This window comes from Streptomyces sp. NPDC052773 (assembly GCF_044547145.1).
Taxonomy (GTDB): domain Bacteria; phylum Actinomycetota; class Actinomycetes; order Streptomycetales; family Streptomycetaceae; genus Streptomyces.
Map to the genome: position 1 here is coordinate 217,872 of NZ_JBITZX010000012.1, position 45,594 is coordinate 263,465.

Below are 45,594 nucleotides of genomic sequence, written 5' to 3' on the forward strand. Positions count from 1 at the left end.
CGGTGTCCAGCAGCAGGACCAGGACCCGGTGGGCCGCCTCGCGGCGGTGCCGGTGGTGCGACCACACAGCGGGCAGCACCACTCCGGCGAAGAGCAGCAGCAGGGCGAGGAGGAACAGGGTACCGAGCGGCGTGAGGAACTCGGCGGCGTGGACGAAGACTTCGGGCATGCGGACTCCCGTGTTCGAGGGACGAGGGGGGACTCTGCCCGCGCCGGGTGGCGCGGTGGTCCCAACCTCTCCGTCCCGCACGGCGTTTCGCGACCGTCCTGGACGACCTGGCCGTCCGGCGGCCGAAGTGCCAGGTGGGCGGCCTAGACTTCCTGGGCGTCCAGTGGCGCGCACTGGACGATGTGGACGCGCGGGGGACCAAGTGACCGACGAGGTGCGCCAGGAGAGCGTGCAGAACGCACACGATGCCTTTCTCGCTCGGCTGCGCCGGCTTGGAGAGCTGCACGGGCGCGTGCGGCGGGGCGGGCAGCCGAGCCTCAACGTGCTGGCCAAGGCGGCGGGAGTCGGGTCGAAGACCACCGTCGGGGAGTGGCTGAAGGGAAACCGCCTCCCGCAGCATCTCCCGGACCTGCTCGGCGTGGTCAGGGCCCTGCACGTCGCGGCGCAGGAGCAGTGGGGGGAAGTGCCCGGCCCGGACCGCGATCTGCTCGATCCCGACGCCTGGCACAGCCTGCACGCGGCGGTGGTCCGCGACCAGGCCCGCGCCACGGGGGAGGCGGTCCGGGCCGAACGCCTCGGCCGGACCTGGGACCAGCACGAGGCGCAGCGGCGGCTCGCCGGCCTGCCCGACCGACCACGGCCGGTTGCCGCCTGGCATCCGCGCAACCTGGGCGTGCACCCCGCGATCTCCGGCGCGCCCGGTCCCGTGGACGGCGACTGCGGGTTCGTGCTGCCCACCTACGTACCCCGGGACCACGACCGGCGGCTGCGTGCCTTCCTCGAACGCGCGGCGCGGGACGGGGACGCGGTGTTCGTCCTCGTCCAGGGCGAATCCTGCACGGGCAAGACCCGCACCGCGTACGAGGCGGTCCGTACCTGCTTGCCGGAGTGGGAACTCGCCTTCCCCAAAGGCTCCGAGAGCCTCCTCGCGCTCCTCGCCGCGGAGGCCGTGGGCCCGCGCACCGTGCTGTGGCTGGACGAGGCGCAGGACTTCCTGATGGGGGAGCGCGGTGAGGAGGTGGCCCGGCAGCTGCGCCGGCTGCTGGAGAGGCCCGGACCCGTGGTGGTGCTCGCGACCATGTGGCAGGACCACCGCCGCACGCTGGTCACCCGGCCCACCGCCACCGCCACCGCCGCCGCCCCCGCCCGCGACCCGCATCCGCACGCCCGCGCGCTGCTCACCCTGGCGGACTCCGTACACGTCTCCGCGGCCTTCCCGCCTGACGCGGTCGCGCGGCTGCGCACCACGCGCGACGCCGCCCTGGCCACGGCCGCCCACACGAGTCGGGACGGCACGCTCGCCCAGACTCTCGCCGCGGCCCCGGAACTCGTCGCCTTCCACGAGACGTCCGACACCGTCCCGGCCTGCTATGGCAAGGCCGTCGTCACTGCCGCGATGGACGCCCGGCGCCTCGGCCACGGCCCGGAACTGTCCGACGCCCTTCTGCGGGCGGCCGCCCCCGCCTACCTGAGCGAGGCCCAGCGCACCGCCGCCGGACCCGACTGGTTCGCCCAGGCCCTGGCCCACGCCGGGACCAGGGTCAAGGGCGTCGTCGCACTCCTGGGCGAGGTGCCCGACGCGGGCGGCATGGGCGCGCGGCCGGACGTGCGCAGGCTGGCCGACTACCTCGACCATCACGGCCGTACGGCCCGCGCCTACGTCTGCCCCGGCGCAGCCTTCTGGGAAGCGGTCGCGCGGGGCGCGGGCAGCGCCCTCGACCTGCAAGAGCTGGCCGACTCGGCGTACCGCAGGGGCCGTTACGCCGTCGCCGACGACCTCCGGCGGCGGGCCGCCGAGCGGGGGTACGCACCCGCCTGGACCGAGATGGCGTACTTCCGGGAGGACCGCGGCTGCCGTGCGGAAGCCGTCGAACTCCTCTGGAAGGGCCATGCCGCGGGTGACACCGGCGCCCTGACGACGCTCGCGCACTGGTATCTGGAGGACGGGAACCGGGACGCGGCGCTCCGGCTGGTCCCGGAGATCGAGCGCACCGGCGACCCGCAGGCCCTGCTCAGCCTCGCGCAGACCCCCGAACTGGTCGGCGGCGACGCCGAAGCGGAACGCCTCGCCCGCGCCGCGGCGGCTCTCGGCGACGCGGAGGCACTGACCTTCCTGGGCCGGCGCCGCATGCTCGGCGGAGACGGGGCGGCGGCCGAGGAGCTGTTCCGCCGGGCCGTATCCGCGGGGGACCCCGCCGCCGCCTTCGAGCTGGCGCGTATGAAGCTCGCGGACGAAGGGGACGTGGCGGCGAGCGTGGCTGCGGCCCGACAGGCCGCCGAACTGGGGGACTTCTTCACCATGGGGATGATGGCCCAGCTCGTCATCTCCATCGACCCCGCCGAGGGCCGGCGCATGGCGCGGCTGGCCGCCGATCTCGGCGGAGTGAGCCCCGCGCAGACGGTGCGCCTGTCGGCCTGGGAGAACATGGTCCGCCAGCAGGGCCTCGCCGTTCTGGCGGACCATGCCGAGCGGACGCAGGGGGACGGTGCGGGCGAGGCGGTGCTGCGGGCCGCCGCCGACGCCGGCGACCTCCACGTCATGACGTGGCTCGCCCACCGCGAGCGGCAGTTCGGCGACCCGGCCGAGGCGGAGGCCCTGTACCGGGCCGCGGCCGAGGGCGGTTACGCGCCGGCGCTGCTGTCCCTCGCCTGGCAGCGCCACGAGGCCGGCGACGACGAGGAGGCCGAACGGCTGTGCCGCACGGCGGTCGACGCGGGCGAGCCGCGAGCCGTGGGCGCCCTGGCCCAGCTGTGGGAGAAGACCGGGGACCGGGACGGGGCGGGCCGCTTGGTCCTGTACGGCCTGAACCCGGACGGCACCCCCACGACCCCATGGCTCCCTCTCCGCGAGGGCCACGAACCGGCCATGGGCCACTACGCCGTCAAGGGCTGGATCGAGGTGCGCCGCGCTGACTGAGGAGACCGGCGCGCGGCGTGCCGCCGTTGTCGGAGCTGTGGTGGGGGTGCGGGTCCGCTGTTGACGGGGCTGCCCTGCGGTGGGGGCCCGCTGCTGACCGCGGCTGCCACGCTCGTGCGCCCGCCGCTGACCGGGCTGCCGTGCCAGTACGCCCCGCCGCTGACCCGCTCATCCGGCTGCCGCGTCCCTACGTCCCGCCCGTGGCCTCGGTCCGCACGGAACGTCGGGGCTACGTTGTCAACGTCGCCGCGATCGATGTGATCGCCTCCGGGCCCACCCGGCAGCAGCCGCCGATCAGCCGTGCTCCGGCGTCGCGCCAGCCGAGGACCTGGCCGGCGGTGAAGGTGGTCCGGCCGTTCCAGGCGCGGGCCTCGGCGTCCCAGGCCTCGCCGCTGTTCGGGTAGGCGACGACCGGCTTGCCGGTCACCCGGGCCGCCGTCGCCACGGCCGCGTCCACGTCCTGCGGGGCGCAGCAGTTGACGCCCACCGCGATGATCTCGTCCACGTCCGCGGCGAGCGCGAACGCCTCCTCCAGAGGCTGACCGGCCCGCGTGTGTCCGCCGTCGACGGTGTACGACAGCCAGGCCGGCACCCCCAGCCCGCGCACCGCCCGCAGCAGCGCCGCCGCCTCGTCGGCGTCCGGCACCGTCTCCAGCGCCAGCACGTCGGGTGCCGCGGCGGCCAGCACCTCCATACGCGGCCGGTGGAACCGCTCCAGCTCGTCGACGGAGAGCCCGTAACGGCCCCGGTACTCCGACCCGTCCGCCGGCATCGCCCCGTACGGTCCGACCGACGCCGCGACCCACAGCGGCCGGGTGACACCTCCGGCGCGCGCCCGACGGGCCGCCTCGCGGGCCGACTCGACGCTGAGCGCGAGGAGTTCGGCCGTCCGCCGCCGGTCGATGCCGCGCCGGGCGAAGCCCTCGAAGGTGGCCTGGTAGCTGGCTGTGATCGCCACGTCCGCGCCCGCCCGGAAGTAGGCGAGGTGCGCCTCGGTGACCGCCTCGGGCCGCTCGGCGAGCAGCCGCGCGGACCACAGGTCGTCGCCGAGGTCGTGCCCGGCGGACTCCAGCTGGTTGGACATGCCGCCGTCGAGTACGACGGTCCCGGCGGCGAGCGCGTCCGCGAGCGCGGGGGAGGGCGGCGGGGGTGGGGCGGGGGTGTCGCTGGTCATGTCACGACGCTAGTCGATGGCGGCGGTGACGGTCGTGGTCGCGGTCCCGGCGGCACGCGGGGCAGCGGTGTGCCGAGCGGCGACGGGGTGCGCGAACCGGCTTTTCAGTTCGGACCCGTTGACCTCCCTCTGGCACGCCCTTACCTTGTGCGCGTTCGGAATGGCAGATGGCGTCCGAGATTTCGAACCACTTGATGGATTGATCGAGCGACCGAGAGGCAGTCCGCATGAGCCGCGCCGACGACCTTCCCTCCACCTCCCGCCCAGATCCCCACCGCCGACTCGTCCTGAAGGGCGCCGCCCTCGCCGCGGGCGCCCTGGCCGCCGCACCGGCCGTCGCGTCGGCGGCCTCCGCCGCCCCCGCCCCGCAGGCCGCCCCGGCCGGCGCTCCCCGGAAAGCAGCCCCGTACGTGAACCCCCTGGTCCTCAACCGCGCCGACCCGCACATCAACCGGCACACCGACGGCTTCTACTACTTCACCGCCACCGCCCCCGAGTACGACCGGATCGTCCTGCGCCGCTCGCGCACCCTGAACGGGCTGTCGACGGCGGCCGAGTCCGTCATCTGGCGGGCCCACCCCACCGGCGACATGGGCGCGCACATCTGGGCGCCGGAACTGCACCACGTGGACGGCAAGTGGTACGTCTACTTCGCCGCCGCCCCGGCCGAGGACGTCTGGCGGATCCGCATCTGGGTGCTGGAGAATTCCCACCCCAATCCCTTCCGCGGCACCTGGGTGGAGAAGGGGCAGATCAAGACCGCCTGGGAGACCTTCTCCCTCGACGCCACCACCTTCACCCACCGCGGCACCCGCTACCTCGCCTGGGCCCAGCACGAGCCCGGCATGGACAACAACACCGCGGTGTGGCTGTCGAGGATGGCGAACCCGTGGACCCTGACCGGCCCCCAGATACGCCTCACGACGCCCGAGTACGACTGGGAGTGCGTCGGCTTCAAGGTCAACGAAGGCCCGTACGTCCTCCAGCGCAACGGCCGCGTCTTCATGACCTACTCCGCGAGCGCCACCGACCATCACTACTGCGTCGGCCTGCTGACCGCCGACGCCGACAGCGATCTGATGGACCCGGCGAGCTGGTCGAAGTCCCCGACCCCGGTCTTCACCAGCAACGACACCACCAAGCAGTACGGCCCCGGCCACAACTGCTTCACCGTCGCCGAGGACGGCCGTACCGACGTCCTCGTCTACCACGCACGCCAGTACAAGGAGATCACGGGCGACCCGCTGAACGACCCCAACCGCCACACCCGCATCCAGAAGCTCGGCTGGAAGCCCGACGGCACCCCGGACTTCGGCGTCCCGGTCGCCGACACAACGGCACGGGCGGAGGCTTGAGATGAGACGTGCGTACGCGCTCCTCCTCACCCTCTGTCTCATCCTGCTCGGCGCCCTCGCCACCGCCGGCCCCGCCCAGGCCGCGCCGCAGACGATCGCCAACGGGACCCGGTTCACCGACACCGCGGGCAACCCGGTGCACGCCCACGGCGGCGGGATCATCAAGGTCGGCTCGTACTACTACTGGTTCGGCGAGCACCGCAACGCCGACAACACCTTCCGCTACGTCGACGCCTACCGCTCCACCGACCTGAAGACCTGGGAGTTCAGGAACCATGTCCTGACCCAGGCCACCCACCCCGAACTGGCCGTCGCCAACATCGAGCGGCCCAAGGTGATGTACAACGCGTCCACCGGGAAGTTCGTGATGTGGATGCACAAGGAGAACGGCACCGACTACAGCGAGGCCCGCGCCGCCGTGGCCGTCTCCGACACCGTGGACGGGAACTACACCTGGCGGGGCAGCTTCCGGCCGCTCGGACAGCACATGTCCCGGGACATCACGGTCTTCACCGACACCGACGGCACCGGCTACATGGTCTCCGCCGCCCGCGAGAACTACGACCTGCACATCTACCGGCTCACCGCCGACTACACGGGCGTCGCGAGCCTGGTCGCCAACCCGTGGCCGGGCGGCCACCGCGAGGCCCCCGCCCTGTTCAAGCGCAACGGCGTCTACTTCATGCTGACCTCCGGCGCGACCGGCTGGAACCCCAACCAGCAGCGGTACGCCACGGCGACGAGCCTCGCCGGCCCCTGGTCGGCCATGGCCGACGTGGGCGACGCGACCGCCTACGGATCGCAGACCGCGTACGTGCTGGCGGTGCAGGGAACCTCGGCCACCTCCTACCTCTACCTGGGCGACCGCTGGGGCAACTCCTTCGGCGGCACGGTCAACGACTCCCGCTACGTCTGGCTGCCGCTGGCCTTCCCGACCCCGACCACGATGTCCATGTCCTGGACACCGGAGGTCACCGTCGACACGGCCGCCGGGACGGTCACCGGCACCGGCGCCACGTACCACACGCTCGTCGCCCGGCACTCCGGGCGGTGCGCGGACGTCACCAGCCAGTCCCAGTGGGCGGGCGCCCAGCTCAAGCAGTACGACTGCAACGGCGGCGGCAACCAGAAGTTCTGGTTCAGACCCCTCGGCGGCGGCTACCACCAGCTGGTGGCCCGCCACAGCTCCCTGTGCCTGCGCGAGAACGCGAGCACGGTGACGCAGGAGACCTGCGACGCCTCGTCGACCGCCCAGCAGTGGTCGCTCACCACCACCGGCTCCTACGTCAACGTCAAGTCCCGTGCCACCGGCGAGTGCCTGGACGTGAACGGCGCGTCCACCGCCGACTCCGCCGCGATCATCACGTACACCTGCAACGGCGGAACGAACCAGCAGTGGACGCGCGCCATCTGACGGATCGTCGGAGGACGTCTCCGGGCCTCCTCAGGCGAGCAGGTCGATGGCGTCGATCGCCGTGCCGGCGCTGAGATAGGAGGTGGTCCCCGAACCGCTCACCACGTTGATCCTCAGCGTGTTGTACCGGCTGGTGTCCGTGAGCCAGGCGCTCGCCGGGATGCTATAGGTGAAGGTGTGGTTGTTCCCCCGGTACGAGCCGTTGGTCAGCGACCGCGTGCTCGGCTGGGCGGGCGGGGAGGGGATCGGCGACGTCCAGATGTCGTTGACGACGATCTGCGGGCGGCCGTTCGCGTAGGCCGTCGTCGTGCCGATCCGCAGGGTGTGCGCGGCGGCGGCCTGGGCCGCGGTCAGCCGGAAGTGGACGACGATCCCGCTGTTGACGTCCTTCCACAGATAGCAGGGGAAGTCCGAGGTCTCCGTGCCGCTGCCGATGACGACGTTGCCGGTCCACGGGGCGGCCCGCACGTCCGACGGATGCGCGTACGTCATCAGCTCCGCGTTCTTCAGCCCCTTCGGCGTGCCGGTCCACTCCCCGATGCGCCAGATCACGCGGGCGTTGGCGGGGTCGTTGGACGACGGGACGGCAAGGGTGTCGAGGGTCGTCGTCGACCCGGCGGACACCGTCACCTGGGTGCTGTGGACGGCGAGTTCGTCCTTGTAGACGGTCAGCGTGTACGTCCCCGGCAGCACACCCCCGATGGAGAAGTAGCCGTCCGCCGCCCGCGCCGGACCCCAGTACTGCGCCGCCGCGTTGGCCAGCCCCACCGTGTACGGGTACGCCGTGTCCCGCCCGGTGATCCCCACCCCGGCCACCCGGCCGCGCCCGCTCGCGCCGACGTAGCCCGGAATGCCGAGGGAGTCCGCCCACGGGGTGGTCAGCGTCCCCGGGGACAGCGACGGCGAGGGCGCGCCGCCGTCCGTGAAGGCGATGACGTACGGCCCCTGCAGGCCGAAGCGCTGGGCCTCCGTCTGGTTCTGGCCGTAGTACAGGATCTCGTACAGGCCGCCGCCGTCGGCGCTCTGGTGGCGCAGCAGGGAGCGGTAGAACGGGCCACCGGAGGCCTTCTCGTGGTTGCTGCGCACGATCCACAGGCCCACGGTGCCGGTGGTCCAGCCGATGTGGTCGTAGTCCATGACCCGCAGCTTCGAGTAGTGCTTGGAGCGGGTCTGGCCGTCGGGTTTGGCGAAGACGTCCGAGGCCTCGATGGCGGCGGGCGCGTAGGTGTAGGAGTCGGGTTCGTCGTTGAGGAACAGCCCCGCGCGCACGCGCAGGATGAACCGGGTCGCGGAGACCGAGTCGTCGGCCTTGTCGGTCCACAGGTAGATGTTGTTCTCGCCGCTGCGGGCCGCGTAGTGGTGCCGCAGCGTGCCGTACGCGACGGAGATCAGGATCGTCGGGCCGGACTGCCGGATCGTCACCGTGGAACTGCCGAGGCCGGACTCGATGTGCGAGTTCCGGCCGCCGTAGCCCTGGTACTCCGTGCCCCGGTAGACGAGGGAGGTGAGATCGCCGTTCGTCTTGCCGACCTTGAAGACCAGGTCGGCGCCGGTGTCGACGACGTAGGCGCCGCCGTCGTCCCGCCAGCCGAAGGCGGCGGCGGAGCCGAAGGGGGCGGACTGGGCGGCGTGGGCGGAGGGGGCCGGCGGGCCGCCGAGCGCCGCCGTGCCGACGGTGGCCGCGGCGGCGAGGACGAAGGCGCGGCGTCCGACGGGCGGGTGCGCGGATCCGGACATGGGGGTGCCTCCTTCGGGAGGTGTGCGGGTGCGGGTGACTGGCAGGGTGACAGTTGAATCGATTTCCGGAAAGGGCTTTCACAGGGTGAGAGTCGGTGGGCGCAGGAAACGATGCACAGGGCTAGAAAGCGCTTGCCAAACGCGGTACGGTCCACGGCCAGACCACGTCGTCGTGATCGAGGAGCCGGGAATGAGACGTTTCAGTATGGCCGCGCTGGTGGCGGTCACCCTGGGCACGGCGCTGTCAGCCGCCCCCGCCCACGCGGCCGGTGGGGCAGCCGACGGTGGGCCGCGTCCGCTCGGCATCGAGAACTGCGCCGCCGGCACCTGCCACTTCGACGTCCCGCCCGGCACGTACGACGTGAAGGTCCTCCTCGGCGGGGAGAGCGCGTCCAGCACCCGCATCACCGGCGAGACCCGGCGCGCCCTGCTCCCCGAGACCACCGCCCCCGCCGGTGAACGCGTCGCCCGCAGCTTCACGGTGGACGTCCGCACCCCCGAGGGCGAGCCGACCGGCCCGGCCGGCTCCGCGGGCCTGGACCTCGTCATCGGCGGCTCGGCGCCCGCACTCGCCGACATCCGCGTCACGCCCGCGCGGCACGCCCGGCAGATCTTCCTGATCGGCGACTCCACGGTCTGCGACCAGCCCGGCGACCCGTACGCCGGCTGGGGCCAGCAGCTTCCGCAGTACCTCCGCAGGGGCCTGTCCGTCGCCAACCACGCCGACTCCGGCGAGAGCACGGTCACCTACCGGCGGAACCCGCAGCTGTGGGCCACCGTCCAGCCGCGCGTCCGCCCCGGCGACCTCGTCCTCGTCCAGCTCGCCCACAACGACAAGACCACCGACGGGCCCACCTACCGGGCCAACCTCGAAGCCCTGGTGGACGGCGTCCGCGCGGTGGGCGGCGAGCCCGTCCTCGTCACCCCGATCGTCCGCCGCTGGTTCAGTCCCGACGGCACCCTGAACAACCCCACAGCCCTCCTGGTCAACGGCCTCGGCGTCGACCACCCGGCCGTCATCCGCGCGGTCGCCGCCGACCGGGACGTACCCCTGATCGACCTCACGGCGAAGACGAAGGCGGTGGTGGAGTCCCTGGGTGCCGAGGGGTCCAAGTCCCTGTATCTCTACAACGAGAAACGCGACAACACCCACACCTCGGTGCACGGCGCCACGGTCTACGCGGGCCTGGTCCGCGACGAGCTCCTCGCGCAGCACTTGGTGCCGAAGGGGCTGGTCCGGGCGGTCCCGACCGGGGAAGCAGTCGCGCTCCGGTCGTGACCCGAATGGATCAAGGTCGTTAGCAGACCATGAACAACACCAAGCGCGTCATCGCCGCCGTCTCTCTCGGGGCCGCACTCCTCGGAGCCCTCGCGTCTCCCTCCGGGGCCGTTCCCGACCCCGTGGCCACCGTGGACTGCGCCGTCCAGGAAGTCACCGGGCTCGTCGACCTCGCCCACCCCGGAGTGCCCGCCGAGGTCCCCGGAGCCGCCTGCCTGGCCCCCTGAACCCACCCGTCCCGACGACAGTGCGGCGGGGCCGCGCGGCAGCACCGTGCCGGGCGGCCCCTCGTCGTCTCCGCACGGCCGTCTCCGCACGGTCACGGTGCCGTCGTCGCCGAGCGCGTGTGTCGGCGACACCTTCGTGCCATAGCCTCGACCACGGAGATGCCGGACGCACGGTCCACTTCGGGGAGGCGATGGTGCTCAGTCGGGGCGCGGGTTGGCTCGTGGGGGCCTTGGTCCTGGCCTGCGTGGTGGTCGTCGGACCCAGCGCGCCGGGCGGCTTCTTCGCCGGGTCGCCGCCCGAGGAGGACGTCCGGGACGTGGTGCCGAACCGGGTCATGACGTGGAACATCTGCAACCCGTGCGAGGAGAGCGACCAGGACCAGGCGGCGGAGATCGCGAGGTACGCGCCGCAGGTCGTCGGCTTGCAGGAGGCGTGTGTACGGGATGTCGAGCGGATCCGGGACCATCTGGAGAGGTCCTACGGGCTGGTCTACCACGTCGAGTACGGGGCGGTGCTGCGGAACTGGGGCCGCTGCGGAGGAGTGCCGTGGCGGCCGGGGGAGTACGGCCAGGCCATGCTCTCGGCGGCACCGATGACCGACGTCGTCGACGAGGAGTATCCCGACGGGGGATCCGAGGACCGCGGGTACATGGCGGTCACCACCACGGTGGGCGGCCAGTCCGTGCGGGTCTTCAACACCCACCTCGCCGAACGCCGTCAGGAGGCGGTCCGGGCGGAGCAGGCCCGCGTTCTCGCCGCGGAAGTCGCCCGGCACGACCGCGCGATCGTCCTCGGCGACTTCAACGCCGTACCGTACGCCCCGGAACTCGACGACATGTGGGCCCTGGCCGAGGACGCGGACCCCCAGTGCCATCCCACGGCCGGCGGCGACTGCGAGGTCACCACCGACTGGCACAGCAAGTTCGACTACGTCTTCCTGCGTGGCATCGTCCCGCGCGAGCACCACGTCCGTCCGAGCCGGTACTCGGACCACCATCTGCTGTACACCGACCTGCGCGGCGCCCAGGAGCAGCGGGCCTCGTGACCGCGCCGGTCGTCACCACGCGGGCCGTCACCGTCGGAGGAACGAGGACCCATGCAGTTGCCGCCCGAGGACCGCACCCTCAGCCCGTACACCGGCTGCACCCGCGCCCACTGGGAGGCGGCGGCCGACCACCTGCTCGCGGCCGTGGAGCCGTACGCCACCGAGGACTTCGCGCTCTACCACCTCCCCGGTGACCGGGTCAGCTGGTCGGGCCGGCTCTCCGACGGCCTGGAGGGATACGCCCGTACGCTCCTGCTGGCGGCGTTCCGCCGGGACGAGACCGCGTTGCAGCGCTACGCCGACGGACTCGCCGCCGGGACCGCGGGCGCCTGGCCGCGCGTCGAGAGCCGTACGCAGCCGCTGGTCGAGGCGGCGTCGATCGCGCTCGCGCTGCGGCTGACCCGGCCCCTGCTGTGGGACCGGCTGGACGATACGGTGCGGCAGCGCGCGGCGGACTGGCTCATGGACGCGGTCGACGCGGAGGCGTGGCCGTGCAACTGGGAGCTGTTCCCGGTGACCGTCGGCGGGTTCCTGGAGGAGATCGGCCACGAGACGGCGGCGTCCCGGGTCGCGATCGACCGCGGTCTGGAGCGGATCGAGAAGTGGTACCTCGGCGACGGCTGGTACACGGACGGCGACGGCCGGAAGTTCGACTACTACAACGGCTGGGCGATGCACCTGTATCCGGTGCTGCACGCCTGGCTGGCCGGTGACCGCGAACTGCTGGCGGTGTACGGCGGGCGGTTGTCCGAGCACCTCGCCGACTACGCCCGCCTCTTCGGCGCCGACGGCGCGCCGCTCCACCAGGGGCGCTCCCTCACCTACCGCTTCGCCACCACGGCCCCCCTCTGGCTCGGCGCCCTCACCGGCCACACCCCGCTCCCGCCCGGCGAGACCCGCCGGCTCGCCTCAGGCGCGCTGCGGTACTTCCTCGACCGGGGCGCGGTCGACGAACGCGGCCTGCTCACCCTCGGCTGGCACGGCCCCGACCCGTCCGTCCTCCAGGGCTACTCCGGTCCGGCCTCGCCCTACTGGGCGAGCAAGGGCTTCCTCGGCCTGCTGCTGCCCCCGGAGCACCCCGTCTGGACGGCCGCCGAGGAGCAGGGCCCGGTCGAACGGGAGGACGCCGTCACCCCGCTCGGGCCGCCCAACTGGCTGCTCCAGTCGACGCGTTCGGACGGCGTGGTCCGCCTCCACAACCACGGCAGCGAGGACGTCCGCTACGACCCGCACTACACCCGCCTCGCCTACTCGACCGTGACCCGGCCCGACCCGACCCACGACAACAGCGTGATCGTGGGCGGTGACGCGAGCCGCACGGACATCGTCCCCCTGGGCGTGGGCGACGGCTGGGCCGCCTCCCGGCACACGGCGGGCGGCGGAGCCCGGGTCACCAGCGTCGTGCTCGCGCACGGCGCCACCGAGGTGCGGGCCCACCTTGTGACGGGCGCCGCGCCCGGCACGCCGGTCCGGGTCACCGGCTGGGCGGCCGGGGACGGCGTACGGGCCGAACTGCTCCCCGCGCTCGGTCTCTCCGACACCCTCACGGGCGCCACCGGCGACGCTGCCACCCTCTTCGTCGCCCTCGCCCGCCTCACCGGCGAGGCGGACCCCGCACCGCTCGCCGACACGGTGACCGTGCGCGCGGCCGGCGGTCCCGGGGAGCTGGAGGTCCGCTGGAGCGAGGGGACCGGGAGGCGGGTGCGGCTGACCGCCGACGGGGTCGACGTCATCCCGCTCTGAGCCCGTCGCCGGACCTGGCCCGGGCCCGATGTCAGTGCCCTTCTCTAAGGTGGATCTCCGAGGTGGCACCGATCTCGCGGGATGTCACAGGAGGAGGGAGCGGGGCCATGGGCGCCAGTGGGTGGGAGTACGTCACTCCGTACGAGGGCACGGTCGAGAAGTCCCTGGAGGCTCTGCACGCACAGGTCTTCCAGGAGCTCTACGGCGACGACGACACCTACCAGGACCTCGAAGAGCTCTGGGACGATGAGGAGTTCATGGGCGAGGAGGGGACTCACTCGATCCTGGACATCGATCGCGTCGTCCACACCACCGCCGCCCCGTCGCCGAACGACATCCGGGACTACGGGACGCTGCGTCCACTGGCGCACGAGCGAGTCCTGCACCACTTCGGCACCGATCGCCCCACGCCCGGCCGGTTCGAGGAACTGGTCGCCCAGGGACGCGCGACCATCGGAAGATCGCCCGACCGCACGGAGAGGCTGCTCGATGAGTGCCGCATGCGGTGGACCGGCGTGTACGTTCTCCTGTACACCGACGACCAGCCCACCCACCTGGGGATATTCGGGTTCTCGGGCGACTGAGCCGCATGCCGGCCCGGGAGGAGTGCCGGCCCGCGACCCGGTCGGGGTGAGCGGGCTGCGCGTGGACGTTTCGGTGGGTGCCGAACGGAGTGGCGCCTACGGTTCCCGTATGACCACCTTCACCGAGCTCCACCGCGCCGGGGACCCCCTGATCCTGCCCACCGCCTGGGACCACGCATCGGCCCGGCTGCTCGCCGCGCGGAGGTTCCCCGCGATCGGTACGACCAGTCTCGGTGTCGCGGCGGCGGCCGGGCTGCCGGACGGGGCGGCGGCGACGCGGGAGGAGACCCTGCGGCTGGCGCTCGCGCTCGGGACGGAGCCGTTTCTGCTGTCGGTGGACGCGGAGGGCGGGTTCGGTGACGACCCGGAGGAAGTCGGGGAGTTCGCGCGGGAGCTGGCGGCCGTGGGGGCGGTGGGGATCAATCTGGAGGACGGGCTCGGGTCGGCCGCCCGGCACGCCGAGAAGATCGCGGCCGTGAAGGCGGCGGCACCCGGCCTCTTCGTCAACGCCCGCACGGACACGTACTGGCTGGGTGACGGGGAGGGCACCCGGTCTCGCCTGGAGGCCTACCGGCAGGCCGGCGCCGACGGGCTGTTCGTGCCCGGTCTCACCGACCCCGCCGAGATCGCCGCCCTGGTCCGCGACTTCGACGGCATTCCCCTCAACGTGCTGTACACACCCGACGGGCCGGCCGTCGCCCACCTCGCCGATCTCGGCGTACGCCGGATCAGCCTCGGCTCGCTGCTGTACCGGCGGGCGCTCGGCGCGGCCGTGGACGCGCTCGCGGACATCCGCGCGGGACGTCGGCCCGGTGGCTCGGCGCCGTCGTACGGGGAGGTGCGGGCGCTGAGCGGTCAGAGCGGTGCCGGGGCCTCGAAGATTTCCGTGAGCCGGTCGGCGAACGCGACCGGGTGCTCCAGCGCCCCGAGGTGACCGCCGGGCAGCTCGGCGAACCCGCTTCCGGCGCGGCGGGCGAGGAACTCGGCCGTGCGGTGGAGGAGTCGGCCGCGTGAGGTCTCGCCCGCCGCCAGGGTGAGCCGGGGGGTGGGGGACGGGGGCGTCGGCAGGTCGGGGACGTAGGAGGTGAACGGGACCAGGACGTGTGCCAGGAACAGGGCCAGGGGGCTGGTCGGTTCCTCGGTGGGGGAGAGGGGGCGGCCTTCCGGCAGCGCGTCCGGTGCGCGCTCCTCCAGTACGGCCGTGAGCCGGGCCGCGGCCGCCGCCGGGCCCGCGGCGCGGTAGGTGTCGTACACCTCCCGGAACGCCGCGCGCTGCCGCGCCCCGTCGGGCAGCACGGTCACGCACGGCGGCTCGTGGGCGACGACGTGCCGCAGCCGCCGGGGGTGGCGGGCGAGCAGGTCGAGTGCGGCGACGGCGCCGGAGCTGGTGCCGAGGACGTACGCGGACTCGCCGTCGGGCAGCACCGCGTCCAGGACCTCCCGGGCGCCGTCGCTCCACGCCTCGACCCGCTGGTCGGGGACGGGCCGGCCGAGCCGTCCGTGGGCGAGGCCGAGCGGGTCGTAGGTCACCACCGTGAAGCATTCGGCGAGCCGTTGGGTCAGCGGGCCGAGGCCCATCGGGTGCCCGGCGCCGCCGGGGAGGACGAGCAGGACGGGCCCCTCGCCGCATATGTCGTGGTCGTGGTCACTCATGGGCGTCGGTCCGCTCCTCGCGGGGCCAGTGGGTCAGGGCGGTGTGCAGGGCGTCGACGGCGCGGTTCCAGGACCGCTGTACGTCACGGGGCGCGCCGAAGGCGCCGGACGCCTCCAGGGCGCAGTAGCCGTGGAAGGTGCTGCGCAGCAGGCGGACGGCGTCCGTGAGGTCGGGTTCCTCCAGGCCGTAGGGGCGCAGCAGGCCGTAGATGACCTCGGCGGTGCGGCGCGGGGCGGGGGAGGCGGCGACGAGGGCCGGGTCGACCTGGTCGAGGCGGATGCGGGTGGCCGCGTACCGGCCGGGGTGTTCCAGGGCGTACGCCCGGTAGGCGTCGGCGAAGGCGGTCAGCGCCTCCCGGCCGGTCCGGCCGGCGACCGCCGCGGCGATCCGGTCGATCATCTCCCCGCCGGCCAGCAGCGCGACCCGGGTGCGCAGGTCCTGGAGGTTCCTGACGTGGGAGTAGAGGCTCGCGTCCTTCACGCCGAAGTGCCGGGCCAGTGCCGACAGGGTGACGTTGTCGAAGCCGACCTCGTCGGCGAGGTCGGCGGCGGCCGCCGTGAGCCGGTCGGCGGTGAGCCCTGCCCGCGCCATGACGACCACCTCCAGGAACCCAGGGGCTGGAGCATAACCTAATACCCCTAGGTTCGGTCGGCGGGGCAGTTCCTCCCCTGCGCGGCGGTGAGGGTCACGTCCTCGGCCCTGACCCGCAGGGCGTGCCGGGCGGAGTCGGTGCCCCGGGCCGCGTCCGGGTCCCAGAGCCAGACGACGTCGCCGCTCGCCTGGAAGGCGAGGAGCGGATGCCCGGTGGGGACGGGGCCGTTGAGGACCGGGATCTCGTCGGCCATGGGCGTGACGCAGACGAGTTCGCCCTGGATCCCGAAGTAGGCGGCGGGGCGCCTCCCCGCGGCGGCGTCCTCCATCGTCCGGGTGGCGGCCTTGTCGACGTCGCCGAGCGCCAGGCCCGCCACCGTGAGGACGACGATCAGCACCTCCAGCGGCAGCAGCCAGCGCAGCAGACCGCCCGCGCCCGTCAGCCAGTTGATGTGCCGGGCCCAGCCGGCCAGCGCGATCAGGACCAGCACGCAGGCCACGGCCACGCCGAGCGGTCTGAGGGCGACCGCGTACTGCCAGTAGAAGGCGACATGGACCGTGTCGGCCGGTATGCCGAAGAAGTCCTCCAGGTACACGGCGTGCAGGAACGACCCCGCCCACGGCAGCACGAACGGCACCGGAGCCGCCAGGACCGGCAGGAACCACTGCACGTTCCGGCTGAACCACGAGTCGCTGAGGGCGTACCACAGGCCGAACAGGGTGAACCCGATCAGCAGCGTGACGCCGAGCCAGCGCAACTGGGTGGACAGGCTGCCGGGCTGGGCCCCCGCCCAGAAGTAGGCGATGACGCACGTGGACCCGACGAAGAACACCCCGCACCCGAGGCGGACGAGCCACGGACGGGGCTCGTTCCCCGTCATCCAGCGGCCCACCGGCCAGCAGATCGAGGCCGGGGCCGCCAGGGCCAGGAACCGCCAGGGCGTGGTGAGCACGGCGAGGGTGATCCCGCACGCGAAGCCGACCAGCAGGGCCGCGCCGACCGGTACGAACACCAGCAGCCGGCCCTGCCGGTCGTCGGACCGGTCGCGCGGCCGCGGCCCGATCGACCTGCGGATGTCGTGCCGTTCCGGGTCGAACGGAACACCGCCGAGGCGGCGCCCCCGCAACTCCTCGAGTGCCTGCGCCCGTTGCTCCTCCGAGTACGTGCCGCGCAGATGCAGGGTGTGGTGCAGGTCCCAGCCGCCGACGGCGATCCAGTGCTCGGCGAGCCACCGCAGAATCGGGCCCGTGCCCTCCGGCACCTTGCGGTGGACGTGGTAGGTGGTGCTGGGCCCCTCCGGTCTCGGCGGGACCAGCTGGGCCTCGCGCACCCACGCGTCGATCTTCCGCCGCGCGGCGAGCGACCGGACCTGCTCGGAGGCGGTCGACCGGGCCGTCCACCGGGAGCTGCGCAGCGGAACCTCGACGATCAGCCCCGCGTAACCGTCGTGCGGGGTGACCCCGTCGCGTTCCTCCACCGGTCTGACGCCCCAGCCCTGGGCGCCGAACACGCCGCGCGCCAGCTCCAGTTCGTCCGGATCGTCGAGCACCTCGACGACCAGGCGCACCCGCCGGTTGAACGGCCCCAGCGCGGCCGGCGGGGACGCGGAGCCCTCGCCCGGGTCCGAGGGTTCGGACGGTTCCGGGCGCGGACGCACGACTGCGGTGAAGAGGTTCGCCATCCTGACCTCTGTGCGACGACTGGTGGTGATCGGGAACGCTTCCGATGATGGCAGCCGGGTCTGACATCGGCCCCGGCTCGGGAGGAGCCGTCAGCCCCCGGTTCGGAAGGAGCTGTCGGCCCCGGCTCGGGAGGAGCCACCGGCTCCCGGCTCCCGACCCCGGCTCCCGGAAGGAAGAACCCCCGCCGACGTGCCTAAGGGTTGTCCCGTAACCGGTGTGGCGGTTGGTGCGTTGAGTGGGCATGGGTGGGTGATTCCAGCGGATGATCCGAAGTGGATCGAGCCGTTCTCCGGGCTGTCCGAGATGCAGTCCGCCAGGCTGGTGGCACTGGTGCGGCGCCGTGGCGGGGTCACTGCATCTGTGTCCCTGATCGGACTGATGCTGAACCGCCAGACCGAGCGCCGGCTAGCTCAGGAACAGGCTGATCAGCAGCGCCAGCTCAGGCTGGATGCAGCGATGCGGGCCGGACAGCTCGTCTCTCCCGCCGACTCGGGAGCCGCGCACCCGGCAGGCATGGCCTCAGGACTGCTGGCGCTCACCAAACTCGACAATGCCGACCTCGCCGTGGCGCTCCTCGTCGACCTGTGGGCCGAGGAAGGTGAGGAGGCCAGGAGCCGTCCACCGCGCTCGGCCAGTGCAGGGACTGGCTGACATTGAGCTCAAGGAATGGGCCCCATCTTGCAGAGCTCGCCGCCGCGCGTCGGCCTCGTCCTGGACCAGATCGCCATCGACGGGTCGATCACCAAAGCACCCGGAGGCGGAGAAGCCGCCGGACGCTCACCGGTCGACCGAGGCAAAACAGGGCCTGAAGCGCTCAGGTATGACGGACGGTTATGGAATCCCACTGGGCCGCATCCTGGCCGGAGCCAACAGCCATGACTCGCCGCTGCTCGCACCGACCCTGGATCTGTTGGACGACCTCGGCCCACTGCCAGACGACATCGCCGTGCACCTGGACGCCGGCTATGACTCGGGCAAAACCCGCACCACCCTCGACCAACGCGGACTACGAGGCCGGATCGCGCACAAGGGCGAGAAGGCCCCTGTCCAAGCCACCCAGCGCTGGCACGTAGAACGCATCCACGCCTGGCAGAACGCCTTCCACCGGCTCGCACGCTGCTACGAACGCCGCACCGGTGTCATCAACGCCTTTTTCGACTTCGCCGCTGCCATCATCACCCTACGCAGCCTCATCCGTCGCGCCCGGACCACCCACCGCTGGGACGACCGGCCCACCAGGCGACCATGACCCCCGCCCGTCCGCGCGAGTTTTCAGCCCGCTTGCTTGATGCTCTCGATGATTCGGGCGAAGCCTTCCTCTCCATGGCCTGCATCAATCTGGCGTTGGATGAGCCGCTGGACCATGGCGACTACCTCGGTGCTGATGCCCTGGTCGGAACTGGCGGCCAGGAGGTCACTGAGGTTGGAGAACTGGAGGCTCTGTTGACCTTCGACGGTGTAGTCCCCGCCGTCGATGACTGCGGCGAACCCTTGGAAGGCGCCGGTCATGGCGGTCAGCCAAGGCGTGGCCATGGCAGCGAACTCGCCCGCCGTCACTCCGGCCGGGGCGACCATGGCGGCGCCGTGCATGAATCCGGCGAACATGACGTACATGCCCGCGAGTAGCGCGAGATCATACAGGGACGCCAGCCCGGCATCCTCACCGAAGTAGGTACTGGTTCCCCACAGGTCGAGCAGCGGCTTGCACTGGTCGAAGACATCGGCCGATCCGCTGTAGAGGATCGATGCCCCGGGCCGGCCGATCATGTGCGGTACGGCCATGATGCCGCCGTCCAGATACGCGACCCCGGCCTCGGCAGCCCAGGCGGCCAACTCCCGCGACTGAGCCGGTGACGTCGTGGTTACGTTGATCAAGGTTCGTCCGGCCAGCTCATCGGAGAGCGGATCGAGCACCTCATGGACCGACGCGTGGTCCAGCAGGCATGCGATCACTAACCGGCTGGCTCGGACCGCGTCGTCGGCCGTCGCAGTGGCTTCCGCGCCCTGCGCAACGAGGTCGTCCGCCTTTCCCGGTGAGCGGTTCCAGACTGTTGTCGCGTATCCGGCCTTCACCAGGGCACCCGCGAGCGCGCTACCCATCGCCCCCAGCCCGAGAACACTCACCTGGACGCTGTTGTTGGTTGTCATTTTTTGGGGCTCCCCTCGTGTTCGTCGTTCGGCTGAATCCTCTCCGCCGCCGGTAGGGTTGACCAGTACTGACTAATTAGTCAGGTACTCACTCGTGGGTAAGTACGTCTTGGAGGGGCGGATGGCAACATCAGCACGACGTGGTCCCTATTTCTGCGGCATAGACGCGGCCATGGACGTAGTCGCCGGCAAGTGGAAGTCGCTGATCCTCTGGGAGCTGCACCACTACGGGACCCGCCGGTTCGCCGAGCTCCGACGCGGTCTGCCGGGCGTCAGCGAGAAGATGCTGATCCAGCATCTGCGGGAGATGGAAGAAGACGGGCTCGTGCATCGTGAGGTGTACCGCGAGGTGCCACCGAAGGTCGAGTACTCCTTGACGGAGCACGGCGTCTCGCTCAACGCGGCCCTGGCCTCATTGGGAAAATGGGGCACCGAACGCATGCGGCGGATCGGGGCCGAAAAGGTCTCCGTCAACGAGGCCGCGACAGTTCGGCGATAGAAGCAGATGGGCCGGAGCGTAGACCGGCCGCTGGGGCAGCAGTGCCACGAATTGGTCCCACAGGGGGTCGGTCAGCCATGATGGCAGTGCAGGAACAGGTCTCCCAGTGATCACAGAGCGTCGCAAATCCATGATCACCAGGCCCTGTGCCTGTCCTGCTCCCGGGGCGCTCCATCACGCCTATCCGCGCGAACTCTAAGTCACAGCCCATACGGGACAACCTCTAGCCGATCGGCGCGTACAGCACCCCCAACTTGTCGATCTCGTCGCCCGCGCGGCCGGTGAAGCCGACGATCCGCCACCCGGCGGGCGCCGTGAAGGTGGTCGTGTCCGAGGTCGGGGTGCCGGCGGCGAGGGTGCGGCCCCGGTCGGTGGTGAACGCGGCGGAGAAGACTCGTGTACGTCCGTCCTTCTGGCCGCGCGTCAGCTTCACCGAGGTCAGATGCTCGCCGGGGGCCAGCGTCAGCGAGGTGGCCGTGCCGCCCGTGCCGCCGTGGGACAGGGTCGTGCCGTCGGCGTGGGTGAGGGCGACCGCGTCCAGGCGGGCCGCGCCGCGCAGGGTGAGGGTGCGCGGGGACAAGGTGCCCGGCAGGTCGTCGGCGTCGTTGAAGGCGGTGCCGTGGGGGCCGCCGAAGAAGTCGCTCGCGCGCAGCGCCGGGGCGAGGGTGTAGGAGAAGGCGGTGGTGTGCGGGAAGTGGTCGGACAGGTGCGCGCCGTCGGAACGCAGGAAGTCCGCCCAGTCGTTGTGGTAGCGGGTGGCGGCCAGGTCCAGCAGGCCGTTGCCGCGGTAGAGGATCTTGTCGACCACCTCGCAGTCGTCGGCCGGCGCGGCCGGGTCGCAGAGCAGCGGTTCACCGCCCTGCGCCGGGGGCGTGCCGCCCTTCACCAGCTCCACCCAGGCGTCGGTGAGGCCGTTCTCCGCGGCCAGGGTGCGGATGTTGTCACCGGTCCGGGTGTAGCGGGTGTTGGTGTCGCCCATGACGATCACCGCGTTGCCCGCGGAGTGCGTCCGGATGAAGTCCGACAGCTGCTCGATGTTGGCGCGGCGCGCGGCCAGCGCCGCGTCGGTCACGTCGGCGTTGGTGTGCACGTTGTAGAGGTCCACGAAGACGCCCTCGGCGAGCCGGACCCGGGCGAGGGTGAAGCCCTTCGGGGTGAGGCAGTCGGTGCCGGAGCAGTCCTTCCAGTCGACGCGCTGGAAGTCCTCGAAGGGGTGATCGGAGAGCGTGTTGAGGCCGTCGCCGATCCCGGCTCCGCCGCTGGTCGCCGTCCGGTACGGGTGGGTGTCGTGGGCGTACAGCGCGGCGTGGTGATTGAAGTCCTCCTGGACGTTGACGATGTCGTACGCGCCGAGCCGCTGCCCGATCAGCGGGGTGTTGGTCTCCGGGTCGCTGTCGCCGAGGCCGAGGGGGAGGCCCGCGATGTTGTACGTCAGCACGGTGAACGAGCCGGTGGAGGAGCCGGTCGCCGCCGCGGCGGGCGCGGAGCCTGTGGTGACGAGTCCCGTCGCGGTCAGGGCGGTGGCGGTGAGGGCGCCGAGCAGTCTTCCTCGCATGGCGTCTCCTGGGGAGGGGAGGCGGAGAGATGAGTGACGCTCAGCTTCTTCGGCAACAGGGCTGACCCGCAAGGGCAGTTGAGGTCTCCGTGCGAGGCGGGGTGAGCGGCCGTGTCCGGGACTCCTCACGCTCACCCCAAAGTCGTTCAACATTCATCTTCCGCCTTGATCCTCCTCACGCGGCGCAGCAGCGCGCCGCAGAAGGCGGCCGCGAGAAGGCAGCGGCATCGAGGAGGCACATCCATGGGCCACGCCCACCACCACGGTCACAGCCACGGCCACGGGCATCACCACCATCACCACGACCACCCGCACGACACCGCGGCCCTGCCCGCCGCCTTCGACACCTCCGTGCCCGACGAGGCGCTGACCCCCGAGCAGCAGTCCCGCCGCTCGCTGCTGCGCCGCGCCGGACTGCTCGGCGCGGGTCTGGCCGCCGCGAGCGTCCTCACCCCGCAGGCGACGCCCGCGGCCGCCGCCTCCGGCGGACGCAAGCGGGACGGCTTCCTCTGGCTCGCGGGCGACCACCACATCCACACCCAGTACAGCAGCGACGGCAAGTACCGCGTCGTCGACCAGGTCCGCCAGGGCGCCCGGCACGGCATGGACTGGCTGGTCATCACCGACCACGGCAGCGCCACCCACGCCAGGATCGGCGTCGAGAAGGTCAACCCGGACATCCGCGAGGCCCGCGCCGCGTACGAGGACACCCTCGTCTTCCAGGGCCTGGAGTGGAACATCCCGGCCGCCGAGCACGGCACCGTCTTCGTGCACCCGGGCCGCAACGAGGTCGCCGTCCTCAAGCAGTTCGAGACCGACTACGACGGCTCCGTCAAGGGCGCGAGCGACGCCACGCCCGCCAACGAGGCCCTGGCCATCGCCGGGTTGAACTTCCTCTCCGAGCAGGTCCGCCGCCGCAAGGTCAAGGACGCGCTCATGCTCGCCAACCACCCCGCGCGGCGCGGCGTCGACTCCCCGCACGAGATCCGCGCCTGGCGCGACGCGACCCCCGCCGGGCACCGGATAGCCGTCGGCTTCGAGGGCGCCCCCGGCCACCAGGCCGCCGGACTGCCCGCGCCGCTCGGCATGGCCCGCGCCCGCGGCATCTACGACAACAACCCGGGCGCCAACTCCTTCCCCGGCTACCCGTCGGAGTCGTACCGCACCTGGGGCGGCTTCGACTGGATGACCGCCACTGTCGGCGGCCTGTGGGACAGCCTCCTCGCCGAGGGCAAGCCCTGGTGGATCACCGCCAACTCCGACTCCCACCAGGTCTACGGCGACACCGCCGTCCGCGGCCCGGGCGGCGACTTCAACGCCAACGGGCGTTACGAGGACCCCGTCTACGGCGGAAAGATCGACATCACCCAGGGCGACTACTGGCCCGGCCAGTACAGCCGCACCCACGTCGGCGCCGAAGGCTTCTCGTACGCGGCCGTCATGGACGGTATCCGGGCGGGCAGGATCTGGGTCGACCACGGGCAGCTGATCAGCGCCCTCGACGTACGTCTCTCCGGCGGCGGCCGGTGGGCCACGCTCGGCGGCGCCCTGCACGTGAAGAAGGGCACGCGGGTCTCCCTGACGGTGGACGTGGCCCTGGCCGGCGGCCCCAACTGGGCCGGATTCGTGCCCACACTGGCCCGCGTCGACGTCATCCAGGGCGACGTCACCGGCGAGGCGCGGGACAAGGACACGTTCACCGCGCCCACCGCGAGGGTCGTCACGTCGTACGAGGTGAACAAGTCCACCGGCACGGTCCGCCTCACCTACGACCTCGGCCAGGTCGACCGCCCCGTCTACGTCCGGCTGCGCGGCACGGACGGCAACCGCACGGCCGTCGGCCCCATGGGCGCCGCCGTCGACCCGGCCGGCCCGGCGATCGACGTCGTCGGCGACGCCGACCCGTGGCGCGACCTGTGGTTCTACTCCAACCCGGTGTGGGTCCTGCCGTCATGACCCCGCCGTACGTCCTCACGGTGGACGCGGGCCTGAAGGACCTGCGCGCGGCGGACCACCTGCTGCGGGAGCTGGCCGCCGAACTCGCCCTCGCGGAGGGCGTGTTCGGCTGCACGCACCTGGTGCGGGACGGCCGGCCGCGCGTCGTCCTCTCGCTCGCCACACCGGCCCCGCTGCCCCGCGAACGGCTGTCCGCCCGGGGGTACGAGGTGACGGACGGCGCGCCCGACGCGGTGGGCCGCGCGGTGCTCTACCCGGGCGTCGCGCGGCTCACCGGCACCCTGACGGTCGCCGAACTGCTGGCCCGCTCCGCGATCGACCGGGTGACCGTGCTGGGCGGGCCCGGGCAGCCCGACCCACACACCCCCTTGGTGACCCGGGACCACGTACGCCCCCAGTGGCAGCGGGGCGAGCTGGTGCTGACCGCCATGCCCGCCGCGGGCGGCCGGCTCACCCCGTTCGAGGTGCCGGATCCGACCCCTTGCTGCGCCGATCACTGAACTCCCGTAAGCCTGGCCCGCAGGGGACACCCGGAGCAGCCGCCCCTGACCCAGGGCGCCCGCCCCCACGAGCGGCCGGCCGGTCACCCACCTGGGGACCCGCCGGCCGCGGCGCGTCAGCCGCCGACCTCCGAGAAGACGAAGGCGAAGGCGGCCGGCTCGGCCCGCAGGTGGTACCGCGGCAGCACGCCGGGACCGCAGGACTGGGAGCCGATGCCCATCTGCCCGTGGTCGAGGTTCACCCACACTGTGTCACCCGCGGTGAGGTCGGTGAGGTGCTCCGCCGCGTCCAGCTGCTCGTTCGTCCAGCGCCGGGCGCTGAACCAGAACACCGGGTCGCCCTCGATCCGCAGCCCGCCCAGCTCCGCCCAGCGGACGTCGGCGCGGGCACCGTTCTCCTGGGGGCGGACGTACGGCGTCTGCAAGTCGTCGACCGTCGACCGCCAGCGCCCGACCATCGACGCCGCCCGGGTGTCCGGATACGCCTCACCCGGCCCGCCCCCGAACCAGGTCACCGCGTCCGCCCGCGCCAGCCCGAACCGGATGCCGAGCCGGGGCAGCGGCAGCGTCCAGTCGCCCTCGGGTGTCACGGAGACGGCGAGTTTCAGCCGCTCGCCGTCCGACGTCCAGTGGTAGACCGTGCGCAGCCCGAGGTCGGAGGCGGCCGGGGCCACCCGGGTCCGCACGGTCAGCGCCTCGCCGGTCGAGTCCACCCCGTCCAGCCGGTGCCGCATCCGGTGCAGGCCCAGCTTCCGCCACAGCAGGCCGTAGCGGGCGTCGGGCTGCCAGGGCGCCCCGTTGTCGTTGTCGGTGGTCGCCCGCCACACGTCCAGCCGCAGGTCCGCCACCTCCATGCCGCCGACGGCCAGCAGCGCCCCGGTGCGCGGGTCGAAGGAGGCGGGTCCCAGGTGGATCACCCCTCCGCTCGCCGAGGGCCGGGCGCTCGGTGCCACGGACGGCACCGGCCGCTCGGTGACGGGCACCTGCCCCCACGCCACCACATGGTCCTCGGACGCCCACGCGGTCGCCTTCGCCGGCCGCGCCCGCACCGTCCACCGGGTCTCCGCGCCGGCGGGGGCGTCGGCCGGCGGCCTCGGCAGTTTCACCTCCGCCGACTCGCCCGGCGCCGACGCGGGCACGGACAGCGGACCGGACTCCACCATCTCGCCGTCGACCTCGTACGACCACGTGAAGGCCAGCCCGGAGAGATCCGCGAAGTCGTACCGGTTGGTCACCCGGACCGTGCCGCCCCCGTCGCCCTCGATCCGGACCGGCTCGATCACCTTCTTGAACTCGGCCAGCCCCGGCGACGGCCTGCGGTCCGGGAACACCAGCCCGTCGCAGACGAAGTTGCCGTCGTGCAACTCCTCACCGAAGTCGCCGCCGTAGGCGAAACCCAGCTCCGGGTGCCTGATGCCGTGGTCGATCCACTCCCAGACGAAGCCGCCCTGGAGCCGGTCGTACGACTCGAACAGCCGCTGGTAGTCGGCGAGTCCGCCGGGCCCGTTGCCCATCGCGTGCGCGTACTCGCAGAGGATGAAGGGCAGTTCGCGGCGCTTGCGGGTGCCGCCGTCCAGGCCGCGGCCGATCCGCTCGACCTCGTCGTGGAAGGCGTACATCCGCGAGTACACGTCCGTGTCCCGGCAGTCGGGGTCGCCCTCGTAGTGCACCAGCCGGGAGCCGTCCCGGCCGTGGATCCACTCCGCCATCGCGGTGAGGCCACGCCCGGTGCCGGCCTCGTTGCCGAGGGACCAGATCACCACCGACGGATGGTTCTTGTCCCGCTCGACCATGCGCGCGGCCCGGTCCAGCAGGGCCGGGGTCCAGCGGTCGTCGGCGACGGGGTTGTCCCGCCAGCCCTGTTCGACGAAACCGTGGGTCTCCAGATCGCACTCGTCGATCACCCACAGCCCGTACTCGTCGCACAGGTCGAGGAAGGCCGGGTGCGGCGGATAGTGCGAGGTGCGCACCGCGTTGACGTTGTGCCGCTTCATCAGCAGCACGTCCTCACGCATCGTCTCCGGGTCGAGGGCGCGCCCGCGCTCGGGGTGCCACTCGTGCCGGTTGACGCCCTTGAAGAGGACCGGCCTGCCGTTGACCTTGATCAGCCCGTCCTCGAGGACGACGGTGCGGAACCCGATCCGCAGCGGCACCCGCTCGCCCGGTGTGGCCAGCACCCCGTCGTAGAGCCGGGGTGTCTCCGCCGTCCACGGCTCCACCGGGACGGTGACCGCCTCGCCGGTCGCGATGTCGACGCCCAGTTCCGGGACGGTGACCCGCCCGGCGACCTCGGAGTCGACGCGCAGGGTGCCCGCGCCGCCGACATGGTCGTACGAGGCGTGCACGAAGAAGTCGCCGGCGGCGCCCTCGGGGCGGTGCAGCAGGGTGACGTCGCGGAAGATGCCCGGCAGCCACCACTGGTCCTGGTCCTCCAGGTAGGAACCGGCCGACCACTGGTGGACCCGGACCGCCAGCACGTTGCCGGCCGGTTCCAGCAGATGGCCGACCGCGAACTCGTGCGGCAGCCGCGAGCCCTTGAACTCGCCCAGTTCCGTGCCGTTCAGCCAGACCCGGGCGCAGGACTCCACGCCGTCGAAGCGCAGCACGGCGCCGCCGTCCGCCGGCCAGCCGTCCGGCAGGTCGAAGACGCGCAGATGGTCACCGGTCGGGTTCTCGGTCGGCACGTGCGGCGGGTCGACCGGGAAGGGGTACAGGTGGTTGGTGTAGATCGGCGCGCCGTGGCCCTGGAGGACCCAGTGGCCGGGGACCGCGATCTCCGCCCAGTCCCCGGCGTCGTAGCCGGGGTCGGCGAACGAGTCGTCCTCGGCGTCCGCCGTCGCGGACAGCCGGAAGCGCCAGCGGCCGTTCAGGGACAGCGCGGGCGCGTCGGAGGACGCGTACCAGGCGCGCGGCGGCAGGGTGCCGCGGCCCGGCGAGACGTCCTCCACGTAGGCGGGGGAGGTGGTGCGCAAGGACATCGGTCTCCTAGGTCAGCCCTGGTCAGCCCTTGATTCCGGTCTGCGCGATCCCCTGGACCAGCCAGCGCTGGAGGAAGAGGAACACGAACACCAGGGGCAGGATGGAAATGGCCGTGGCCATGAAGATCAGATGGAAGTTGACGGTCTGGTTCGTCATGTACGAGGAGAGCGCAACCTGCACGGTCCACGCGCTCGGGTCCTGGCCGATGACCAGGGGCCACAGGAAGGCGTTCCAGCCGCTGATGAACGTGATCGTCGCCATCGCCGCGAAGAAGTTCAGCGAGTTCGGCACGACGATCCGCCAGTACGCGCCCCAGTAGCCCAGGCCGTCCACGCGCGCCGCCTCCTCCAGCTCCTTGGGGAACCCCAGGAAGTACTGCCGGAAGAGGAAGCAGGTGAAACCGCTGAACAGGCCCGGGATGATCAGTCCGCGGTAGGTGTCCACCCAGCCGAGCGACGACACCAGCACGAAGCTGGGCACGAAGGTGACGGCGGTCGGGACCATCAGCGTCGCCAGCACGGCGTAGAACACCTTGTTCGCGTGCCGGTACGGGATGCGGGCCAGGCCGTATCCGGCGAGCGAGCACACCAGCAGCGTGCCGGCCGTGTGCAGGACGCCGACGACCGCGGAGTTCCACAGGGAGCGGGCGAAGTCGACCGTCGGATCGTCGAACGGCTCGGTGATGTTGCCCCACTGGATGTCGGTGGGGAAGAACTTCCACTCCTCGCCCGTGATCTCCCGGTCCGTCATCAGGGCGTTGCGGACGATCAGATAGAAGGGGACGAGGAAGAGCAGGGCGGCGACGCCGGTCGCGAGATACAGCCCGGCGGAGCCCATGACACCGCCGCGCCGTGCGCGCAGTGGCCCGGCCGGTGCGGGGGCCGGCCTGTCGAGTCCGGGAGTCGTGGCGGTCACTTGGACTCCTCACCCCTTCCGAAGCCCATGAACCTGCCCTGCAGCAGGGTGACGAGGCAGAGCAACAGCGTCAGGATCACCGCGCCCGCGCTGCCGGCGCCGTAGTCCTGGTTCTCGCCGAGGGCGACGTAATACAGCTCGACCAGTGGTGGGCGGCCCCAGGTGGCGTTCGAAAGGAGGTTGAAGAACTCGTCGAAGGCCTGGTACGCCTGCACGAGCAGCAGCAGGATCACGGCCGTCGAGGTGGCCCGCAGCTGGGGCAGGGTGATGTGCCGGAAGGTCTGCCAGCCCGGCTTCGCCCCGTCGATGGCGGCGGCCTCGTACAGCTCCTGCGGGATGTTCTGGAGCGCCGCCAGGAACAGGATCATGAAGAACCCGGCCTGGAGCCACAGCCGGACGGTGACGATGACCAGCCAGTACCACGGCGGTTCGGGGCTGGCCAGCCAGGCGATGTCCTCGGCGCCGAACCAGCCGAGGACGGTGTTCATCAGACCGAAGCGGACCCCGCTGAAGATCGACATCTTCCAGATGAGCGAGGCGGCGACGTAGCTCACGGCCGTCGGCAGGAAGAACACCGACCGGAAGAACGCCCGCATGAACCGCAGCCGGTTCACCATCAGCGCGAGCGCCAGCGAGAACGCCCAGGTGGTGGGCACGATGAACGCGGCGAAGACGGTGAAGGTGACGAGCGACCCCATGAAGTCGTCGTGCGTCAGCATGTACCGGTAGTTGTCGAAGCCGATGAACTCGCTCGGCGTGACCGTGAACCGGGCGTCGAAGAAGGAGAGCCAGAGGCTCCAGCCGATGGGGATGTAGACGAAGACCGCGAGACCGATGAGGAAGGGGCCGGTGAAGAGCCAGAAGTTGGCGGTGGCGCTGCCTCTGAGCCCCCGACGCGGCCGGGCCGGGGCGGCCGCGGAGGCCGGGGCGGGGCCCTCGAGGTCGCGCGTGGTGGTGGTCGACATGACGTGGTTCCCCGTCCGCCGGCCTATCCGAAGAGCTTCTTCAGCTCGCGGTTGATCTTGCCGTCGGCCTTGTCCAGCGCGGCCTCCGGGTCACCGCCCGCGCGGACGCAGTCGCCGACCACGTCCTCGATCGCGTCGATCATGGCCTGGGTGAAGCCGATGTTGTCGAAGTGGCCGTACTCGTTGAAGAGGCGGACACCCTCGGCGGGCAGCCCCGACTTCAGCTTCTCGGCGGACTCGGCGATCGACAGGCGCGGCGGGACGTGGAAGCCGTAGGAGAGCGACCAGTCCTCCTGGTACTCCTTCTGGTCGATCCACAGCCACTTCACGTACTCCTTGGCCGCGTCGACGTTCTTGCCCTTGGCGTTGACGAACATCGACCAACCGCCGTTGTACACCGAGGGCCTGCCCGCGTCCGTCACCTTCGGGAAGGGGAAGACGCCGAGGTCGTCGCCGAGCGCCTGCTGCATCTGCGGCATCGCCCACATGCCGCACCACTGGATCGCGGTCAGGCCCTGGTTGAGCGCGGACGGGTCCCAGAAGTCGGTCGGGGCACCGAGCAGCAGATCACCACTGGTGAACAGCTTGCGCAGCTTGACCAGACCCTCCTTGACCCCCTCGGTGTGGTACGCGATCCGGTTCTTCTCGTCGAGGGTGTCGGCGCCGGCCGCCCAGATCAACGGCCTTACCACCGCGTCGAGTTCGTTGCCGAGGAAGACGCCCTTGACCTTGTCCGTCGTCAGCTTCGCGGCGGCCTCGATCAGCTCGTCCAGCGTCGTCGGGACGTCGACACCGGCCTTCTCGAACATCGACTTCCGGTAGAAGAAGAACTGCGGGTCGTCGATCATCCGGACGCCGTATATCTTCCCGTCGACCGTGTGCGAGGCGATGTCGGCCTGGTTGAAGTCGTCCTTCACCGGCTCGACGATGTCCGTCAGATCCGCCACCTGACCGCTGCGCACGAGCTGGATCTGCGGGTGGAACTCGAACAGGTCCGGCGCGCTGTCCGTGAGCAGCGCCGAGAACAGCTTGCTCTCGAAGTTCTCGCCGGTGATCCACTGCGTGCTGACGTTCGCTTCCCGGTAGGCCTTCGCGTACCGCTTGACGGCCTGCTCGGTGCCGGGCTCGCCGTACGCGTGGAAGTACTGGACGAGGTTCTTGCCCGAACCCGAGCCGCCGCCACGGCCGTTGTTGCCGCCGCACGCGGCCAGCCCGCCGGCGGCGGCCAGTCCCATAGCGGCCCGCAGGACGGAACGGCGGTCCCATGAGGTGTTGCTGAATGCCGACATGCTGACGTCCTTGTCTGTCGAGTGCGGCTGAGGTCGGTGCCGGACGCTAACCTTCGGCTAAGGCTTCGGCAAGGGGTTGGACGAAGTCTGTTCGAAACGTTGCGTCACGTTCGGGATGCCGAACGTGACGGGGCGGCGGGGCCCGTCACCAACCGATCAGGTCCGCGCCCGGACCTTCGGGGCGACGTGCTTCAGGTCGTTGACCCACCAGGCGCCGGACGCGCCGATGGTGGCGTCACGAAGACGGTGCGGTACGGCTCCTCGCCGGGGCGGTGGTGCGGCGTACGGCCCTCTGCCCGACCGACTGCAGCGCGCCCTCCAGCGCGAACGTCGCCGCGCCCAGGCACACCGGGTCGGTGGGGATCGGGGAGAGGACGATCTCGGTGGCGGCCAGCGGACGTCTGAGCGCGTGCCGGGCGACGGCCTCGCGCACCTCCGCGAGCAGCGGCTCGCCGAGCGTGGCCGCGACCCAACTGCTGAGCACGACCACCTCGGGGTTGAGCACGTTGACCAGATCGGCGATGGCGGCGCCGAGATAGCGGGCCGTGTCCCGGACCACCTCGACCGCCACCGGATCGCCCTCCGCCACCCCGCGTGCCAGCGCGTTCACGGTGGCGGTCTGGTCCTCCGGGTGCAGCAGCGTGCTGCCGGGGCTCAGCTCACGCAGGTTCAGCATGATCCCGGGCGCGCCGACATACGTCTCCACGCAGCCGTGGTTGCCGCAGTGGCACAGCCGGCCGTCCAGGACGAGCGTGGTGTGCCCCCACTCGCCGGCGCTGTTGCTGACCCCGCGGTGCAGCCCGCCGCCCAGCACCAGACCCGCGCCGACCCCGGTCCCGAGGTTCACCACCACGGCGTCCCCGCGTCCGCGCGCGGCCCCGAACCACAGCTCGGCGACCGCGCAGGCGCGCAGCGGGTTGTCCAGGTGGAGGGGGTAGGCGATGTGCTCGGTGAGCAGGTCGAGCAGCGGCACGTCGTGCCAGTCCCAGTTGGGGGCGTATTCCGCGACCCCGGTGTCCCGGTCCACCTGCCCCGGCACGCTCACCCCGACGCCCAGCACCCGGGCGCCCTCCACGCCGGCCTGCGCGACCACCGAGCCGACGGCCGCCGCGACATGGCCGACGACCTGCTCGGGGCGGCTTTCGCCGGGCCGCATGTCCTCGTCGGCGCGGGCCAGCACGTTCAGCGCCAGATCGAATAGTTCGACATGGACGTACGTCTCCGCGATGTCCACGCCGATCAACGCGCCCCCCGACGCGTTGACGGCGACGAGACCCCGGGGGCGCCCGCCCGCCGAGTCCTCGAAGCCCACCTCGGTGATCATCCCCAGGTCGAGCAGTTCGCCGACGAGGGTGGCGACCGTGGCGAGGCTCAGTCCGGTGGCGGCGGCCAGCTCCTGCCGGGAGGTGGGGGACTCGGCGATGATCTGGCGCAGCACCTCATAGCGGTTCGCGGTGCGGATGTCGCGGGATGTGCGCTTCACCGGGTCTGCCCCCCGTCCTTCGGTCCGTGCGCGGCCGGGCACGGCGGCACCGGCGCGCCGCAAGGCTATGGGGGAAGGGCGCCTTTCGACAAGGGCTTTGGAAAGGGGCTTTATAAAGTCCGCCGCCCAGGTCGGGCGGCATTCCCTCACCCACGGGCGTCCAGGACGCCTTGTACGAACGTGTTGGCGAACTTACCCGACGGGTCCAGCTCCCCGGCCAGCGCGGCGAAGCCCCCGAGCCGCGGATACCGCTCCCGCAGCACCGCCGGCGGCACGGTGAACACCTTGCCCCAGTGCGGTCGCGCCCCGAACGGGTCCAGCGCCGCCTCGACCCGCCGGACCGCCGGCAGCACGGCCGCCGTGTCCGCGACCCAGGTGAAGTGCAGGGCCACCGAGTCCCGTCCGTGGGCGGGGCTCAGCCACTGCTCGTCGGCGGCCACGGTGCGTATCTCGCAGGTCTGGAGCACGGGGGCGACCGCGTCCCGGATCCCGGCCATGGCGTCCAGCGCCTCGACCGCCGACGCCCGCGGCAGCAGATACTCCGATTGCAGCTCGTCCCCGCTGCTCGGCGTGAACTCGGCCCGGAAGTGCGGCAGCCGCTCGTGCCACGGCCCCGCCACCCCGAACTGCGCGGTGCAGTTCACGGCCGGCATCCCCGGCACCGGATGCATCGGCTCGGTCGCGGGCGCGGCACGGTCGAACCCGGCGTACGGCTGATCGGTGCGCCGCTTCACCCACACCTGCCGGAAGCCGGGCGCACCCCAGTCGGTGAACAGGCTGACGCTGTACGCCGCCCCCATCACCGCCTCGAACCCGGCCTGGTCCAGGCCTTCCCGTGGCAGCTCGGTGAACACGTACTGCTCCACCTCGAACGCCGGCTCCAGGTCGAGGGTGAGCGCGGTGACGACCCCGAGCGCGCCCAGCGCGGTCACCGCGCCGCCGAACCGCTCCTCCCCGCGAGCGATCCGCACGACCGACCCGTCGGCGACGACCAGCTCCACCTCCCGCACGGCCGCCGCGAGCGGCCCGTTGCCCATCCCCGACCCGTGCGTCCCGGTCGCCACCGAACCCGCCACCGAGATGTGCGGCAGCGAGGCCATGTTCGCCAGCGCCAGCCCGTGCCGGTGCACCGCCCGGGCCAGCTCCGCGTACCGGACACCGCCCGAGACCCGGACCGTACGCCCGGCGCTGTCCACGTCGATCGCGGGCGGCAGCTCCGCCAGCGACAGCAGCACCCCCTCGGGGCCCGGCTCGGCGATCTCGTTGAACGAGTGCCCGCTGCCGAGCACCCGCACCCGGGCGCTCTCCGCGACGACCGCCCGCAGCGCGTCGAGGGAACGGGGGCGGTGCAGCTCCTTGGCGGTGTAGGTGATGTTGCCCGCCCAGTTCGTCACGGGCGCGGCCTCACCGGTCGCAGTCGCCGTCTCACCGGTCGAAGTCGCCGTCTCACCGGTCACGGTCGCGGTCTCATCGGTCACGGGTGCCGTCTCGGTCATGCGGTGGTCCCTCCCCGGGAATCGCGGAGGAGGCAGTGTAACGAGCGGCGGAGAGCGCTTTCCGTGCCCGCTGGGAGACGGAAGCGGACCGACCCCGCCTGCACACCCCCGAAGGCATGGGGCATACCGTGAGGAGTCGCACGCCGCACACGGAATCGCCGCAGGGAGGAGACACGGGATGGGCAGCCGCACCGCGCTCGTCGAGGATCTGATGGAGCGCTTCCCGCATGTGCCGCGGGAGGCGGTCTTCAAAGAGGACCTGCTGCGCGGAGGTGTGGCCTTCGACCCGTCCGCGCTCAGCGACAACGAGGACGGGGAGGTGAAGCCGAAGTCGTACTTCATCTTCTCCTTCGACCACGGCACCCTGCCCGAGCTGGGCGAGGCCGCGCTGCGCCGCCCGCCCGAGGAGATCATCCTCACCGGAGGGCCGTACGACCTGCGCCGGACCGTCGTGTCCGTACGGGTGAACCCCGCCTCCCCGTACCGGGTCGCCGCCGACGACGAGGGGATGCTCGGCCTCTACCTCGACGGCAAGCGCATCGCCGACGTGGGCGTCCCGCCGATGCCGGAGTACTACCGGCACACCCTCTCCAACGGGAAGTCCGTGATGGAGGTGGCCCCGACGATCCAGTGGGGCTACCTGATCTACCTCACCGTCTTCCGCGTCTGCCAGTACTTCGGCGCCAAGGAGGAGTGCCAGTACTGCGACATCAACCACAACTGGCGCCAGCACAAGGCCGCCGGCCGGCCCTACACGGGCGTGAAGGACGTCGAGGAGGTGCTGGAGGCCCTGGAGATCATCGACCGGTACGACACCCAGAAGGCGTCCACCGCGTACACCCTCACCGGCGGAGCCATCACCAAGACCGTCGCCGGCCGCGACGAGGCCGACTTCTACGGCCACTACGCCAAGGCCATCGAGGAGCGCTTCCCCGGCCGCTGGATCGGCAAGGTCGTCGCCCAGGCGCTGCCCAAGGCCGACGTACAGCGGTTCAAGGACTACGGCGTGCAGATCTACCACCCCAACTACGAGGTGTGGGACCGCCGTCTGTTCGAGCTGTACTGCCCCGGCAAGGAGCGCTACGTCGGCCGCGACGAGTGGCACAAGCGCATCCTCGACTCCGCGGACGTCTTCGGCGCCCGCAACGTCATCCCCAACTTCGTGGCCGGCGTGGAGATGGCCGCCCCGCACGGCTTCACCACCGTCGACGAGGCCATCGCCTCCACCACCGAGGGCCTGCGCTTCTTCATGTCGCACGGCATCACGCCCCGCTTCACCACCTGGTGCCCGGAGCCCACCACCCCGCTCGGCAAGGCCAACCCGCAGGGCGCGCCGCTGGAGTACCACATCCGGCTTCTGGAGGCCTACCGTGCCACCATGGACGAGTTCGGCCTGAGCTCCCCGCCCGGCTACGGCCCGCCCGGTCCCGGCCGCGCCGTCTTCTCCGTCAGCTCCTTCATGGACAGCCTCCCCGCCGAGGAGGCGGTTCCTGCCGGACAGTGAACCCAAGGACAGCGCTTGTCAGTTGTGGGGGAACCGTGAAAGGGTCGTCCCGCCCCCGAGGTGCCCCACAACTCCCCTTGCTCCTGTGGTGAGTTGACCTCGCATGCGCACGCAGGAGACACATGCCCGACCTGCCCGCTCCCCAGGACGCCACCGAGGCGGCGCTGTTCACCGAGTGCTGGGACACGGTCCTCTCCTACGCCGACCTGTGCACCTCCGGCTCCGCCGCGGCGACCCGGCTTGCCCGGGAGGCCTTCGCCCGCGGGCTGCGTGAGGCCCGTGACCCCGGCCCCGCCCTGCCGCGCGGCACCGGCCGCCGCCCCACCCGGCTGCCGCGCATCCCGCTGCTGCTGACCGCCGTACGCACCACGGCCGCCGCCTGGGAGAGCGCGGGGGAGGGCCACCTCCTCGACCCCGACCTGCGGCTGTGGCTCACCTCCGACAAGGCCGCCCGCTACACCGGGCCCCCGCAGCGCCGCCCCCTCGCCCTGCGGGCCCTGCGCGACCTCCAGGAACCCGACGCGGCCCTGCTCTGGCTCGCCGAGGTGGAGGCGCTGCCACTGCCCGTGGTCGCCCGGCGGCTCGGCCTGGACCCGGCCGGTGCCACCGCCGAACTCGACGAGGTACGCCGCCTGTTCCGGGACCGCTGCCGGCGCGCCCACCTCGAGGCCCCGCTCGACGCCGAGTGCGCCCGCTACGCCCGGCTGCTCGACGCGGTCACCCGCACCCCGGCCGCCGAGACCCCCGACGACCTGTCCCGGCACCTCGCGCGCTGCGTGGCCTGCGCCGAGGCCGCGGCCTGCCTGCGGCCACACCGCGGCGCACTGCCCGCCGCCCTCGCCGGCGGCGTGATCGGCTGGGGCGGCCTCGCCTATCTGGAGCGCCGCCGCCGCGCCGCCGAGGTACGGCTCGGCGCGGGGCGCCCCGACGCCCCCGACCACGACCCGGAGGAACACGGCGCGTCCCAGCCGCGCGTGCTGCGCAACGGGCTCCTGGTCGCCGCCGTCCTCGTCTCCGCGCTGGCGCTCGCGGTCACCCTGATGCCCTTCGGCACCACCGGCGACCGCACCGCCGCCCCTCCCCGCGACACCGCCGACCGCCAGCCGGTCGCCGACCCCCGCCCGTCCGCCTCGGCCTCGTCCGCCCCGTCCCCGTCCGCCTCCCGGAAGGCCGGCCCCGCCCCCGCCACCCGGACGCCCACGAGCCCGGCCGCCACCACCACCGGGCCGGACCGCCGGGACACCAGCCCCGCCCCCGCGCCCCAGGACACCGCCGCCACCACCCCCGCCGCGCCCGCCCCGGACCCCGGCCGCACCGAGGACCCCGCCTGCCGCGTCTCCTACGACCTCGCCGGCCAGTGGCCCGACGGCTTCCAGGCCACCGTCACCGTCCACACCGAACGCGCCCTCGACGACTGGCGCGTCGCGTGGACCTTCCCCGACGGCCAGCGCGTCAACCAGATGTGGGACGCGACGTACGCCCAGGACGGCTCCCGCGTCACCGCCCGCGCCGCCGACTACAACAAGACGGTCCCCGCCGACGGCACCCTCTCCTTCGGCTTCCTCGCCTCCTGGCAGGGCCGCAACGCCCCGGCGTACGACTTCACCCTCGACGGCCGGCCCTGCGCGGCGGCCGGAGAAGCCGGATAGCCGAACGCCGGAGCGGGGCGAATATTCGGTGGCGCCGCCGGGACGCCCCCTCTACGGTGGGGCGGACACGGCGGCCGACGGCTGCCGCGACAAGCTGAGCGACGAAGGGAGGTGTGACCGATGGCTGTCTCTGTGATGGGCGCTGCCCGCATCCAGGAGTTCATCATGTCCACCTCCGCGGTCACCGGCTGATCTCACACCGACTGCCTTCGGTGCCGGGACCGCCCTTGTGAAGGGCTTCTCCCTTGACTTCCACCTCCGCTGTGCCGTCCGCCCTCGCCCCTTACGGCTGGGACGCCTCCTGGGCGGACGCGTTCGCCCCGTACGCCGCCGACGGGCTGCTGCCCGGACGGGTCGTACGGGTCGACCGGGGCCAGTGCGACGTCGTCACCGCCGACGGCGTCCTCCGTGCGGACACCGCGTTCGTCACCCCGCACGACCCGATGCGGGTCGTGTGCACCGGCGACTGGGTCGCCGTCGACCCCACGGGCAACCCGCGGTACGTGCGCGCGTATCTGCCGCGGCGCACCGCGTTCGTGCGGTCCACCTCCTCCAAGCGGTCCGAGGGGCAGATCCTCGCGGCCAACGTCGACCACGCCGTCGTCGCCGTCTCCCTCGCCGTCGAACTCGACCTCGGCCGGGTCGAGCGGTTCCTGGCGCTCGCCTGGGAGTCCGGGGCGCAGCCCGTGGTCGTGCTCACGAAGGCCGACCTCGTGCCGGACCCGGTGACGCTGGCGCACCTCGTCCAGGACGTGGAGACCAGCGCGCCGGGCGTCCCCGTGCTGACCGTCAGCGCGCACGACGGGGACGGCCTCGACGTGCTCGTCGCCGTCCTCGGCAACGGCACGTCCGTGCTGCTCGGCCAGTCCGGTGCGGGCAAGTCCACCCTCGCCAACGCCCTCAAGGGCGAGGACGTGATGAGCGTCCAGGCCGCCCGGGACGTCGACGGCAAGGGCCGGCACACCACCACCACCCGCAATCTGCTCGCCCTGCCGGGCGGCGGAGTGCTGATCGACACGCCCGGACTGCGGGGCGTGGGCCTCTACGACGCCGAGACCGGCGTCGGACAGGTGTTCTCCGAGATCGAGGAGCTGGCCGAGGACTGCCGGTTCCACGACTGCGCCCACGAGGCGGAGCCGGGCTGCGCGGTGCTCGCCGCCGTCGACAGCGGGGACCTCCCCGCCCGCCGGCTGGACAGCTACCGCAAGCTCAAGCGCGAGAACCAGTGGATCGTCGCCAAGACCGACGCCCGGGTCCGGGCCGAACTGCGCCGGGACTGGAAGCGCAAGGGCGCGGAGGGCCGGGCGGCGATGGAGGCCAAGCGGAGGGGGTGGCGGTAGAGGGACGACGGGAAGGACATGGCGTCCGGGGCACGCACCCCGAGCATCCGGACGCCATGTCCGATTTCCGCCAGCCGCGTCCCGCGCCGTGACGGAGACTGGATCCCGTGATGGACTCCGTGAGGGCCTCCGTCAGGGACCCCCTGACGGACGACGACAGCAGGTACGAGGCCGTGCGCAGCCGGGACGCCCGGTTCGACGGGGCCTTCTTCTTCGCCGTCCGGACCACCGGCATCTACTGCCGGCCCAGCTGCCCGGCGGTGACGCCGAAGCGGTGCAACGTGCGGTTCTTCGCGACGGCCGCCGCCGCGCAGGGCTCCGGGTTCCGGGCCTGCCGGCGGTGCCGGCCGGACGCCGTACCCGGCTCGGCGGACTGGAACGTCCGCGCGGACGTCGTCGGCCGGGCCATGCGGCTGATCGGCGACGGCGTGGTCGACCGGGAGGGCGTCGCGGGACTGGCCGCCCGGCTGGGCTACAGCGCGCGCCAGGTCCAGCGGCAGCTCACCGCCGAGCTGGGCGCGGGCCCGGTCGCCCTCGCCCGCGCCCAGCGGGCGCACACCGCGCGCGTCCTGCTGCAGACCACGACGCTGCCGGTCACCGAGATCGCGTTCGCGTCCGGCTTCGCCAGCGTCCGCCAGTTCAACGACACCATCCGGGAGGTGTACGCCATGACGCCGACCGCGCTGCGCGCCGCCGCGCCGAGGTCGTCCGGCCGCACCGCCCGGCGCTCCGGCACCCCCACCGCCGGCATCCCGCTGCGCCTCGCCCACCGCGGCCCCTACCAGGCCGGCCCCGTCTTCGACCTCCTGGAGGGCGAGGCGGTCCCCGGGGCCGAGGAGGTGAGCGGCCCGGCCGGGGCCCGCGTGTACCGCCGTACGCTCCGGCTCCCCTACGGGACGGGCATCGTCGCGGTCGAGGAACGCCGGGGGAGCGCACGCCCGCGCGGCGCGGTCGCCCATCCGGGCGGCTGGCTCGACGCCCGGCTGCACCTGACCGACCTCCGTGATCTGACCACCGCCGTGCAGCGCCTGCGGCGGCTGTTCGACCTCGACGCCGACCCGTACGCCGTCGACGAGCGGCTGGGCGCCGACCCCCGGCTCGGTCCGCTGGTCGCCGCCCGGCCCGGGCTGCGGTCGCCGGGCGCCGCGGACCCGGAGGAGCTGGCCGTGCGCGCGCTGGTGGGCCGTACGGCCGCCGGGGAGCTGGTACGGCGGTACGGCAAGGCGCTCGACGCGCCCTGCGGCGGCCTCACCCACCTCTTCCCCGAACCGGCCGTCCTCGCCGAGGCCGAACCCGACGGTCCCCTCGGCGCGCTGGCCGCCGCCCTCGCCGACGGCGCCGTACGCCTCGACCCCGGCGCCGACCGCGACGACGCGCAGGCCGCGCTGCTCGCCCTGCCCGGCCTGGACGCCGCGACCGTCGCCGTCATCCGCACCCGCGCCCTCGGCGACCCGGACGTCGCCCCGCCCGGCGCGGACATCCCCGACACCTGGCGCCCCTGGCGCTCGTACGCCGTCCGACACCTGCGCGCAGCAGGGGAGTGGGAGTAACCCGTGAACACGTACTGGACGCACCTCGACAGCCCCGTCGGACGGCTCCTGCTCACCGCCGACGCGAGCGGAGCGCTCACCTCCCTGTCCGTGCCCGGCCAGAAGGGCGGCCGGACGGTGCGGGACGACTGGCGGGCGGACGCCGGCCCGTTCCGCGAGGCCGCCGAACAGCTCGCCGCGTACTTCGCGGGCGACCTGAAGGAGTTCGACCTGCCCCTGCGGGCGCACGGCACCGCCTTCCGCGAGCGGGTCTGGGAGGCGCTCGACACCATCCCCTACGGGACGACCACCACCTACGGCGAGATCGCCGCGCGGATCGGGGCCTCCCGCGCCGCCGTCCGGGCCGTCGGCGGCGCGATCGGCGCCAACCCGCTGCTCATCGTCCGCCCCTGCCACCGGGTCATCGGCGCGACCGGCGCGCTCACCGGCTATGCGGGTGGCCTCGACCGTAAGGTGTGGCTGCTCACCATGGAGCGGGGCAAATCCGCCATCACTGCGCCGGCCCCGCCTTCCGGTGCGGCCACCTCGCCGCCCGCCACGTCTGCCGCGCTCCAGCAGGAAATCATCGGTTTCGGCTGAAGAGAACCCCGGTCCGGTGCCCGGTCGGGCACGACAGGCTCGATCCGCGCCCACTGCGTGGCCGGATCAGGCCCAGAGCACCGCGCCCAGCCACGCCCCCGTGATCAGCAGGCAGGCGAACAGTTCCGTCAGCACGCTCCAGCCGCCCGCGCGCATCGCCGTCCGCAGCGCCGCCCGGGCCTCACCGGCCCGGCCCAGCCGCAGCCGCTCGCACAGGTAGACGCCGCCCAGGAAACCGGGGACCGCGCCCAGCACCGGCAGCAGGACGAAGCCGAGCAGCGCGCCGACGCCGGCGTACACCGCCATCCGGGGTGTCGCCCCGCCCGCCCGCAGCCGGCGGGGCGGCAGCGCCCAGCGCACCACCTGCGACAGGAGCAGCGCGACCGTGGCGCCCACCAGCACCCACCAGGCGACCGGCCGGGGATCCTTCAGCGCCCACCACAGCACCGCGGCCCACACCAGCCACGAGCCCGGCGCTCCGGGCAGCAGCACTCCGCACAGGCCGAGCAGCATGACCAGGCCGACCAGCAGGAGCTCCCACACTCCCATGACTTCAGAGTGCCGGACCCCGCCCCGCCCCGCAGTCCCTAAGCGCCCCGCCCGCAGACCGGGCACCAGGAGCGTCACGGCCGCTCGCGCGCCACCCAGCCCCGCTCGTACGCGTGCCAGCCCAGCTGCATCCGGGTCGTCACACCGGTCAGCTCCATCAGCCGCTTCACCCGGCGCTGTACGGTGCGCAGGCCCAGGTCCAGCTGTTTCGCGACGCTCGCGTCGGTCAGCCCCGCCAGCAGCAGCGACAGGATCTCCAGGTCCGTGCCGTCGGGGGCGTCCGGGCCCTGCTCGGCGACGCCGGACGCGCCGAGGCGCAGCGGCAGCGCCCGCTCCCACACCGACTCGAACAGGGCCGACAGCAGCTCCAGCAGCCCGCTCGCGTGCACGACGAGCGCCGCTGGCTCGGCGGCGGGGTGGGTCATCGGCACCAGCGCCAGCGCGCGGTCGGCGACGACCAGCTTCGTCGGCACCCGGTCCACCACCCGCACCTGCTCCTCGCGGGCGAGCGCGGCGGTCAGCTCGGTGATGCCGTCCGGCCGGTCGAGCACGGCCCGCTCGACCACCACCCGGTAGCGCACCCCGCGGGCGGCGGCCTGCTCCTCGGCGTCGTTCTCCATGCCGGTCACGGCCACCGGATCCCCGGTGACCAGCGCGCACACCTCCTCACTCGCCCCCAGCTGCACCTGCAAGAACCGCTGGGTGACCGCCGACGCGCCGATCACCACCTCGACCAGGTCGTGCACGGCCGGTTCGGCGACCGCCGCCCGGTACTCCTCCGCGAGCAGCGCCGCCGCCAGCTCCGCCTGCTCCAGCTCGTGCCGCCGCTGGGCCAGCAGCGCGCCCAGCGCCACCCCCGGCGGGGCGGCGACCCAGCGGCCGGGGCGGGCCGAGGACTGGGCGGCCAGCCCGTGCCGCTCCAGAGCGCGCAGCGCCCGCTCGGTGTCCTGCTCGCCGAGGGCGAGCCGGCGGGCCAGGCCTGGGACGTCGGCGGCACCGACCGCGACCAGCGCGCGGTACGCCGCCTCATGCCGCTCGTCCAGGCCTATCGCTCCCAGCACCCGACTCCGCCCCTCCCCGACCACCCGTACCGCAGACCGCGCGGTGTCCACGCGTGGCGGAAACCGGCCACGGCGCAAACCCGCCGCCGGACATCATCGCCGGTGCCGCTCACGCTCTGCCAAGGTGGGGTCACCGGCGCCGACGGGGGCCGGGTCTCACGCCGCCGCCGGGCGGTTCTCCCGTGGGGGGTGGAACCGCCCGGCGGCCACCAACCCTCGCCGCCCGCACCGCTGTTCGACGCCTCCCCCGACACGCCGTCCGGCGCGTCACGGCGTACGGCATTTTTCCCGATGCCCCGTTTTCATCCGCCGTCAGCGGTGGACAATGAGCGGCATGAGCCAGCAGGGGGGAAGGCCCGCCGGTCACTCCGACGACTGGTGGGGGCAGTTGTACGACGACTCCGTCGAGGACACGGGCCCCGCGCCCACACCGGACTCGCTCGACGACCGGTTCGCCTCCGCGTCGGACGCGGTGACCGGCGGCCCGCCCGCACCACCACCCCGTGTACCGGCACCACGCGGCGGCCAGGCGCCGCGCCCGCAGCCGCCCGCACCGAGCCCGGAAGCGCCCGCACGAAGCCCGGATGCGCCCGCACCGCGACCGGGGGTGCCCGCACTGCGACCGGGGGTGCCCGCACCGCGCCCGGAGTCGCCCGTCGCGCCCCGGCCGGAGCGGCCCGCGCCCCCGCCGGAGCGGCCCGCGCCCCGGCCGGAAGGGCCCGCCGCCACACAGCCGGAGCGGCCCGCCCCTCAGCCCGGCGGTCCGGTCCCTCAGCCGGGCGGTCCCGCCTCTCAGCCGGGCGGTCCCGCCTCTCAGCCGGGCGGTCCCGCCTCTCAGCCGGACGGCCCCATCCCGCAGCCCACGCCCGCCCCCCGCCCGCCCCACGGCCCCACCGTCTCGACGACCGGCAGCCCCGCCCCGCCGCCGCCCCCACCCCCGCCGCCGTCACAGCCCCCCTCGCCCGACACCTCACCGCCCGCACCCCCCACACCCACCCCCCTCGCCTACGTCGGCTCCGGCCCCCCGACCTACGACCCCGAGCCCACCGCCCTCCCCGCCGCCGACCCCGACGATCTCGGTGACCTCGTGCCCGACACCGTGCTCGACGGCGCCCGGTACGGCACCTGCACCCTGCGCGCCGTCTCCGTGCGAGGCGACTCCGCCCGGTACCGCGGGGAACCGCGCCGCGACGCGCTGCTCACCGCCCGCTTCGGCACCGGCGACCAGGCGCTGCTGCTGGTCGCGATGGCCACGGGCGCGCGGGCGACGCCGCGCGCGCACCGCGCCGCCGCCGAGGTCTGCCAGTGGATCGGCAGAGCCGTCGGCCGCAGCCACGCCCGCCTCGCGGAGGACATCCGCGCCGGCCGTCGGGGCGATCTGAAGTCCGGGCTGCACCGGCTGACCGACCGCAGTCTCGGCAAGCTCCGGGCGGGCGCCGCCGACCAGGGCCTGCGCCCGGAGGAGTACGCGGCCACCCTGCGCTGCCTGCTGCTGCCCGCCGACCCCCAGTGCCGTACCCGGGTCTTCTTCGGCGTCGGCGCGGGCGGCCTGTTCCGGCTCCGCGACGGCGGCTGGCAGGACATCGAACCGCAGGTCGTCGAGGCCGCCGGCGAGCCCGTCGTCGGGTTCGGCTCGCCGCCGTCCGAGACCCCGGAGGGCGACCGGCTCACCATGGATTTGGGCATCCCCACACCCCCGAGCCCCTTCGAACCGGCCCCCGAGCCGCCCCGCGAACCCTTCCGCTTCCGCGCCTCCGTCGCCCGTCCGGGTGATGTCCTGCTGATGTGCACCGCGGGCCTCGCCGAGCCCCTGCGCGGCGAACCGGAACTCCCCGCCCACCTGACCGAACGGTGGTCGCACCCGGAGCCGCCGGGCCTCGCCGCGTTCCTCGCCGACACCCAGCTCCGGGTGAAGGGGTACGCCGACGACCGTACGGCGGCGGCCGTGTGGGAGGCGTAACCGCGCGCGGTGTGGATTCATGGACCGAGGGGCCGACCGCCGCACGTGCCGCCGAGCGAAGGGCTCAGGGATCCATGGCCAAGCAGAACGTCGCCGAACAGTTCGTCGACATCCTCGCCCGCGCCGGGGTGAAACGCCTCTACGGCGTCGTCGGCGACAGCCTCAACCCCGTCGTCGACGCGGTCCGCCGCAACTCCGCCCTGGAGTGGATCCACGTACGGCACGAGGAGACCGCCGCGTTCGCGGCCGGTGCCGAGGCCCAGATCACCGGGAAGCTGACCGCCTGCGCGGGCTCCTGCGGTCCCGGCAACCTGCACCTCATCAACGGCCTGTACGACGCCCACCGGTCCATGGCCCCCGTCCTCGCGCTCGCCTCGCAGATCCCGTCCAGCGAGATCGGGCTCGGCTACTTCCAGGAGACCCACCCCGACCGGCTGTTCCGCGAGTGCAGTCACTACTGCGAGCTGATCTCCAACCCGCAGCAGATGCCCCGCCTCCTCCAGACCGCCATCCAGAACGCGGTCGGCCGCTCCGGCGTCAGCGTCGTCTCCCTCCCCGGCGACCTCGCCGCCGAACCGGCCCCCGACAAGGCCGTCGAGACCGCCCTGGTCACCGCCCGGCCCACGGTCCGGCCCGGCGACGAGGAGATCGCCAAGCTGGCCGACCTGATCGACCGGGCCCAGAAGGTCACCCTGTTCTGCGGCAGCGGCACCGCCGGCGCGCACGCCGAGGTCATGGCGCTCGCGGAGAAGATCAAGTCACCGGTGGGGCACGCCCTGCGCGGCAAGGAGCACATCCAGTACGACAATCCGTTCGACGTCGGCATGAGCGGCCTGCTCGGCTACGGCGCCGCCTACGAGGCCACCCACGAATGCGACCTGCTGATCCTGCTCGGCACCGACTTCCCGTACAACGCGTTCCTGCCCGACGACGTCGCCATCGCCCAGGTCGACGTACGCCCCGAACACCTCGGCCGCCGCTCCAAACTGGACCTCGCCGTGTGGGGCGACGTGAAGGAGACGCTGCGCTGCCTGATCCCGCGGGTGAAGGAGAAGACGAACCGGCGCTTCCTCGACAAGATGCTGAAGAAGCACGCGGAGGCGCTGGAGGGCGTCGTCAAGGCGTACACCCGCAAGGTGGACAAGCACGTGCCCATCCACCCCGAGTACGTGGCGGCCGTCCTCGACGAAGTCGCCGACGACGACGCGGTGTTCACGGTCGACACCGGCATGTGCAACGTCTGGGCCGCCCGCTACATCACCCCCAACGGCCGCCGCCGCGTCATCGGTTCCTTCTCCCACGGCTCCATGGCGAACGCGCTGCCGATGGCGATCGGCGCCCAGTTCACCGACCGCCGCCGCCAGATCGTGGCGATGGCCGGGGACGGCGGATTCTCCATGCTGATGGGCGACTTCCTCACCCTCGTCCAGTACGACCTGCCGGTGAAGGTGGTGCTGTTCAACAACTCCTCGCTCGGCATGGTGGAGCTGGAGATGATGGTCGCCGGACTCCCCTCCTACGGCACCACCAACAAGAACCCCGACTTCGCTGCCGTCGCCCGCGCCTGCGGCGCCTACGGCGTACGCGTCGAGAAGCCCAAGGAGCTGGCCGGCGCGCTCAAGGACGCCTTCCGTCACAAGGGCCCCGCCCTCGTCGACGTCGTCACCGACCCCAACGCCCTGTCCATCCCGCCGAAGATCAAGGCGGAGATGGTCACCGGCTTCGCCCTCTCCGCCTCCAAGATCGTCCTGGACGGCGGCGTCGGCAAGATGCTCCAGATGGCCCGCTCCAACCTCCGCAACGTGCCCCGGCTCTAGGTGTGCTGTCCCGGGACGTTGGTGACACGCGTGCTGGGTGCTTGAACGGGTGAGGGCCTTCTGGGTTCGGTGTGGATTGCGACATCTACCGCCGACCGCCAGGAGGCCCTCGTGTCCCACCGTAACGCCCCGCTGACGCCGACCGGCAGGCTGCGTCTGGCCCGGTGTGTCGTGGACGACGGCTGGCCACTGCGGCGGGCCGCGGAACGTTTCCAGGTCAGCCACAC

At 72.6% G+C, this 45,594-nt stretch carries 36 protein-coding genes and 2 pseudogenes (1 of these 38 cut by a window edge); 22 read left to right on the plus strand and 16 right to left on the minus strand.

Annotated features, from left to right (window positions below):
- On the minus strand, nucleotides 1-169 hold the 5' portion of the coding sequence (locus ACIG0D_RS25630) for a hypothetical protein (protein ID WP_399805169.1). It extends 44 nt beyond the left edge of the window; the window shows 169 of its 213 coding nt (coding positions 1-169); the start codon lies at nucleotides 167-169; the stop codon falls past the left edge of the window.
- A gap of 202 nt (nucleotides 170-371) precedes the next feature.
- Here ACIG0D_RS25630 and ACIG0D_RS25635 point away from each other — a divergent pair, with 202 nt between their 5' ends.
- Nucleotides 372-3,086: a hypothetical protein gene (locus ACIG0D_RS25635; RefSeq protein WP_399805172.1), complete on the plus strand. Its 2,715-nt coding sequence runs from the start codon at nucleotides 372-374 to the stop codon at nucleotides 3,084-3,086.
- A 229-nt stretch (nucleotides 3,087-3,315) separates the two neighbouring features.
- On the opposite strand, the gene mmuM is transcribed toward ACIG0D_RS25635, so the two are convergent.
- Nucleotides 3,316-4,260, minus strand: coding sequence for a homocysteine S-methyltransferase (gene mmuM, locus ACIG0D_RS25640; RefSeq protein WP_399805175.1), 945 nt, complete (start codon nucleotides 4,258-4,260; stop codon nucleotides 3,316-3,318).
- A 227-nt stretch (nucleotides 4,261-4,487) separates the two neighbouring features.
- Here mmuM and ACIG0D_RS25645 point away from each other — a divergent pair, with 227 nt between their 5' ends.
- Both ACIG0D_RS25645 and ACIG0D_RS25650 read left to right on the plus strand, forming a co-directional pair.
- Complete coding sequence (locus ACIG0D_RS25645; protein WP_399805178.1) at nucleotides 4,488-5,615, plus strand: family 43 glycosylhydrolase; 1,128 nt, start codon at nucleotides 4,488-4,490, stop codon at nucleotides 5,613-5,615.
- Nucleotide 5,616: 1 nt separating this feature from the next.
- The gene (locus ACIG0D_RS25650; protein WP_399805180.1) at nucleotides 5,617-7,029 is read left to right on the plus strand and encodes an RICIN domain-containing protein; all 1,413 of its coding nucleotides are present in this window, start codon (nucleotides 5,617-5,619) and stop codon (nucleotides 7,027-7,029) included.
- A 30-nt stretch (nucleotides 7,030-7,059) separates the two neighbouring features.
- On the opposite strand, the gene ACIG0D_RS25655 is transcribed toward ACIG0D_RS25650, so the two are convergent.
- Nucleotides 7,060-8,766 (minus strand): rhamnogalacturonan lyase B N-terminal domain-containing protein, encoded by a 1,707-nt coding sequence (locus ACIG0D_RS25655; RefSeq protein WP_399805183.1) that lies wholly within the window; start codon nucleotides 8,764-8,766, stop codon nucleotides 7,060-7,062.
- Nucleotides 8,767-8,956: 190 nt separating this feature from the next.
- On the opposite strand from ACIG0D_RS25655, the gene ACIG0D_RS25660 reads away from it, so the two are divergent.
- From ACIG0D_RS25660 to ACIG0D_RS25685, 6 genes are all read left to right on the plus strand, one after another.
- Nucleotides 8,957-10,045, plus strand: coding sequence for a rhamnogalacturonan acetylesterase (locus ACIG0D_RS25660; RefSeq protein WP_399805185.1), 1,089 nt, complete (start codon nucleotides 8,957-8,959; stop codon nucleotides 10,043-10,045).
- Between the two features lie 29 nt (nucleotides 10,046-10,074).
- Entirely contained in the window at nucleotides 10,075-10,272 is a 198-nt protein-coding gene (locus ACIG0D_RS25665) for a hypothetical protein (protein WP_399805188.1), read from the plus strand.
- Nucleotides 10,273-10,463: 191 nt separating this feature from the next.
- Complete coding sequence (locus ACIG0D_RS25670; protein ID WP_399805191.1) at nucleotides 10,464-11,318, plus strand: endonuclease/exonuclease/phosphatase family protein; 855 nt, start codon at nucleotides 10,464-10,466, stop codon at nucleotides 11,316-11,318.
- 51 nt (nucleotides 11,319-11,369) lie between these two features.
- Nucleotides 11,370-13,061, plus strand: coding sequence for a DUF2264 domain-containing protein (locus ACIG0D_RS25675; RefSeq protein WP_399805194.1), 1,692 nt, complete (start codon nucleotides 11,370-11,372; stop codon nucleotides 13,059-13,061).
- Between the two features lie 62 nt (nucleotides 13,062-13,123).
- Nucleotides 13,124-13,645, plus strand: a complete 522-nt coding sequence (locus tag ACIG0D_RS25680; protein WP_399805197.1) for a hypothetical protein — start codon at nucleotides 13,124-13,126, stop codon at nucleotides 13,643-13,645.
- A 109-nt stretch (nucleotides 13,646-13,754) separates the two neighbouring features.
- A complete protein-coding gene (locus ACIG0D_RS25685) occupies nucleotides 13,755-14,579 on the plus strand; it encodes an isocitrate lyase/phosphoenolpyruvate mutase family protein (RefSeq protein ID WP_399805200.1) in 825 nt (274 codons plus the stop codon).
- On the opposite strand, the gene ACIG0D_RS25690 is transcribed toward ACIG0D_RS25685, so the two are convergent.
- From ACIG0D_RS25690 to ACIG0D_RS25700, 3 genes are read right to left on the minus strand one after another with little or no spacing between them, the layout of a single operon-like run.
- Nucleotides 14,501-15,298: an alpha/beta fold hydrolase gene (locus ACIG0D_RS25690; RefSeq protein WP_399805202.1), complete on the minus strand. Its 798-nt coding sequence runs from the start codon at nucleotides 15,296-15,298 to the stop codon at nucleotides 14,501-14,503. The genes ACIG0D_RS25685 and ACIG0D_RS25690 overlap by 79 nt on opposite strands.
- The gene (locus tag ACIG0D_RS25695; protein ID WP_399805205.1) at nucleotides 15,291-15,890 is read right to left on the minus strand and encodes a TetR-like C-terminal domain-containing protein; all 600 of its coding nucleotides are present in this window, start codon (nucleotides 15,888-15,890) and stop codon (nucleotides 15,291-15,293) included. The genes ACIG0D_RS25690 and ACIG0D_RS25695 overlap by 8 nt, the downstream gene beginning before the upstream one ends.
- A gap of 47 nt (nucleotides 15,891-15,937) precedes the next feature.
- Nucleotides 15,938-17,572, minus strand: a complete 1,635-nt coding sequence (locus ACIG0D_RS25700) for a hypothetical protein (RefSeq protein ID WP_399805208.1) — start codon at nucleotides 17,570-17,572, stop codon at nucleotides 15,938-15,940.
- Nucleotides 17,573-17,822: 250 nt separating this feature from the next.
- Here ACIG0D_RS25700 and ACIG0D_RS25705 point away from each other — a divergent pair, with 250 nt between their 5' ends.
- Nucleotides 17,823-18,224: a hypothetical protein gene (locus tag ACIG0D_RS25705; RefSeq protein WP_399805297.1), complete on the plus strand. Its 402-nt coding sequence runs from the start codon at nucleotides 17,823-17,825 to the stop codon at nucleotides 18,222-18,224.
- A gap of 48 nt (nucleotides 18,225-18,272) precedes the next feature.
- Nucleotides 18,273-18,822: pseudogene (locus tag ACIG0D_RS25710) on the plus strand (transposase); the annotation flags it as partial.
- 23 nt (nucleotides 18,823-18,845) lie between these two features.
- Here ACIG0D_RS25710 and ACIG0D_RS25715 read toward each other — a convergent pair.
- Nucleotides 18,846-19,721: an NAD(P)-dependent oxidoreductase gene (locus ACIG0D_RS25715; RefSeq protein WP_399805211.1), complete on the minus strand. Its 876-nt coding sequence runs from the start codon at nucleotides 19,719-19,721 to the stop codon at nucleotides 18,846-18,848.
- 121 nt (nucleotides 19,722-19,842) lie between these two features.
- On the opposite strand from ACIG0D_RS25715, the gene ACIG0D_RS25720 reads away from it, so the two are divergent.
- Nucleotides 19,843-20,220 carry a helix-turn-helix domain-containing protein gene (locus ACIG0D_RS25720; protein WP_365766608.1) on the plus strand — a complete coding sequence of 126 codons (378 nt, stop codon included), beginning with the start codon at nucleotides 19,843-19,845 and terminating at the stop codon, nucleotides 20,218-20,220.
- Nucleotides 20,221-20,443: 223 nt separating this feature from the next.
- Here ACIG0D_RS25720 and ACIG0D_RS25725 read toward each other — a convergent pair whose 3' ends face one another.
- On the minus strand, nucleotides 20,444-21,775 hold the full coding sequence (locus ACIG0D_RS25725) for a jacalin-like lectin (protein ID WP_399805216.1): 1,332 nt from the start codon (nucleotides 21,773-21,775) through the stop codon (nucleotides 20,444-20,446).
- A gap of 243 nt (nucleotides 21,776-22,018) precedes the next feature.
- Here ACIG0D_RS25725 and ACIG0D_RS25730 point away from each other — a divergent pair, with 243 nt between their 5' ends.
- A complete protein-coding gene (locus tag ACIG0D_RS25730) occupies nucleotides 22,019-23,731 on the plus strand; it encodes a PHP domain-containing protein (protein WP_399805219.1) in 1,713 nt (570 codons plus the stop codon).
- Nucleotides 23,728-24,231, plus strand: a complete 504-nt coding sequence (locus tag ACIG0D_RS25735; protein ID WP_399805222.1) for a hypothetical protein — start codon at nucleotides 23,728-23,730, stop codon at nucleotides 24,229-24,231. Before ACIG0D_RS25730 ends, ACIG0D_RS25735 begins: the two co-directional genes overlap by 4 nt.
- 116 nt (nucleotides 24,232-24,347) lie before the next feature.
- Here ACIG0D_RS25735 and ACIG0D_RS25740 read toward each other — a convergent pair whose 3' ends face one another.
- From ACIG0D_RS25740 to ACIG0D_RS25765, 6 genes are all read right to left on the minus strand, one after another.
- On the minus strand, nucleotides 24,348-27,209 hold the full coding sequence (locus ACIG0D_RS25740) for a glycoside hydrolase family 2 TIM barrel-domain containing protein (RefSeq protein WP_399805225.1): 2,862 nt from the start codon (nucleotides 27,207-27,209) through the stop codon (nucleotides 24,348-24,350).
- 22 nt (nucleotides 27,210-27,231) lie between these two features.
- Nucleotides 27,232-28,125, minus strand: a complete 894-nt coding sequence (locus ACIG0D_RS25745; RefSeq protein ID WP_399805228.1) for a carbohydrate ABC transporter permease — start codon at nucleotides 28,123-28,125, stop codon at nucleotides 27,232-27,234.
- Entirely contained in the window at nucleotides 28,122-29,090 is a 969-nt protein-coding gene (locus ACIG0D_RS25750) for a carbohydrate ABC transporter permease (protein WP_399805231.1), read from the minus strand. The genes ACIG0D_RS25745 and ACIG0D_RS25750 overlap by 4 nt, the downstream gene beginning before the upstream one ends.
- A 23-nt stretch (nucleotides 29,091-29,113) precedes the next feature.
- Entirely contained in the window at nucleotides 29,114-30,379 is a 1,266-nt protein-coding gene (locus ACIG0D_RS25755) for an ABC transporter substrate-binding protein (protein WP_399805235.1), read from the minus strand.
- A gap of 235 nt (nucleotides 30,380-30,614) precedes the next feature.
- Nucleotides 30,615-31,862 carry an ROK family transcriptional regulator gene (locus tag ACIG0D_RS25760; protein WP_399805238.1) on the minus strand — a complete coding sequence of 416 codons (1,248 nt, stop codon included), beginning with the start codon at nucleotides 31,860-31,862 and terminating at the stop codon, nucleotides 30,615-30,617.
- Nucleotides 31,863-32,008: 146 nt separating this feature from the next.
- Complete coding sequence (locus ACIG0D_RS25765) at nucleotides 32,009-33,358, minus strand: FAD-binding protein (RefSeq protein ID WP_399805241.1); 1,350 nt, start codon at nucleotides 33,356-33,358, stop codon at nucleotides 32,009-32,011.
- 178 nt (nucleotides 33,359-33,536) lie between these two features.
- On the opposite strand from ACIG0D_RS25765, the gene ACIG0D_RS25770 reads away from it, so the two are divergent.
- From ACIG0D_RS25770 to ACIG0D_RS25790, 5 genes are all read left to right on the plus strand, one after another.
- The gene (locus tag ACIG0D_RS25770) at nucleotides 33,537-34,862 is read left to right on the plus strand and encodes a radical SAM protein (protein WP_399805244.1); all 1,326 of its coding nucleotides are present in this window, start codon (nucleotides 33,537-33,539) and stop codon (nucleotides 34,860-34,862) included.
- Nucleotides 34,863-34,984: 122 nt separating this feature from the next.
- On the plus strand, nucleotides 34,985-36,511 hold the full coding sequence (locus tag ACIG0D_RS25775) for a cellulose binding domain-containing protein (RefSeq protein ID WP_399805247.1): 1,527 nt from the start codon (nucleotides 34,985-34,987) through the stop codon (nucleotides 36,509-36,511).
- Nucleotides 36,512-36,756: 245 nt separating this feature from the next.
- Entirely contained in the window at nucleotides 36,757-37,851 is a 1,095-nt protein-coding gene (rsgA, locus tag ACIG0D_RS25780) for a ribosome small subunit-dependent GTPase A (RefSeq protein WP_399805250.1), read from the plus strand.
- A 110-nt stretch (nucleotides 37,852-37,961) separates the two neighbouring features.
- Nucleotides 37,962-39,401 carry a DNA-3-methyladenine glycosylase 2 family protein gene (locus ACIG0D_RS25785; RefSeq protein WP_399805252.1) on the plus strand — a complete coding sequence of 480 codons (1,440 nt, stop codon included), beginning with the start codon at nucleotides 37,962-37,964 and terminating at the stop codon, nucleotides 39,399-39,401.
- 3 nt (nucleotides 39,402-39,404) lie between these two features.
- Nucleotides 39,405-39,980: a methylated-DNA--[protein]-cysteine S-methyltransferase gene (locus tag ACIG0D_RS25790; protein ID WP_399805255.1), complete on the plus strand. Its 576-nt coding sequence runs from the start codon at nucleotides 39,405-39,407 to the stop codon at nucleotides 39,978-39,980.
- A 66-nt stretch (nucleotides 39,981-40,046) separates the two neighbouring features.
- Here the strand turns inward: ACIG0D_RS25790 and ACIG0D_RS25795 are convergent, their stop codons facing one another.
- Both ACIG0D_RS25795 and ACIG0D_RS25800 read right to left on the minus strand, forming a co-directional pair.
- On the minus strand, nucleotides 40,047-40,529 hold the full coding sequence (locus tag ACIG0D_RS25795; RefSeq protein WP_399805257.1) for a DUF456 domain-containing protein: 483 nt from the start codon (nucleotides 40,527-40,529) through the stop codon (nucleotides 40,047-40,049).
- 74 nt (nucleotides 40,530-40,603) lie between these two features.
- Nucleotides 40,604-41,590 carry a winged helix-turn-helix transcriptional regulator gene (locus ACIG0D_RS25800; RefSeq protein WP_399805260.1) on the minus strand — a complete coding sequence of 329 codons (987 nt, stop codon included), beginning with the start codon at nucleotides 41,588-41,590 and terminating at the stop codon, nucleotides 40,604-40,606.
- Nucleotides 41,591-41,924: 334 nt separating this feature from the next.
- Here ACIG0D_RS25800 and ACIG0D_RS25805 point away from each other — a divergent pair, with 334 nt between their 5' ends.
- The 3 genes and pseudogenes from ACIG0D_RS25805 to ACIG0D_RS25815 all read left to right on the plus strand — a co-directional run.
- Nucleotides 41,925-43,550, plus strand: coding sequence for a protein phosphatase 2C domain-containing protein (locus tag ACIG0D_RS25805; RefSeq protein ID WP_399805263.1), 1,626 nt, complete (start codon nucleotides 41,925-41,927; stop codon nucleotides 43,548-43,550).
- A gap of 74 nt (nucleotides 43,551-43,624) precedes the next feature.
- Nucleotides 43,625-45,367: a pyruvate dehydrogenase gene (locus tag ACIG0D_RS25810; RefSeq protein WP_399805266.1), complete on the plus strand. Its 1,743-nt coding sequence runs from the start codon at nucleotides 43,625-43,627 to the stop codon at nucleotides 45,365-45,367.
- 111 nt (nucleotides 45,368-45,478) lie between these two features.
- A pseudogene (locus ACIG0D_RS25815) lies at nucleotides 45,479-45,594 on the plus strand (IS481 family transposase); the annotation flags it as partial.

Bases quoted from the DNA above. Each gene is read 5' to 3' on its own strand.
- mmuM (WP_399805175.1), bottom strand. From the start codon at position 4,260: ATGACCAGCGACACCCCCGCCCCACCCCCGCCGCCCTCCCCCGCGCTC.
- ACIG0D_RS25690 (WP_399805202.1), bottom strand. From the start codon at position 15,298: ATGAGTGACCACGACCACGACATATGCGGCGAGGGGCCCGTCCTGCTC.
- ACIG0D_RS25670 (WP_399805191.1), top strand. From the start codon at position 10,464: ATGGTGCTCAGTCGGGGCGCGGGTTGGCTCGTGGGGGCCTTGGTCCTG.
- ACIG0D_RS25650 (WP_399805180.1), top strand. From the start codon at position 5,617: ATGAGACGTGCGTACGCGCTCCTCCTCACCCTCTGTCTCATCCTGCTC.
- ACIG0D_RS25770 (WP_399805244.1), top strand. From the start codon at position 33,537: ATGGGCAGCCGCACCGCGCTCGTCGAGGATCTGATGGAGCGCTTCCCG.
- ACIG0D_RS25765 (WP_399805241.1), bottom strand. From the start codon at position 33,358: ATGACCGAGACGGCACCCGTGACCGATGAGACCGCGACCGTGACCGGT.
- ACIG0D_RS25675 (WP_399805194.1), top strand. From the start codon at position 11,370: ATGCAGTTGCCGCCCGAGGACCGCACCCTCAGCCCGTACACCGGCTGC.
- ACIG0D_RS25750 (WP_399805231.1), bottom strand. From the start codon at position 29,090: ATGTCGACCACCACCACGCGCGACCTCGAGGGCCCCGCCCCGGCCTCC.
- ACIG0D_RS25740 (WP_399805225.1), bottom strand. From the start codon at position 27,209: ATGTCCTTGCGCACCACCTCCCCCGCCTACGTGGAGGACGTCTCGCCG.
- ACIG0D_RS25755 (WP_399805235.1), bottom strand. From the start codon at position 30,379: ATGTCGGCATTCAGCAACACCTCATGGGACCGCCGTTCCGTCCTGCGG.
- ACIG0D_RS25730 (WP_399805219.1), top strand. From the start codon at position 22,019: ATGGGCCACGCCCACCACCACGGTCACAGCCACGGCCACGGGCATCAC.
- ACIG0D_RS25795 (WP_399805257.1), bottom strand. From the start codon at position 40,529: ATGGGAGTGTGGGAGCTCCTGCTGGTCGGCCTGGTCATGCTGCTCGGC.
- ACIG0D_RS25805 (WP_399805263.1), top strand. From the start codon at position 41,925: ATGAGCCAGCAGGGGGGAAGGCCCGCCGGTCACTCCGACGACTGGTGG.
- ACIG0D_RS25645 (WP_399805178.1), top strand. From the start codon at position 4,488: ATGAGCCGCGCCGACGACCTTCCCTCCACCTCCCGCCCAGATCCCCAC.
- ACIG0D_RS25810 (WP_399805266.1), top strand. From the start codon at position 43,625: ATGGCCAAGCAGAACGTCGCCGAACAGTTCGTCGACATCCTCGCCCGC.
- ACIG0D_RS25720 (WP_365766608.1), top strand. From the start codon at position 19,843: ATGGCAACATCAGCACGACGTGGTCCCTATTTCTGCGGCATAGACGCG.
- ACIG0D_RS25655 (WP_399805183.1), bottom strand. From the start codon at position 8,766: ATGTCCGGATCCGCGCACCCGCCCGTCGGACGCCGCGCCTTCGTCCTC.
- ACIG0D_RS25685 (WP_399805200.1), top strand. From the start codon at position 13,755: ATGACCACCTTCACCGAGCTCCACCGCGCCGGGGACCCCCTGATCCTG.
- ACIG0D_RS25775 (WP_399805247.1), top strand. From the start codon at position 34,985: ATGCCCGACCTGCCCGCTCCCCAGGACGCCACCGAGGCGGCGCTGTTC.
- ACIG0D_RS25660 (WP_399805185.1), top strand. From the start codon at position 8,957: ATGAGACGTTTCAGTATGGCCGCGCTGGTGGCGGTCACCCTGGGCACG.
- ACIG0D_RS25725 (WP_399805216.1), bottom strand. From the start codon at position 21,775: ATGCGAGGAAGACTGCTCGGCGCCCTCACCGCCACCGCCCTGACCGCG.
- ACIG0D_RS25665 (WP_399805188.1), top strand. From the start codon at position 10,075: ATGAACAACACCAAGCGCGTCATCGCCGCCGTCTCTCTCGGGGCCGCA.
- ACIG0D_RS25735 (WP_399805222.1), top strand. From the start codon at position 23,728: ATGACCCCGCCGTACGTCCTCACGGTGGACGCGGGCCTGAAGGACCTG.
- ACIG0D_RS25785 (WP_399805252.1), top strand. From the start codon at position 37,962: ATGGACTCCGTGAGGGCCTCCGTCAGGGACCCCCTGACGGACGACGAC.
- ACIG0D_RS25715 (WP_399805211.1), bottom strand. From the start codon at position 19,721: ATGACAACCAACAACAGCGTCCAGGTGAGTGTTCTCGGGCTGGGGGCG.
- ACIG0D_RS25700 (WP_399805208.1), bottom strand. From the start codon at position 17,572: ATGGCGAACCTCTTCACCGCAGTCGTGCGTCCGCGCCCGGAACCGTCC.
- ACIG0D_RS25695 (WP_399805205.1), bottom strand. From the start codon at position 15,890: ATGGCGCGGGCAGGGCTCACCGCCGACCGGCTCACGGCGGCCGCCGCC.